Genomic DNA, 55,069 nt, shown 5'->3' with positions numbered 1-55,069 from the left:
CCGTCGTGTACGCCTGCCAGATCTGCGCGGGGAAGCTGGAGCCGCCCGCGCGGCCCTTGCCGGCCGTACCGGTCAGGGTGACCTGGTTGTGCGAGTTGGGGTCCTCGCCGAACATCGCGACGACGGTGACGAGCTCCGGGGTGTAGCCGGTGAACCAGGCGGCGACGTTCGACTCGGTGGTACCGGTCTTGCCGGCGGCCTCGTAGGCGGAGCTGCGGACGGCCTTGCCGGAACCCTCCGCGACCACGCCGGTCAGCACCTTGGTGACGGTGTCGGCGGTCTCGCGCTTGAGGACCTGCGCGCCCATCGGGTTGACGGGCTTGAACTCGCCGTCCTTGTGCTCGGCCTGCTTGACGATGGTCGGGGTGACCTTCTTGCCGTGGTTGCCGAGGGTGGCGTAGACGCCGGCCATCTCCAGGGTGTTGGCGCTCATGGTGCCGAGCGACATGGCGGGCGCGTCGGCGGGCCAGGCGTCGCGGTCGACCATGCCGAGGGCGAGGGCCGTCTTCTTGGTGGCCTGCGGCTTGGCGTCGACGATCATCTGGGCGTAGACGGAGTTCACGGAGGAGTTGGTGGCCTCCTGGACCGTGATCATCGGGTCGCCGTAGTTGATGTCGTCCTGGTTCTGCGGGTTGAACGGGGTCGCGCTGCCCACGACCTTGCGGCGGCTGGTGCCGTCGTAGAGCGCGTTCGGGGTGATCGGCTTGCCGTCCTGGGTGGTGGCTCCGGTGTCCAGGGCGGTGGCGAGCACGACCGGCTTGAAGGTCGAGCCCGGCTGGTAGTCGGTGCGCAGGGCGTTGCTCTCGGACTTCTCCGTCAGGCCCACGCCGCCGTACATGGCGACGATCCCGCCGGTCTTGGCGTCGACGGAGGTGGCGCCGGCCTGGACGCTCTGGTCCTGGGGGCGGTCCTTGGTGTTCTTGCGGTCCAGCTTGGATTCGAGCTCGTCCTGGACGGCCTTCTCCAGGGCGGCCTGCTTCTTCTTGTCGATGTTCAGGGTGATCGTCCAGCCGCCGGCGGCGATGTCGCCGTCCTTGTAGCCCTGCTTGTTCAGCTCGTCGTTGGCGGCCTGGACGAGGTAGCCCTTCTGGCCCTCCATGCCCGGACGGGGCTTGGGCTTGATGGGCTCCTGGAACTTCAGTTCCTTGCGCTTGGCCGCGTCCAGCTTGCCCATCTCGACCATGTTGTCGAGGACGGCGTTGAAGCGGATCATGACGAGTCGCTTGCCGTTGGGGCCGGCGGTCGCCCAGTCGTACTGGCTGGGGGCCTGGATGACGGCGGCCAGGTAGGCGCCCTGCTCCAGGGTCAGCTTGTCGGCGTCGACGCCGTAGAAGGCCTGGGCGGCGGCCTGGATGCCGTAGGCGTTGCGGCCGTAGAAGTTGGTGTTGAGGTAACCGGCGAGGATCTCGTTCTTGTCCATGCGCTGGTCGACCTTCAGCGCGATGACGAGCTCGCGGAGCTTGCGCGTCGGCGACTGGTCCTGGGTGAGGTAGTAGTTCTTGACGTACTGCTGGGTGATCGTCGAACCACCGGCCTTGCCCTTGCCGGTCGCGGTGTTGAACAGACCGCGGGCGACGCCGATCACGTCGATGCCGCTGTCCTTGTAGAACGTCTTGTTCTCGATGGCGATGAACGCGGTGCGTACGTCCTCGGAGATCTTGTCGATCGAGACGATCTCGCGGTTCATGCTGCCCGTGCGGGCCATGACCGAGCCGTCGGAGTACTTGTACGTGTTGCTCTGGAGCGTCGCCGTCTTGTTCGGGTCGCTGGGCTCGTCCACCGAGAAGTAGAGGATGAACGCGCCGGCCACGAGGAGCAGCAGCCCTCCGAGGAAGGTGCCCAGGATCGTCTTCCAGGTGAAGAAGCGGCGTATGCCACCGCGCTTGTCGGACGACTTGCCCTCTCGCCCGCCCGGCGCCTTCCGCGCACCGCGCTGCTGTTGCGCTCGTCGCGCGTCTGCTCGGCCCATCGCTCCCGCTCCGCTCGATTACCCCCCCGACGTCAGCTCAGAAAACTAACACCGCAGGCTGTGACAAAGGTTGCTTAACCCTGATCAATACCGGTCATTTCGGACGTGAGAATCAGCACCCACGCCATTGGAACCGACGCTCATAAGACCAGAAGGGTTGCGGCGGCGTCGTAAAGTGATATCACTTTGATAGGAGCACCGGTCGACCACGGCCGGACGCAACCAAGTAAACGGGGGCATTCCATGACAGCGACAACGGACAGGCGAACGGGCGAGGTACGGGAGTTCGCGGCCCGCAGCATCGGCGGTGGACCGGCCCTGGTTCTGGGCCTGTTGGGGACGGCGGCGGGGGTCGCGCTGATCTTCCTCGGCACCTCGCTGTCCTCCGTGGCGGCCGCGGTGACGCTGATCGCGCTCGGCGTCCTGCTGGTCCTCGCCCAGGCGCTCGCGCTCAGCGGGCTGAACACCGTGGCCCCGGGCGAGGCCCGGGTGGTCCAGCTCTTCGGACGCTACCGGGGCACGATCCGCGAGGACGGACTGCGCTGGGTCAACCCCTTCACCTCCCGCCGCCGGATCTCCACCCGGGTCCGCAACCACGAGACGCCCGTACTGAAGGTCAACGACGCCTACGGCAACCCCATCGAACTGGCGGCGGTCGTGGTGTGGCGGGTGGCCGACACCGCGCGGGCGGTGTTCGAGGTCGAGGACTTCACGGAGTTCGTCGAGACGCAGACCGAGGCGGCGGTCCGCCACATCGCCATCGAGTACCCCTACGACGGCCACGACGAGGACGCCCTGTCCCTGCGCGGCAACGCCGAGGAGATCACCGAGAAGCTCGCGCTCGAACTGGCCACCCGCGTCGACGCGGCAGGCGTGCAGATCATCGAGTCCCGCTTCACGCATCTCGCGTACGCTCCGGAGATCGCCTCCGCGATGCTCCAGCGCCAGCAGGCCGGAGCGGTCGTGGCGGCCCGCAAGCAGATCGTCGAGGGCGCGGTGGGCATGGTGGAACTGGCCCTGACCCGACTGGCCGAGGAGGACATCGTGGACCTCGACCCCGAGCGGAAGGCCAGCATGGTCTCGAACCTGATGGTCGTGCTCTGCGGCGACCGCGCGGCCCAGCCCGTCATCAACGCGGGCACCCTCTACCAGTGAGCCCCGCCGGCGGCGCCCGGCCCGAGGGCGAGGACGAGGACCGGCCCGCCAAGCCGGCGCGGGGCGGGCGCCAGGCGCGCAAACAGGTGCTGCTGCGCCTCGACCCCCAGGTGTACGACTCCCTCGCGCGCTGGGCGGGCGAGGAGCTGCGCAGCGCGAACGCGCAGATCGAGTTCCTGCTCCGCAGGGCCCTGGCGGAATCCGGCCGGCTGCCGGGCGGGGCGGCGCCGATACCGCCGCGCGGCCGCCCGCGCGCCACACCGGACCCCTGACGCCGCGAGCCCCGACGACCGGCCCCCGCGCCACGCGGGGGCCCGTACGCGACGCGCCGTGCGCCGCGCCCCGACACCGGGGCACGGCGCACGGCCGGCGCCCTCAGTCGGTACGGCGCAGCAGGACGAAGCCGGATTCGGCGGCCTCGGTGCGGTAGCCGTCGTCCCGGGCCCGCTGGAGGGCGATCGACTCCTCGGGCACCGACAGCGGCCAACGCCGGTCCATCGGGATCCAGGTGTCCACGATGATCCACTGCGGCGCCGGCCTGCTGTCGGGCCACCCGAACACGCTGACGGCGGTCCGGCTCGTCAGCTGGGGCACGAGCTGGTCGGAGGCCTGCACGGTGGCCCCGTCGGGGATCCGCCCCAGCAGTCGCTGCGCGACCGCGACCCGGGGGTCGGTCTTCCAGGTGACCGGGTCGGCCACCTGCCACAGGGCGTGCGAGGGCAGCAGTGCCAGGCAGACGCCCGCCGCGCCGAGCAGGTACCGGCGCAGGCCGGCCGGGGTGGTCCCGCGCCGGTGCAGGGCGTCCACGAAGGCCGCGAAGACGATCGGCATCAGGACCAGCGAGTAGTGGTACCCGGTCCCCCAGTGCGCCGCGTAGTCCGAGCCGAAGCGCCACACGAGCGTCGGGACGGCCACCCACGCGAGGGGGGAGCGGACGGCCAGGAAGAGGGTCGGCGCCCACACCAGCACCAGGGTCGCGGCCTTCGTCTCGGGGGTGACCAGCCCGACCGTGAAGCGCCGTACGAGTTCCAGCGGCCCGCCGCCTCCCCCGCCGCCCGTGCCGTGGGAGAGGAAGTACCCCTCGAACCCCTGCGGGTGCAGGGCCGGCAGCACCACCGCCATCACCGCCACCGCCCCCGCCAGGCCCGCGAGGGCGAGGGCCAGGGCGGTGCGCCGCGCGGGCCGGCCGCCGCGCAGGGCGATCACCAGCCCGATCGCCACCACCGTGAGCCCGAGGTCCTCCTTGACCAGCAGCAGCGGCAGGGCCCAGCAGGCGGCGGCCCGCATCCTGCCCTCGCCCAGCGCGGTCAGGGAGAAGGCCAGCAGCGGGACGGCGAAGGCCACCTCGTGGAAGTCGTAGCCGACGCCGCTCGCCAGCCCCCAGGACAGTCCGTAGGCCAGGCCGATCACGACGCCGGCCCGCGTGCCGAGCGTGCGGTGCGCCCACCGGGCGAGGGGCACCGCGCTGACCGCGATCAGCGCGGCCTGCGCCACGAGCAGGGTCTCGGTGGCCGGCCACACCCGGTACAGCGGCCCCAACAGGGCCAGCACCGGGGAGAAGTGGTCTCCCAGGACCGGGAAGTCGGGCCCCTTGATCTCGGAGACGGGCAACCGGCCGGCCGCGTAGGAACGCACCGCCTGCTCGAAGATCCCGAGATCGAAGCTGCGCGAGAGCAGCCGGTGGTGCAGGCGCAGGGAGACGGCCGCGTAGAGGAGGAAGAGGCCGCCGGCGAGGGCCGGGATCCACCAGGGGGTACCCGTGCGGGAGGGGCGGGGGGCGGGCGTGCGGGCGTCCGGCGCGCCCTGTTGCGAGGGGACGGCGGCGGTGTCGGCGGCGTCGGCGGGCAATCCCTGCATGGTGCGCCTTTCGGGTTGCGGGAGGACCGTGCCCCAACGTGCCGGCCGCGCGCGGGCACCGCCCCGAAGCCCGGCCCGAGCCGTGCGCACCGGGCGCGGAGTCCCTACGAATGGCGGCAGGGCCCGCCCCCCGCCCGGCCCCGGGACCGCTGCGCACCGCGTGTATACACCGTGCGTATACACACTGTGTATAGTCACCCGCATGTCCATCGGTCACACGCTCCTCGGCCTCCTGGAGGCCGGTCCGCGCCACGGGTACGACCTCAAGCGCGCCTTCGACGAGAAATTCGGCCACGACCGCCCCCTCGCCTACGGGCAGGTCTACTCGACCATGTCCCGCCTCCTGAAGAACGGCCTCGTCGAGGTCGACGGCACGGAGGTCGACGGCGGTCCCGAGCGCAAGCGCTACGCCATCACCGACGCCGGCATCACCGACGTCGCGACCTGGCTCGCCCAGCCCGAGAAGCCCGAGCCCTACCTCCAGTCCACCCTGTACACCAAGGTCGTCCTCGCCCTGCTCACCGGACGGGCCGCCCACGAACTGCTGGACACCCAGCGCGCCGAACACCTGCGGCTCATGCGCATCCTGACCCAGCGCAAGCGCAAGGGCGACTTCGCCGACCAGCTCGTCTGCGACCACGCCCTGTTCCACCTGGAGGCCGACCTGCGCTGGCTCGAACTGACCTCGGCCCGCCTCGACCAGCTCGCCCGGGAGGTACGCCGATGACCCCGGCCGGCACCCTGCTCTGCGCCACCGACCTGCACAAGACGTACGGCTCCACCAAGGCCCTCGACGGCGCGGCCTTCTCCGTCCACCCCGGCGAGGTCGTCGCCGTGATGGGCCCCTCCGGCTCCGGCAAGTCCACCCTGCTGCACTGCCTCGCCGGCATCGTCGCGCCCGACGCGGGCACCGTCACCTACGCCGGCCGCGAGCTGTCCGCCATGAAGGACTCCGAGCGCAGCGCCCTGCGCCGCTCCGAATTCGGCTTCGTCTTCCAGTTCGGGCAGCTCGTCCCCGAACTGACCTGCGTGGAGAACGTCGCCCTGCCGCTGCGCCTGACCGGCGTCAAGCGCCGGGAGGCCGAGGAGATGGCCCTGCACTGGATGGAACGGCTCCAGGTCGAGGACGTCGGCGCCAAGCGGCCCGGCGAGATCAGCGGCGGCCAGGGCCAGCGGGTCGCGGTGGCCCGCGCCCTGGTCACCCGCCCCCGGGTGATCTTCGCCGACGAACCCACCGGCGCGCTCGACTCCCTCAACGGCGAACTGGTCATGCAGCTGCTCACCGAGGCCGCCCGGTCCGCGAACGCCGCCGTCGTCCTCGTCACGCACGAGACCCGCGTGGCCGCCTACTCGGACCGCGAGATCGTGGTGCGCGACGGCCGGTCGCGGGACATGGAGCGGATCGTATGAGCACGCTCCGGGTGTGGACCCGCGACCTCGCGATGGGCGCCCGCTTCGCCTTCGGCGGCGGGCGCCAGGGATGGACCCGCACCCTGTTCACCGGTGTCGGCGTCGGACTCGGCGTCGCCCTCCTGCTGATCAGCACCGCGATACCGGGCGCGCTCTCCGCCCGCCACGACCGCGCCGACGCCCGCTCCACGCTGGGCTCGGCCCGCGTCGAGGCCGCCGGCCCGGACACCCTGCTGGTGGCCACGGTCAACCAGACCTACCACCGCCAGGACATCGAGGGCCTGATGCTGCGGGCGGAGGGCCCCCGCGCCCCCGTTCCGCCGGGGCTGCGGGCGATCCCCGGCGCGGGCGAGATGGCCGTCTCCCCCGCCCTGGGCCGCCTGCTCGCCTCCCCCGAGGGGACGCTGCTGCGCGAACGCCTCGACGCCCGGATCGTCGAGACCGTCTCCGACGCCGGCCTCACCGGCCCGGCCGAGCTCCTCTTCTACCTGGGCAGCGACACCCTCGCGGCGGGCGGGCCGGGCGACTACCGGACCACCCGGATCAACGCCTTCGCCCAGGCCGACGCGAGCCGCGACCTCGACCCGGTGCTGATGCTGCTGGTCGTCCTGACCTTCGTCGCGCTGCTGATGCCCGTCGGCGTGTTCGTCGCCGGCGCCGTCCGCTTCGGCGGCGAGCGGCGCGACCAGCGGCTCGCCGCGCTGCGCCTGGTGGGCGCCGACGCCCTGATGGTGCGTCGGATCGCGGCCGGCGAGGCCCTCGCCGGGGCGCTGGTCGGGCTGGTGCTCGGCGTGGGCTTCTTCCTGGCGGGCCGCGCCCTCGTGGGGTCGTTCTCCTTCGACCAGCGCAGCGTCTTCCCCGCCGACCTCGACCCCGCGCCGTGGCTGGCCCTGCTGGTCGCCGTGGCCGTCCCCGTGGCGGCCGTGGCCGTCACCCTGCTCACCCTGCGCCGGGTGACCATCGAACCGCTGGGCGTCGTACGGACGACCAAGGCGCGCCGGCGCCGGATCTGGTGGCGCCTGCTGCTGCCCCTGGCCGGGCTCGGTCTGCTCGTCCCGCTGACGGGACGCGGCAACGACCACGGGCGCTTCGGCGAGTGGCAGGTCAGCGGCGGCGTGGCGCTGCTGCTGGTCGGCATCACCGCCCTGCTGCCGTGGGTGTTGGAGCGGATCGTCGGCCGGCTCCCGGGCGGATCCGCGCCCTGGCAGCTCGCGGTGCGCCGGCTCCAGGTCGACAGCGCCGGCGCCGCCCGGCTGGTCAACGGCATCGCGGTCGCGGTCGCCGGGGCCATCGCCCTGCAGATGCTCTTCACGGGCGTCGAGGGCGAGTACGAGAGGACGACCCGCCAGGACCCGAGCCGCGCGACGATCTCGGTCCTGCTGCACTCGGGCAGCGAGTCCACGATCGACACCCTCGCCGGGGAGTTGGCCTCCGCCCCCGGCATCACCCGCACCGTCCCCCTCAGCACCTTCCGGGCCGCGCGGACCCCCTCGTCCGACGGAGCGTCCCTCCAGGTCACCGTCGGCACCTGCGACGCGCTGCGCGAGGTCGCCGAGATCGGTTCCTGCGCGGAGGGCGACGCCTTCGCCCTGAACGGCGGACCGCTGCCCGAACCCGGCGAGAGGCCGATCGCGGCCGGCGACCGGCTGTTCGCGGGCAACGTCGGCGACTACCGCGCCGCGGGCCTCCCGGACCAGAAGCCGGTGCAGTGGACCTTCCCGGCGAACCCCCGTACGGTCGCCCCGCGCGAGGACCCCGTCGGCGCCCTGCGCGAGGGGCTGCTCGTCACCCCGTCGGCGGCCCCGAAGGCCCTGGGGTTCTGGCAGTCGGCCCAGATCTTCGTCCAGGCCGACGAGGCCCTGCCGGACGCCCTGGACCGGGCCCGCAACGCCGCCTTCAAGGCGGACCCGTTCGCGACGGCCATGACCCTGCGGCAGACCGCGCCCGACGACACGTACGCCACGATCCGCGTCGGGCTGTGGTTCGGCGCGACCGGGGTGCTGATCCTGATCGGCACGAGCCTGCTGGTGTCCCAGCTGGACCAGCTGCGCGAGCGGCGCCGGCTGCTCGCCGCCCTGGTGGCCTTCGGCACCCCGCGCTCGACGCTGGCCCTGTCCGTGCTGTGGCAGGCGGCCCTGCCGGTCGCGCTCGGCCTGCTGCTCGCGACCGGTGTGGGTCTCGCGCTGGGCGCGACCCTGCTGCGGATGGCGGCCCGGCCCGCGCACGTCGACTGGTCCTCGGTGGCGGCGCTGACCGGCGCCGGCGCGGGCATGGTCGCCCTGGTGACCCTGCTGGGCCTGCCGGTGCTGCTGCGCCTGACCCGCCCGGACGGCCTGCGCACGGAGTGACGCCCGCCCCCGCCGCACGCCCGCTCCGGGGCGGTCCCGGATCCGGTCCCGCCTAGTCCGTGGGCCACACCGGGAGCGGGCGTACGGCTTCGCGCAGGGCGCACGCGATGGCCCGGAACTCCTCCTGGCGGGCGGTGCCGGTCCGTATGGCCAGGGCGATCCGCCGCGAGGGGGCCGGCTCCGCGAAGTACCCGGTGGCCAGGTGCTCGTTGCGGGCGGTCTCCAGGCGCAGCGCCGTGCGGGGCAGCAGGGTCACCCCGAGGCCGCCGGCGACGAGTTGGACGAGGGTGGACAGTCCGGCGGCGGTGGTGGTGACGTCGGCGCCGGTGGTGCGGCCGGCCTCGCGGCAGATGTCGAGGGCCTGGTCGCGCAGGCAGTGCCCCTCGTCGAGCAACAGCAGTTGCAGGCCGCGCAGTTCCTCGCGGGGGATGTCCCGGCGTCCGGCCAGCGGGTGCTCGCGGGGGGCGAGCAGGACGAAGTCCTCGTCGAAGATCGGCAGTTCGGTGACCCCGGAGACCCCGAGCGGGACGGCGAGCAGCAGCAGGTCCAGGCGGCCCGCGGCCAACCCCTCCAGCAGCGAGGCCGTCTGTTCCTCGTGCACCTGGAGGTCGACGCGGGGGTAGCGCCGCCGGCAGAGCCCGAGGACGGTCGGCAGCAGGTACGGGGCCACGGTGGGGATCACCCCGAGGCGCAGCACTCCGGTGAAGGGGGCGCGTACCGCCTCCGCCTCCTCCAGGAGCCCGCCCATGGCCTCCAGCACGCTCCGCACCCGTACGGCGATCCGTTCGCCGGCGGGCGAGAGCAGCACCTTGCGGGTGGTGCGCTCCAGCAGCTGCACCCCGAGGGCCTCCTCCAGCGCGGAGACGGCGCCCGAGAGGGCCGGCTGGCTCATTCCGATGGCCGCGGCGGCGTCGCGGAAGTGCAGGTGCTCGGCGACGGCGGCGAAGGCGCGCAGCTGGGCCAGCGTCGGCTGCTTCGGTCCTCTATTACTCACAGCCACTGATAGGTATCTCCGATCGCTCACTGCAAGGGTAGCTATTTCTGTAATCAATGCAGCTGTGTCAGCATGTGAGATACGTCCAACCCCCTCGGAAAGCCCACAAAAGGGTCACTTTCCATTCCGCAAGGAGAGTTCGTGCTCACTGTCGGTGACAAGTTCCCCAGCTACGACCTGACCGCCTGCGTCTCCCTCGAAGCCGGCAGCGAGTTCGCCCAGATCGACCACAAGACCTACGAGGGCAAGTGGCGCGTGGTCTTCTTCTGGCCGAAGGACTTCACCTTCGTCTGCCCGACCGAGATCGCCGCCTTCGGCAAGCTGGACGAGGAGTTCCAGGACCGCGACGCCCAGATCCTCGGCGTCTCCGGCGACTCCGAGTTCGTCCACCACGCCTGGCGCAAGGACCACGCCGACCTGCGTGACCTGCCCTTCCCGATGCTGGCCGACTCCAAGCACGAGCTCATGCAGGCCTGTGGCGTGCAGGGCGAGGACGGCTTCGCGCAGCGCGCCGTCTTCATCGTCGACCAGAACAACGAGATCCAGTTCTCGATGGTGACCGCCGGTTCCGTGGGCCGTAACCCCAAGGAGGTCCTGCGGGTCCTCGACGCCCTGCAGACCGACGAGCTGTGCCCGTGCAACTGGACCAAGGGCGAGAGCACCCTCGACGCCGGCGCCCTGCTGGCCGGTGAGTGACGGATGTCCCTCGACACCCTCAAGTCCGCCATACCGGACTTCGCCAAGGACCTGAAGCTGAACCTCGGCTCGGTCATCGGCAACCAGGACACCCTGACGCAGCAGCAGCTGTGGGGCACGGTCCTGTCCTGCGCCATCGCCGCCCGCTCCCCGCGCGTCCTGCGTGAGCTGGAGCCGGAGGCGAAGGCCGCGCTGACGCCCGAGGCGTACGCGGCCGCCAAGTCCGCCGCCGCGATCATGGCGATGAACAACGTCTTCTACCGCACGCGCCACCTGCTCTCCGACCCGGAGTACGGGACGCTGCGCGCGGGCCTGCGGATGAACGTCATCGGCAACCCCGGCGTGGAGAAGATCGACTTCGAGCTGTGGTCGCTCGCGGTCTCCGCGATCAACGGCTGCGGCCAGTGCCTGGACTCGCACGAGCAGGTCCTGCGCAAGGCCGGCGTGGACCGGGACACGGTCCAGGAGGCCTTCAAGATCGCTTCGGTGATCCAGGCCGTCGCCGTGACCCTCGACGCCGAAGCCGCCCTGGCCGACGCGTAGTCACCCCTCGTACGTCCGTACGGACGAAGGCCCCCGCAGCCGACACCGGCCGCGGGGGCCTTCGCGCGTCCCGGGTCGCGGCCGGCGCGGGCTGCGGGCGTGGCGTCCGGATTTGTGCGGGGTCGTCGGGCCATGATGACGCGGTGCGACTTGATCACGTGTCCTATGCCGTGGCCCGCGACAGCTTCGTGTCGACCGTCCAGTGGATCGGATCGGCCCTCGGAGCCGGGTTCGTCGACGGGGGCGTGCACCCGCGGTTCGGCACCCGCAACTTCATCCTCCCGCTGAGCGGCGGCACCTACGTCGAGGTCGTCACCACCCTCGACCACCCCGCCGCCGACCGCGCCCCCTTCGGCCAGGCCGTCGCGCGGCGCGCCGCCGAGGGCGGCGGCTGGCTCGGCTGGGTGGTCTCCATCGACGACATCGCCCCGGTCGAGGCCCGCCTCGGCCGCACCTCGACCGAGGGCCACCGGGTCCGCCCCGACGGGTTCGACCTGCGGTGGAAGCAGATCGGTCTGCTGGAGCTGCTGGAGGATCCGCAACTGCCCTACTTCCTGCAGTGGTTGGTCCCCACCGAGGAGCGCCCGAGCGCCGACCCGCGCACCTCCACCACCATCCACGGGGTCTCCATCGCGGGCGACGCCGCCTCCATCGCCGAATTCCTCGGCGAACCGGCCGACCACCCCCTCGACCAGATCGACGTCACCTGGGTGGAGGACGAGGAACCGGGCCTGGTGTCGGTCGAGTTCGCCACCGCCCACGGCACGGTCACGATCTGACCGGGGCGGGCCGCCGACCGAAGGGGCGGTCCGGGCTTCAGGTCCCGCCGCGCAGGCGTTTCATCAGCGTGCGCACGTCCTCGATCATCGCCGAGGTGACGGCGTCCTCGTCGAGGGGGTCGCCCCCGTCCCGGTACTCCTGGAGGGTGAGCGTGAAGACCGCGCCCCCGTCGAGGACCCGCAGGCGGGGCGCCGTCACGTTGCGGTCGAACAGGGCGCGCTCGCCCAGGCCCGGCACCTCCTGGACCTCGATGAGCCCCGACCCGGCCTCCGGATCGCCGCTCGGGCCGGCGCCGAACTCGGGCTCGGGGTCGACCTTCTTGTGCAGCTCCACCTGGACGCGCACCTCGTAGCCGGCCCCGCCCTCGTTCCACTGCGTGCCCGTCCCGCAGTACGACCAGTCCACCCGCGGGTCCTCGCCGTGCTTGGGCCGGCCGCGTTCGAAGCGGCCGGTCAGCGCGCCGATGGCGGACAGCGGCGCGTCCTCGCAGAGGTCCTCGGAATGCCGGTAGGCCACCTCGGGCGGCGGCGCGGCGGTGGTGAAACGATCCTGCACGGTGAGGAACCCCGCCCAGAGCGCCGAGGCGGCCACCGCCCCGCCCAGCGCCCACGCCCACGGTCGGCGCGGCGCCCGTAACGGCCGCCCGGGCCCGTCGGGGCCCTCGGGGCCGTCCGGCCCGGCCGGCCCCTCGGCACCCCCGCGCGTCCCCGCGGCGGCCCGCTGCGGGGGCCACTCCCCCTCCAGCTCAGGCTCGCTGATCATCCCCGGCCTCCCGGGTGGTGACGGTCGTGGCCGTCGCCCCGTGCGGCCCCGGACCGGCCGGCGCGGCGTGCCCCTGGTGGCGCTCGTAGGAGTAGGCCCTCAGGTAGCCCACCACGGTGTTGGTGACGGCGACCAGCGGTACCGCCACGACGGCGCCGCCGATGCCCGCGATCATGCCGCCGGCCGCGACGGAGAGCACCACCGCGAGCGGGTGGACCCGTACCGCCCGTCCCAGGATGAAGGGCTGGAGCACGTGGCCCTCGATCTGCTGCACCGCGAGCACCACGACCACCACCATCAGCGCGATGAACGGCCCCTCGGTCACCAGCGCCACCACCACGGCTAGGGCGCCGGAGACCACCGCGCCCACGAGCGGGATGAAGGCGAACAGGAAGATGAACACGGCCAGCGGCACGGCCATCGTCACGTCGAGGAAGTAGAGGCCCAGACCGATGAAGACGGCGTCGATGAGCGCGACGAGCACCGTGCCGCGCACGTACGCCGTCAGGGTCCGCCAGGCGCGCGGGCCGGCGCCCGCGACACCGGGACGGGCGGCGGCCGGCAGCAGGCCGAGCACCCAGGTCCAGATCCGCTTGCCGTCGTAGAGCAGGAACAGCGTCGAGAACATCGCCAGCAGCATGCCGGTCAGCACCTCGAACAGGACCGTCACGCCCTGGAGTCCGGCCGAGGTGATCTGCTCGGTGTTGGTGCCGATGGTCTCGCTGAGGTTCTTCGCGATGTCGTTGATCTGCTTCTCGGTCACGTGGAACGGGCTGTCGAGCGCCCAGCTCTTCAGCTCGTTGATGCCCTCGCGTACACGACTGGACAGGTCGTCCAGGTTGTCCATGACCTGCCAGACCACGAACCAGCCGACGAGGCCGATCACCACGAAGCCGAGGATCGCGGTGACGGCGGTGGCCAGCCCGCGCGGCAGCCCGAGCCGGCGCAGGCGCACCACGAACGGCTGGAGGAGGGCGGTCACCAACATGGCGGCGGCGAAGGCGAGGACGACCAGACGCACTTCGCTGATCACCTTCATCAGCACCCAGAGCATCCCGGCGAGCAGCAGCAGCCGCCAGCTGGCCTCGGCGGCCACCCGCACCCCCCAGGGGATGACGGTCACCGGATCGGGCCGCTCGGGGGCGGCGGGGGGCGCGTACGCCGACGAGCCGCCGGGTTCCCGCGCCGCGTCCGCGACGACCGGGAGCGAGGGCGGTTCGACCGCGCTCTCGGCCTCGACCTCGGCGCGCCGCTCGTCGAGGCGCGCCTCCATGCGGCTCAGTCTGCTGCCGAGCCGACCGAGCCAGCCTGCCCTCTTCGCCATCTCATTCCCTTCCCCCCGTCCACCGCGCCGGTCGCGCTCGTACGGTCACACCCCGCACGACCGTACACGCGAGGAGCCCCGCACCGTAGGACGGTGCGGGGCTCCCCGTGGTTGACCGGGTGTGGGCTAGTACCAGCCGTTGGCCTGGTGGAAGCTCCACGCGCTGCACGGGCTGCCGTAGCGCTCGTTCATGTAGCCCAGGCCCCACTTGATCTGGGTGGCCGGGTTGGTGCGCCAGTCGGCGCCGGCCGAGGCCATCTTCGTGCCGGGCAGGGCCTGGACCAGACCGTAGGCGCCCGAGGAAGAGTTCACGGCCTTGTAGTTCCAGGTGGATTCCTGGTTGATGATGTTGGAGAAGCACTGGAACTGCCCGGAGGGCACCAGCTGCCGGGCGATCTCCTTGACCTGGGCGACCGTGTAGGAGCCCTGGACGGGGAAGTCGCCGGCGTCGCGGGTGGCGGACCGGCTCGCGACCTCGCCCTCCTTCTCCCGCTCGGCCTTGAGCTTGGCGTCGGCCTCTTCCTTGTCCTTCTTCGCCTTCTCGGCCTTCTCCGCCTCGGCCTTCTTGGCCTTGGCGTCCTCGGCGGCCTGGAGGCGGGCGGCCTCCTCGGTGGAGCGCTTGGCGTCGGCGTCGGCCGCGTGGGCGATGCTGTCGGCCTGCTGCGCGAGGGTGGCGCTCTGGACCTGTGCCTGCTCGCCGACCGGGACCTCGGCCAGGAGCGTCGCGCCGGACGCGGTCGTCTCGAGGTCGTTCGAAGAGGAGGCGTCGCCAGTGGCGACGCCGACTACTGCGCCGACGGTGGTGACCGCGGTGGCCGAAGCCACGGCGAACCCCCGGACCGAGATCCGGCTCACACGGTGTCCTTCCAGCAGCGTCCGCAGTGACCGCGCGGGCGCGAGAGTGCCCCTTCGACACTGGTCTCCGGGGTGGTGCGATCACTGGAGACACGGGCCCGTGGGCAACTCCCCTGCGGGGGCTGCCGCGTGAAACCGGGCGGCATACGGTCATCGGCTGTGGAGTTGTGGTGCTGCGCGCATCGCTCGTCGGTACGACGGGAGATACAGGTGTGCCGTATGCGGGGCCTGACGGAAACCAGACTCTGCCGGACCCCGACGCCGCAAGGCAATTCCGCGTTGCGTGGGAAAGGTCACACCAGGGATGTCGCGTCTGTTTTCGACAAAGGCCTGTGCGACGCGACGCCGCCCGGCTAGGCTCTCGGACCTTTGCCGGGCGGCGTCAACTCATCATCCCGCTATGCGGTTTTTGACCGGTTCGGAACCAGTGCCTCCGCTGTCCGGGTCAGAGCGTTTCGAGCATCTCCGTCACCAACGCGGCGATCGGAGAGCGTTCGGAGCGCGTCAGCGTGACGTGCGCGAAGAGCGGATGCCCCTTCAGCTTCTCGACCACGGCGACGACCCCGTCGTACCGACCGACCCTCAGGTTGTCCCGCTGGGCCACGTCGTGGGTGAGGACCACCCGCGAGTTGGCCCCGATCCGGGACAGGACGGTCAGCAGGACGTTGCGCTCCAGGGACTGGGCCTCGTCCACGATCACGAAGGCGTCGTGCAGCGAGCGACCGCGGATGTGCGTGAGCGGGAGGACCTCCAGCATCCCCCGGTTCAGCACCTCCTCGATGACCTCGCGCCCGGCGACCGCCGAGAGGGTGTCGAAGACCGCCTGCGCCCAGGGGCTCATCTTCTCGGAGGCGTCACCGGGCAGGTACCCGAGGTCCTGGCCGCCGACCGCGTACAGCGGCCGGAAGACCATCACCTTCTGATGCTGCCTCCGCTCCAGCACCGCCTCCAGGCCCGCGCACAGGGCCAGCGCCGACTTGCCGGTGCCGGCCCGGCCGCCCATCGAGATGATCCCGATCTCCGGGTCGAGCAACAGGTCGAGGGCGATGCGCTGCTCGGCGCTGCGGCCGTGCAGCCCGAAGGCCTCCCGGTCGCCGCGGACCAGCCGTACGTTGCCGTCGGCCGTGACACGGCCGAGGGCCTTGCCGCGCTCGGACTGGAGGACCAGCCCGGTGTGCACGGGCATTTCCGCGGCCTCCGGGACGTACAGCCGCTCCTCGGAGTAGAGGAGGTCGACCTGTTCGCCGGAGAGGGCGAGCTCGCTCATGCCGGTCCAGCCGGTGGCGGTGATGGCGAGTTCGGCGCGGTATTCCTCCGCGAGCAGCCCCACGGAGGAGGCCTTGATGCGCAGCGGGAGGTCCTTCGAGACGACCGTGACGTCGTAGCCCTCGGCCTGGAGGTTGCGGGCGACGGCGAGGATCCGCGAGTCGTTGTCCCCCAGCCGGAAGCCGGCGGGCAGGACGCCCGGGTCGGAGTGGTTGAGCTCGACGCGCAGGCTGCCGCCCAGATCGCCCAACGGGATGGGGGCGTCGAGGCGACCGTGGCGAACCCGGAAGTCGTCGAGCAGGCGCAGGGCCTGGCGCGCGAAGTAGCCGAGTTCGGGATGGTGCCTCTTGGCCTCCAGCTCGGTGATCACCACGATCGGGAGCACGACCTCGTGCTCGTCGAATCGGGAGAACGCGTTGGGGTCTGCCAGCAGGACGCTGGTGTCGAGGACGTAGGTCCGCCTGTCGGGCAGGCGGCGCTTTGTGCTGGTCACCACGGAAGGACGTACCCCCTCGGAAGAGGTCGGGCCATGAAGACCGGACCGGTCAACGGCTCCCATGCCAGGGCCGCTTTCCGGCCCTCCAATCCGTCCGTGCGAACCGCACGCTCGTCCTGGTGCAAAGGGCCTCCCGGGCGGACGGCCCTGTGCCGTCCGCTGAGACTCGACACCCGTGGATCGGGCGTCGACCTGCCTGGGTTATGCCCTCGAACGCGGGCCGCCATGCCATGGCATATGACGGACGCTCGGTGAACCCCTGGTGAAGGCCTCGTGGGAGGGGCGGGTGTGACGCGGGGGTGTCCGGCCCGTGGTGTCCGGGTGCCGCGCGGGGAGCCGGGGGGCTCCCGTGCTCAGGTCCCGTACCGCCGGTGACGGGCGGCGTAGTCGCGCAGGGCGCGCAGGAAGTCGACCTTGCGGAAGGCCGGCCAGAACACCTCGCAGAAGTAGTACTCGGAGTGCGCGCTCTGCCACAGCATGAATCCGGACAGCCGCTGTTCGCCGCTGGTGCGGATCACGAGGTCCGGGTCGGGCTGGCCGCGCGTGTAGAGGTGCTCCGCGATGTGGTCGATGTCGAGGACCTCGGCGAGCTCCTCGAAGGAGGTGCCCTTCTCCGCGTGTTCCAGGAGCAGCGAGCGGACCGCGTCGGCGATCTCCTGTCGGCCGCCGTAGCCCACGGCGACGTTGACGAGTATCCCCTTGACGTCGTGCGTGGCCTGCTCGGCCTCCTTCAGCACGGTCTGGGTGCGCGAGGGCAGGATGTCCAGGTTGCCGACGTGGTGGACGCGCCAGCGGCCGTCCTCGGCCAGTCCCCGGACCGTGTTCTCGATGATGTTGAGCAGCGGCCGGAGCTCGACCTCCGGCCGGTCCAGGTTGTCGGTGGAGAGCATCCACAGCGTGACGACCTCGACGTCCGTCTCCGTGCACCAGCCGAGCATCTCGGAGATCTTGTCGGCGCCGGCCTGGTGGCCCTGCTCCGTCGTGCCTCCGGACGCCTTGGCCCAGCGCCGGTTCCCGTCCAGGATCACGCCGATGTGCTTGGGCGACGCGTCATGGTCGAGGCGGCCTTCCACCCGGCGTGCATAGAGCCTGTACACCAGGTCGCGCAGCTTCACGATCTTCGAGCCCCTCCGTGCAATGCCCCCGTGCCGATTGCGGTCTCCCCCGAGGTCCGCCACATTACTGCGCGCCGGGATCGGGTACCCAACTCGGTCTGTCACAAGTCCGTGATAGGGAGGACATCGTGACTGATAACAATCCCTATCGGGCAGAGCCCTCCCGCTACGACTCCATGCCCTACCGGCGCACGGGTCGCAGCGGCCTCAAGCTCCCCGCCATCTCCCTCGGCCTCTGGCACAACTTCGGCGACGACCGGTCGCTGGAGTCCCAGCGCTCGATCCTGCGCCGCGCCTTCGACCTCGGCGTGACCCACTTCGACCTGGCCAACAACTACGGCCCGCCGCCCGGCTCCGCCGAGCTGAACTTCGGCAAGATCTTCGCCCAGGACTTCGCGCGGTACCGCGACGAGCTGGTCCTCTCCACCAAGGCCGGCTACCTGATGCACCCCGGCCCCTACGGCGAGTGGGGCAGCCGCAAGTACCTGCTGAACTCGCTCGACGCCTCGCTGAAGCGGATGGGCGTCGACCACGTCGACATCTTCTACTCGCACCGCTTCGACCCGGAGACCCCGCTGGAGGAGACCATGGGCGCGCTCGCGTCCGCGGTGGCCCAGGGCAAGGCGCTCTACGTCGGCGTCTCCTCCTACACGGCCGAGCAGACGGCGGAGGCCGCGCGGATCCTCACCGACATGGGCGTGCGCCCGCTGATCCACCAGCCCTCGTACTCCATGATCAACCGCTGGACGGAGGAGGACGCGCTGCTGGACACCCTGGAGGACGCCGGCATGGGCTGCATCTCCTTCGCGCCGCTCGCCCAGGGCATGCTCACCGGCAAGTACCTCCAGGGCATCCCGGAGGGCTCGCGGGCCAGCCAGGGCAAGTCCCTGAACCCCTCGCTGCTGTCGCCGGACGTGCTGCGGCGCCTGGAGGGGCTGAACGAGATCGCCGCGCGGCGCGGCCAGTCGCTGGCCCAGCTGGCGCTGACGTGGGTGCTGCGCGACGACCGGATGACCTCGGCCCTCATCGGGGCGTCGAGCGTGCGGCAGCTGGAGGAGAACGTCGCGGCACTGGCCGGCGAGCCCCTCTCGGCGGAGGAACTGAAGGAGATCGACTCCTTCGCGGTGTCCACCCCCGGCACCAACATCTGGGCCCAGCGCGGCTGACCTGCGGCGATGCCCCGGGCTTGAGGAAATCCTGAGGAAAGCGCGGGAAAAGAAAAAACGGGCCGGTCCGTGGGGGGGATACGGACCGGCCCGAGGGGGGGGTTCCACCATAACCCTTCGTAAAGCCTGATGCGTGCATCGGCGCCAAATGATTACGCTCCGAATCCGCCCAGCAGCATTCCGGTGAGGGCTCCGGCGGCCATGAAGGGGCCCAGGGCGAAACCCGTCCGGCGGGTCGCCCGGCCGAGAAACACAAGGCCGAGGCCGTACAGGGCGCCGTAGAGGAGGCCGAGGAAGGCTCCGGCGATCCATACCCCCCACCCGTACCACCCAAGAGCGACCCCCAGCGCGAGCGCCAGCTTGACGTCGCCGAGGCCCATCCCGGCCGGGTTGATCAGGTACAGCAGGAGGTACGCCGCCCCGAGCGCGCCCCCGCCCAGCAGCGCGAGCCGCCACGACCCGGCGGCGCCGGGCAGCAGGGCGGCGAGGCCGAGCAGGGCGGCCGTGGCGGCGGCGAGCGGGAGGGTGAGCACGTCGGGCAGGCGGTGCACGGCCAGGTCGACCAGGGCCAGCAGCACCAGCGCCGGGGCGAGCGCGACGAACACCGCCGTCTCGGGGCGCGGGCCCGACGCGGCCGCGAGGGCGGCGCACACGGCCGCGCCGGCCACTGCGGCGAGGAGGCCGACCCGGCCCGCCCCGTAGCCGTGCCCCGGCGCGCGGCAGCGGGCGGGCCCGAGCCAGCCGGGGACCCGGTGCCCGTCGGGACACAGCTCTCGCCAGGGCTCCCCCGCCGGGGCGGACAGTCGGTAGACGGCGCGCGGCAGCAGCAGCCCGGCGGTCGCCCCGTACGCGACGGCGATGACGATCACGAATACCCGCACCCGCCGAAGGTAGCCCCGTCGTGATCCGCGGGACAGCCCCGTCAGGGCCTACGCTGCCGCCATGGGGCGCTGGCGGGACGGTGGGGGCACGCTCGGGGTCGAGGTCGCCGAGGGGGGTCCGTGGGTCGAGGTGCCGCTGGAGGTGGCGGCCTCGTACCGGGCCCGGACGCGCGGCCTGCTCGGGCGCGACGGGGTCGAGGGGGCGCTGCTGTTGACCCCGGCGGCGAGCGTGCACACCTTCGGGATGCGCTTCGCCGTCGACGTGGCCTATCTGGACCGGCGGCTGCGGGTGTTGGCCGTGGTCACCATGCGGCCGGGCCGGCTCGGGCTGCCCCGGCCGCGCTCCCTGCACGTACTGGAGGCCGACGCGGGGGCGATGGCCGGCTGGGGGCTGCGCCCGGGCTGTCGGGTGCGCGTGGCGACGGGGCCGGGCGAGGACCCGAGGGCGGCTCGACCGGGGCCGGCCGGCGACGCCGACGGGCGGTAGGTTGGGGCGGTTGAGCTGGGGTCTCAGGGGAGCGGCATGACGGAGAACGCGCGGATCGGTGCGCTGGAGCAGATCATGCCGGCGACCCACGGGGCCGACGAGGACATCGACTGGCAGGCCGCCGAGGCCGCCTGGGGGACCCGTTTCCCGGCCGACTACGTCGCCTTCATGGGCCGCTTCGGAGCGGGCTCCATCAACGGCGAGGCCTCCATCCTGCTGCCGCTGCCCAAGCCCGGACTCCAGTGGGACCCGGCCGAGATGGCCGAGGAGACCGCGAACGCCCGCCAGATCTGGGCGGACCAGGGCGGCCGGGCCGCCTTCGACGTGGATCCGGAGTCGATCCTCGCCTGGGGGGTCACGGGCGGCTCGGACATCCTGTGCTGGCTGACCGACGGTCCGGACCCGGACCGGTGGCCGGTCCTGGTCGTGGGGCGGCACACGGCCGACGCCTTCGCCGTGTACCCGTACGGCATGGCCGAGTTCCTGCTGCGGCTGTGCTCGGACGAGTTCGACGTGAGCCCCGTCGGGATCACCTTCTGGGACGCCGGGCACATCGGCTTCGTCCACTGGCGCAAGGCCCAGCGGCGCTGGCAGGAGGGCCGCAATCCCGAGACGGGCGAGCCGGACCCGTACGCCGGCGACTTCGCCGACTGACTCCACCGCCCGACGCCGGCCGCCCGCCACCCGCCGCCGACGCCCTCCGCCTGACCACAACCCGCTTCCGACCCGGAATCGGGCTTTTCGGCGTTTCTGTGGACTTCTGCCGCCTCTACGCGCGTCCAAAAGAGCCGACGCATATCGGAAAACACCATGGGGAAATCCCGCACTTGGAGCATTGAACACAAGTGCCGACCCAATGGAACCAACCACCCGGGGGCCAGGAGAGAATTCCGGCCAACGGGCCACGGAGGGACACCCCAGCCCGGAGTAACTCATAAGTAATAACGGGCTCAAAAGAAAATCAGGGGTACCCACCCGTGCGACGGAAAATATTCGGCAGTACGGCCGCCGTGGCCGCTTTCGGCCTGCTGATACCGCTGTCTGCCTGCGGAAGTTCGGAGGCGGGAGGCGGCGGCGACACCCTGCGCCTGATCGCCGCCGAATACGGCGACAACGCGGGCAACAGCTCGAAGGCTTTCTGGGACAAGGTGACGGACGATTTCACCTCCGCCCATCCCGGTATCAAGGTGGAGGTCAAACTCCTGCCGTGGGCCGACATCGACCGCGAGGTCAGCCGCATGGTCCAGGACGGCAAGGCGCCGGACATGGCCCTGATGGGCTCCTACTCCGACTTCGCCGCGCAGGGAAAGCTCTATTCCGCGGAAGAACTCCTCTCGATCTCCGCCGAGGCGAACTTCCTGCCGCCGCTCGCCGAGGCCGGTTCGGTCGGCAACACCCTCTACGGCCTGCCCTTCGTGGCGAGCAGCCGCCTGCTGTTCTACAACGAGACCCTCTTCCGGCAGGCCGGCATCACCGAGGCCCCGAAGACCTGGTCCGCCCTGGAGGCCGCCGCCAAGGCCCTCAAGGGCAAGGGCGTGAAGTACCCGTACGCGCTGCCGCTGGGGCCGGAGGAGGCGCACGCGGAGGCGCTGATCTGGGAGCTGAGCAACGGCGGCGGTTACGCCGACAGCAGCGGCAACTACGCCCTGGCCTCGGAACAGAACGTCTACACCTTCAACTGGCTCAAGGAGAAGCTGGTCGGCCCCGGCCTGACCGGACCGACCCCGCCGTCCCAGCTCAACCGCGCCGACGCCTTCGCTGCCTTCCTGCGCGGCGAGGTCGGCATGGTCAACGGCTACCCCTCCCTCTCCCACGAGGCCCGGGCCAAGGGCATCAGCCTGAAGGCCGTGTCGATGCCGGTCTCGGACGCCCTCGGCGTGGGCGAGACCCCGCCGACCGTCGGCGTGGCCGACTGGATGATGGCGTTCAAGCAGAACGGCAAGAAGGAGGAGATCGGCAAGTTCCTGGACTTCGTCTACCAGGACAAGAACCTGTCGGACTTCGCGGGCCGCTACCATCTGCTGCCCTCGACGGTCACCGCGTCCCGCACCCCGGCGGGCGGCGGCCTCGACGCCATCGACACGGACTTCCTGACCGCCCTGCGCGGCGCGCAGCTGTACCCGGTGAACGACCCGTCGTGGGTGAAGGTCAGCGACAACCTCAAGCGCAACATCGGCCGCGCCGTCGAACCGAACGGCAACCCCAAGGCGGTCCTGGAGGACATCGCCGCGAAGGCCAAGGCCTCCGCGGCGGCTCCGCGGAACTGAACGCGGCACACCCCCCGAAGTCCCGTACGACACAGGACCTTCGACCCCTGTCGCACCCCATCCCGTGCGGCAGAATGACGGGGACGGCACTTGATCCAAGGCCGTGGCCCAGTCGCCCGCCGGGCACCCACAAGGTGCACGGGGCGACAGGCCTTCCTCGCTCCTCCCCCCTCCCCTCCTCGGCGGCTAGATCCCGCCGTGGTTCGCGGCGAACGCCGTCCGGTACTGCTCGCAGCTGGAATCCCAGTTCAGGGTGCCCGTGAGCGTCCCGTAGCCGGTGCGCGTGACCGACCACTCCACCGTGTACACACCGGTGTCGCAGGCGATCCGCCGGTCTCCGGCCACCTTCTCCTTGCCCGTCGCCGGACGGTCCTTCAGCTCCCGGGTGACCTCGCCCGCCTTGGCGCGCTTCGCGTCGCGCAGCACGGCGTGGACGACGATCGGGTGCTTGCCCTCCTTGGTGGTGACGGCCCTCTTGACCAGCGCGGAGTCGGACACCGCCCAGGCGAACTCGTACGAGGGCAGCCAGGCCAGCGTCTTCGGGTCGCCGACCTGGCGTTCCCATTCCCGCGCGCCGTCGGGCCCCGGACGGGTGACGGTCTTGTACTGCACGCCGGGGTAGAACCGGAACTGGCCCTCCACCTTGTGCATGTCGTCCTTCGTCCACATCGACTTCATCTTCTTGCCGTCCCCGGCCGGGTCCTGGAGGTACTTCGCCGCCTCGGCGGCGCCGGCCGGGGCCTGACCGAGGGCGGGGACGAGGGCCGCGACGGCGGCGGCGAGGGCGAGGGCGGCGGTGCGGGTGCGGTTCATGCCCGTACCAACGCCCCGCTCCGGCGGGCCGGAACGAGGCCGTGCGCGCGTTCACCCGTACGGGAGGGCGCCGCGGGGCGGAGGTGACACATTCCCCACCAGGGCGGGAACACCGGCCCTGGGCCTCTGGTTGTCTCGCCTCGCACGACACGAACGACCGATACGAAGCAGCGGGGGACGAACATGAGCGTGACCGTGAACGGCACGGTGGCGGCGGGCTGGGAGAGCGTCCGGGAGGAGTTCGAGGCCTTCGTCGCCGCCGAACCGCACGCGCCGGAGGCGCAGCTGGCGGTAAGTCACCACGGGCGGACCGTGGTGGACCTGTGGGCCGGCGAGGACACCGGGGCGGACACCCTGACCGGGGTCTTCTCGATCACGAAGGCCGCCGCGCACCTGGTGGTCGCCCTCCTCGCGCAGGACGGCGTACTGGACCTGGACCGACCGGTGTCCTCGTACTGGCCGGAGTTCACCGGCCACGGCAAGGAGCGGCTGACGGTGCGGCAGCTCGTCGCGCACGGCTCGGGGCTGATCAACACCCCCGAGGGCCTCTCGTACGAGGAGGTCGCCGACGACGCCCTGATCGCGGAGCGGCTGGCCGGCGCGGAGCCCTACTGGGAGCCCGGGACGGCGTACGGCTACCACGCCTTCGTGATCGGCGCCCTGACGGGCGAGGTGGTGCGCCGGGTGACGGGCCGCACCGTCCAGGAGCTGTACGAGGAGCGCGTGCGGGCCCCGTACGGGCTGGACCTGTACCTGGGGCTGCCGGCGGAGCAGGAGGGCCGTTGGAAGCCGGTCCTGGAGATGCTGCCGACGCCGGAGCAGATCGCGGAGCTCGTCGCCGGCGGGCCGATGCCCGAACTGATGAAGGTGGCCTTCAACGCGCACCGGGAGCCGCCGATGGACATGGTGGCCTACGCCAACCACCCGAAGACGCTGGCCCTCGGTCCGGCCTCGGCGGGCGGCGTCGGCTCGGCGCGCGGCGTGGCCGCCCTGTTCGCGGCGGCCGCCGGCCTGGACGACCGGGGTCCGCTGCTGAAGCCGGACGCGGTGGCCGAGGTGGCCCGTCCGCACACTCCGGACGTAGACGTGGTCACGGCGACCCCGGACCACTTCGGGCTGGGCTTCGAGCGGCAGCCCGCCGTGGGTCCGGAGGCCTTCGGGCACCAGGGCGCTTCGGGCGGCCAGGGCTTCGCCGACCCGGTCACGGGGATCGCGTACGGGTACACGCGCCGCCGCTTCGCCTTCCCGGGCGGGATGGCCCCGGAGAACGAGCGGCTGACGGCGGCGGTGCTGAAGGTCGCGCGCGGTCTGTGAGGACGGGGCCGGCGGGGACGGGGCCGGCGGGGCTCAGGCCTGGCCGGTCTCGAAGCGGCTGACGTGGCCGTCGCCGGTGACCTGGAACCGCCAGGCGGTGCGCATCTCGCCCCAGGTGTCGTTGCGGTAGTCGACGACCAGGGCGCGCCCGCCGTCGGACTCGGAGGCGACGGCCATGTGGCCGTTGCAGGAGAAGATCTCGCGTTCGGTCCAGTCGGCGACGTCCCGGTCGGAGCCGTCGTCGGACATGGTCGCGCCGGGGGTCAGGAGCGCCGTGAAGGCCGCGCGGTCGCCGGCGTTGACGGCGTGGACGAAGGCGCGGACGGTCGGGTCGGTGAGCTGGTCCGGCTGGATCACGGGGTCTCCTGGTCGCGCGTGGGACGGGTGGGGTGGCGCGTACGGTGCTGCGTGCGCGACCAGGGAACACCCCGGGCGGGTCCGGGGGGTCGACCGTCACCCGTTCGCAGCCGGACGGCGTGTCAGGGTCCGGCGGTCCTCAGGGGGACTCGGGCGCCGTACGGATCGGGAAGCCGGTCGGGCGGCCCTGTTCCTTCAGCCAGGTCAGGACCTGGTCGAGGGCGATGACGGTCTGCCGGCGGTCGCCGCCCCCGTCGTGGAAGAGCAGGGTGGGGCCGTTGCCGATCTCGCGCTTGACGGTGTCGACGATGGCGGCGGCTCCGGGCTTGGCGAAGTCCTTGGTGTCGACGTTCCAGCCGAGCGGGCGCATCCCGGCCGCGGCGGCGATGCGGCGGCTGTCGGGGGTGAAGGCCCCGCCGGGGGCGCGGTAGTACTCGACCTTCGCGCCGCCGCCGGCCGCTTCCTCGATGAGCTTCTTCGCGTCGAGGATCTGTGCCCGCTGGTAGGCGACGGGCTTCTTGTCCATGCCCGTGTCGTGGGTCATGGAGTGGTCGCAGAGCCGGTGGCCGGCGGCGACGACCCGCTTGACCAGGTCGGGGTGGGCCTTGGCCTGGGGGCCGATCATGCAGAAGGTGGCCTTGGCTCCGTGCCGGGCCAGGGCGTCCAACACCTGCGGGGTCCAGCGGGGGTCGGGGCCGTCGTCGATGGTGATGTTGACGGCGTCGCCGCCCGCCTCGGAGAGGTGGGCGATGGTCTCGGGTATGCCGGAGGGGGAGCCCGCCGAGGAACCCGCCGAGGGGCCGGAGCCGGCCGGGCCGTCGTCCGTACGGGACTGGCTTCCGGCGGGCCGCCCGGCGTCGCCGTCGGTCGTGACCAGGGCGGTGACTCCCCATATGGTCGCGGCGACGGCGACGGCCGAGGCTCCCACGGCGATCCGGGACCGGAGGCCTCCGTGCTTCTGCGTACGCGTCATGTGTCCACTCCCCATCCGCCCTTGAAAGGGTCTTGTGGGTCATGACGCCTTGGATTGGTGAGGGGTTCCGCTCAATTGCCCCATAAATTACAGGTAATAAGGACTTTGGTCCTTCATGGCCCCGAATGACACTTCCGACCGCTTCCGTCACACGGCCGCACGACGAAGGCGGGTGCCGCCCCGGGAGGACCCGGGGCGGCACCCGCCTTCGTGATGCGGCTCGGTGCGGCTCGGTGCGGCTCAGTGCGCGAAGGTGTCCTGCGGGGCCGCGGCCCCCTTGGCCTGTTCGCCCGCGGCCTGCGCGGCCGGGCCGGCGCCCCGCAGCGGGACCTCCTTGACGAACCAGGCCGCCAGGAAGCCCAGTACGGCGATGGCCGCTCCGAGCAGGAAGGCGGAGTGGGTGCCGGCGGCCACCGCGTGCTGGTAGGCGTCACGGACCTGCTCGGGCAGCTTGGCCAGGCTCGCCGCGTCGAGCTGGGCGGCGCCGGCGGCGTTCGCGGCCTGCGGGCCGAGCCGCTCGGACATGGTGTCCGTGACCCGCCCGGTGAACAGCGAGCCCATGAGGGCCACGCCGAAGGATCCGCCGAGGGTGCGGAAGAGGGTGGCGGAGGAGGAGGCGACCCCCATGTCCTTCATCTCGACGCTGTTCTGCGCGACCAGCATGGTGATCTGCATCAGGAAGCCCAGACCGGCGCCGAGGACGGCCATGTAGACGCCCGAGACCAGGCGCGAGGTGCCGGTGTCCATGGTCGCGAGCAGGAACATGCCGACGACCATGAGCGCGCCGCCGATGATCGGGAACATCTTGTACTTGCCGCTGTTGGTGGTGATCCGGCCCGCGACGAGCGAGACGAGCATCATCGAGAGCAGCATCGGCAGGAGCAGCAGGCCCGAGTTGGTGGCCGAGGCGCCCTGCACCGACTGCTGGAACAGCGGGAGGTAGAGCACGCCGCCGAACATCGCGAAGCCGACGAGGAAGCCGATCACGGACATCAGGGTGAAGTTGCGGCTGCGGAAGATGTGCAGCGGCATGACCGGCTCGGCCGCCTTGGTCTCGGCGTAGAGGAAGGCCGCGGTGGAGAGCACGCCGACGACGATCAGGCCGATGATCTGGGCGGAGCCCCAGGCGTACTCGGTGCCGCCCCAGGTGGTGAGGAGGACGGTGGAGGTGATCGCGATCGTCAGCAGCGCCGCGCCGATGTAGTCGATCTTCGGTCGGACTCCGTCCGCCTTCTTGGGCAGGTGCAGGACCGCGGTGACCATGGCGAGCGCGACGGCGCCGAGCGGGAGGTTGATGTAGAAGGACCAGCGCCAGCCCATGTGGTCGGTGATGGTGCCGCCGACGAGCGGGCCGCCGATCATGGCGAGGGCCATCACGCCGGCCATCATGCCCTGGTACTTGCCGCGTTCGCGGGGCGGGATCAGGTCGCCGATGATCGCCATGACGCCGACCATCAGGCCGCCGGCGCCGAGGCCCTGGATGGCGCGGAAGCCGATGAGCTGACCCATGTCCTGGGCCATGCCGCTGAGGGCGGAGCCGATCAGGAAGATGACGATCGAGGTGAGGAAGGAGCCCTTGCGCCCGTACAGGTCGCCGATCTTGCCCCAGATGGGCGTGGAGGCGGCGGTGGCGAGGGTGTAGGCGGTCACCACCCACGAGAGGTGTTCGAGACCACCGAGCTCGCCGACGATCGTCGGCATGGCGGTACCGATGATCATGTTGTCGAGCATGGCCAGCAGCATCGCGATCATCAGGGCCATGAGGACGACGCGGACGCTGCGCGGCTTCACCTCCCCGGACTTCGCCGTCGGCTTGACTGTCTCGGTCATTTCCACTCCCCTGGCACCAGCGCTTCCTCGCCCGGCCGGGAACTTACTTGTCGCCCGGCTAGTTCACTACACTGGGGAAGGTAGACCCGGCACTAGCCGGGCGTCAAGTAAGCAAGCATGGGGAGAGTCATGTCCAGCAGCTCCGGCGGCGCGGTTCCGCAGGGCAGGCGCGGAAACACGCGCCAGCGCATTCAGGACGTCGCGCTGGAGCTCTTCGCGGAGCAGGGGTACGAGAAGACCTCGCTCCGGGAGATCGCGGAGCGGCTGGAGGTCACGAAGGCGGCGCTGTACTACCACTTCAAGACCAAGGAAGACATCATCATCAGCGTCTTCGAGGACCTCACCCGGCCGATCGACGAGCTGATCGAATGGGCGGGGGAACAGCCCCGGACCCTGGAGACCAAGCGCGAGGTGCTGCGCCGCTACAGCGAGGCGATGGCCTCGGGCGCCCCGCTGTACCGCTTCATGCAGGAGAACCAGGCGACGATGCGGGAGCTGAGCATCGGCGAGACGGTCAAGAAGCGGCTCTTCACGCTGGTGGAACTCCTGCGCACGGAGGAGGGCCCGCTGACCGACCAGGTGCGCTGCGTGAGCGCCCTGTTCACCCTGCACGCGGGGATGATGTTCCTCCAGCACGTGGAGGGCGATCCGGAGGAGACCCGGCTCGCGGCCCTGGAGGTCGCGACGGACCTCATCACGCGGGCGCACGGCGCGGACGACGCGGCCTGAGCGGACGAGGCAGCCCGAGCTGCCGAGCTGCCACTAGGCGAGGCGGCGGTCCTCGGGGGCGATGGGGACGTCGTTGACGCTCGCCTCGCGACGGCGCATCAGGCCGTCGGCGTCGAACTCCCACTGCTCGTTGCCGTGGCTGCGGAACCACCGGCCGACCGCGTCGTGCCACTCGTACTCGAAGCGGACGGAGATGCGGTTTCCGGTGTAGGCCCACAGCTCCTTGCGCAGGCGGTAGTCGAGCTCGCGCTCCCACTTGTCGGCGAGGAAGGCGCGGATCTCGTCACGGCCGGTGAGGAAGCGGTCGCGATTGCGCCAGACGGAGTCCTCCGTGTAGGCGAGGGCGACGCGCTCGGGGTCGCGACTGTTCCAGGCGTCCTCGGCGGCCTGGACCTTGGCGCGGGCGGACTCCTCGGTGAAGGGGGGCAGGGGCGGACGTACGGCGGACTCGGAGCTCATGAGGGCGGCCTTTCGCTACGGCTCGACTCGGGGGGTGCGAGGAGAACGATCGTTCTCCCCACACCCTAGAGAACGACCGTTCTCCCCGCAAGGGATCTGGACTACCCTTCCCCCATGACCCCCCGCACGGCTCCCCCCACCGACGACGAACAGACCCGGACCCGCCTGCTGGACGCGGCCGAGGCCCTGTTCTACGCCGAGGGCGTGCAGGCCGTCGGCATGGACCGCGTCCGAGCGGAGTCCGGGGTCGCGCTCAAGCGGCTCTACCGGCTCTACCCGTCGAAGGAAGCGCTGGTCACCGCCTACCTGGAGCGGCGCGACCGGCGCTGGATCCGGAGCCTGCGGCAGGCCGTGACGGGCGCCCCGGACCCGGTGGCGGCGCTCTTCGCCTGGCTGGAGGACTGGTTCGGGGAACCGGGCTTCCGCGGCTGCGCCTTCCTCAACGCCCACGGGGAACTCGGCGCGGGCCCCGCCGGGGTGCTGGACGTCGTGCGCCGCCACAAGGCGGAGCTGCGGTCCCTGCTCGGCGACCTGGCCCCGGGCGACCCGGTGCTCGCCGACCAGTTGCTGATCCTCGTCGAGGGCGCCACGGCGGTCGCCGCCCTCGACCCCGGCCCCGAACCGGCCCGCCACGCCGCCCGTGCCGCGCACCGCCTCCTGTCGGAACCGGCGCTCGACGGCGGGGGCGCCGAGGCCTCCCCGCAACAGAGCGGCTAGGAGGCTCCCCGGGGGAAGGTGATCTCGACCCGGCGGTTCTTCTTGCGGCCTTCCTCGGTGCCGTTGTCGGCGATCGGGTAGTCCTCGCTGTAGCCGCGGACGTCGTAGGTGACGCCGGGGTTGGTCACGGTCTTGGCCAACTCCGCCTGCACGGCGTCGGCGCGCTGCTTGGACAGCTCCTTGCCGTGCTCGTAGCTGCCCTGGTCGTCGGTGAAGCCGAAGACGCGGACGCGGGTGGCCTTCTGGGTGTTGATCTCGTTGGCGATGGCCTGTATCCGGGCGGACGCCTGGGCGTTGAACACCGCGCTGTTCTCGGGGAACAGCACCTCGGACTGCAACGCCATCATGACGGTCTGGTTCGTCTCCTGCCGCCGCTGCTCACCGCCGAGGTCCTCGACGACCTCGGCGATGTCGAGCACCTTGATGGGCGCGAGGGTCCCGCCCTGGGGGATCTTGAGGCCGGGCGCGTTGGAGTCGATGGCCACGGGCGCCGCGGCGGACGGCTCGGTCCCGGGGGGCACGGAGGGCTGCACCTCGTCGGCGTACGCTCCGGTCGCACCGATCATGTGGGCGCCGGCGATGACGAGCCCGGCGACGGCGGTCGTGGCGGCTGTGCGGTGGCGTTTTGTCATGGGGTCACCCGGAGACCTTGATGGTGGCCGTGTTGAAGGTGGGGAGGCTCATCTCGACCTCCGTCGTGGTGGCCGGCGGCGCCGGGAACTGAGCGAAGAACGGCACCGACTGTCCGGCTTCGATAATGGCGAGGCCGGTGGTGCACAGGCACCTGCCGTCCGTGTCACGGAGCACGTAGTAGCGCTTCTTGCCGGCCTTGTCGACCAGGGTGACACCCGCGACCGATACACCGCTGGCGTTGAGTTCGTTTCCACGCCAAGGAGCCGTGTTGACGTAGGGGGTGGAACCGGTGTTCTTCAACTGACCTTCAACGGTGAGGAATCCCCCCGCGTCGCGGGCCGCCCTGTTGACGGTCAAGGTCATTCCGCCCTCCCCGTTGACTGTGGCGAGCACCTCCGTTGGCGTGGGCTTGGGGCTACCGCTGGGCACCTGCGACTGGGGGGCTTCCCCCTGGGGCTTCGCCGAGGGCTGCTGCCCCGCCTTGGGCTTGTCGTCGCCCCCTTCTCCGCAACCCGCCACCGTGATCGCGAGAACGGCCGCAACGGCGGCGGCCGCTCCCCCACGGATCTTCGCCGAGTGCCGAGTGCTCATCTATGCAGCTTCCTTCTCTCGCGTACGTGTCAGTCGACCAGTCGAACGGTGAAGAGCGCCCTCGCCACCTTGGTCAGTGGACCCGGATTCGCCGGATCCAAAGTGAGCGGCTTCCCGTCGCACAGGAACCTGACACCTCCGGCCCCCGGGGAGGGGCTCGGACTGGGGGTCGGACCGGGCGTCGGCTCCGACGGCTGGGTGGAAGGTGCCGGAGCCGGGACCGAACTCAAAGAACACCGCGGCTTGATGCGCGCCTTGGCGGTCGCCTCGCCGTGCGTTCCCTCCGTGCCAGGCACCACCGATCGCCCGACGGTGCCGTTGGTCGTCACCCGGACGGTGACGACGGGGATGGCCGCTTCGCAGACCGCGGTGGCGTCGTTCAGGGCGGCGAACTCGTCCGCCTTCGCGCATGCCCCCCGGCCGGTGAGCAGGTCGCCGCCTACCAGCCTTCCCCAGTCACCGGGGCCGAGGCTGAGCAGGTCGAGCCCCAGGAAGGCGTTGTCCCTGGCTTCACCGGCGGCCGCCAAGGCGGCGGCGTCGGCGGCGCCCTGCGCGTTGCTGCGGGTGACGCTCGCCTGGCCCACGACGAAGAAGGCCAAAGCGGCGAAGAGCAGGCCGACCACCACCACGATGTAGATCGGGAAGGCCTGCCCCCGGTCTCCGCCCGGTCGCCGCCGGCTCACTTTCCGGCAGTGATACTGGCGACCGCCCCTGTGATCTTGGTGGTGATGGCCTGTCCGATGCCCGTACCGATGATCGCGCCGATGATCACCACGACCACCAGGATGATCCCCAGGTATTCGAACGCCGTCTGGCCGCGGTCTTTCGCGGGCCTGACCGTGTAGCGGTTTCGGATCCTTGCCAGGGTGTTCTGCAACATCGGGGGTTCCTCCCGGGCCGGGGCCGCTGTCGATTTGCGGACGGTACGTTGGGTTACGGGTCGTCACCAAGGGTCCCGGGGCCCAAATGCGGACCCACTGTGCGCGGCGGTCAGCCATGGCCGGTCACTCCCGGACGGGCGGTTCCCAGCCAGCGGGCTATCGCCTCGCTGCGGGTGGTGCTGCGGAGCTTCGCGAAGATGCGGTTGATGTGGTTCTTGACCGTCTTCTCGCTGATGAAGCAGGCTCCGGCGATCTGCTGGTTGCTCATGCCGGACGCGATCAGGTCCATGATCTCCGCTTCCCGCGAACTCAGCCCGTACGTCACCGAGTTGTGCATCCGCTCCGTCGAGGATGCCACAGCTCGTTGCGGCTGCGAAGAGGCCCGGAGGTCCGCGAGGAGGGCCGTCGCCGCCGTCGTCGTGAAGTGGGCGCGGCCCTCGCGGACGTCGCGGACGGCCCGGATCAGGTCCTCGGCGGTGAACTCGCCGTGGACGAGGTAGCCGCCCGCGCCCAGGAGCAGGGCCTCCCGTACGGTGCCGGCGTCGCGGCTGTGGGTCAGCATCAGGACGGGGGCCAGGGTGACCAGGTGCGGGAGGGCGGAGATGCCGTCGACGCCGGGCATGCGGACGTCCAGCAGGATCACGTCCGGGGCGTGGCGGCGCGTCAGGGTCAGGGCCTCGTGGCCGTCGGCCGCCCGGGCGGCGACGTCGAAGCCGCCGGCTTCGCACAGGAGGGCGGCCAGGCCCGCCCGGACGACGGGGTCGTCGTCCGCGATCAGGACGCGGATGGCCATCACCCGCCCCCGAGCAGGGCGCCGAAGTCGACGTCCGCCCCGTAGACGAAGCCACACACGAGGAGGATCAGGGTGCCCGGCAGCATGAACATCGTCACCGCGAAGGTGGCCTTCGGGACGGCCCGGGCGGCCCGGCGGCGGGCGTTCTGGGCGTCGGTGCGCCGCATGTCCTCGGCGATGGCGATGAGGGTGTCGACGATCGGGGAGCCGAGTTCCTCGCCCTGCTGGAGGGCGGTGACGAACTGGGCGACCTGCTCGGAGTCGTTGCGGCGGCGCAGGTCGTCGAAGGCCTGGCGGCGGCTGACGCCCATGTCCATCTGCTGGAGGGTGATCCGGATCTCGTCCGACCAGGGGCCGTCGTACTTGTCGGCGACCCTCTCCAGCGCCTGGCGGAAGCCGAGTCCGGCGCTGACGACGACGGCGAGCACGTCGAGGAAGTCGGGCAGTATCCGCTCGATGTGGTCGCGGCGGACCCGGATCGCGGACCACAGGCCGAACTCGATCCAGAACAGCCCGAAGGCGATCATGAGGAGGGCGGGTACCAGGCGGCCGTTCATCAGCATGGCCAGCGCGCCGAAGCCGCCCAGGAAGCCGTACACGGCGCGGCGTGCCGCGTACCGGTCGATGGTCAGGCCGGCGGGGTTGCCCGCCATGTCGATCTGGCGGCGCTTGCGCGCGACCTGCCTGGGGCCCATCAGGCGCAGGACGAGCGGCGCCCAGCGGATGCCGAGGCGGTCGATGACGGAGCCGACGGCCGTGGTGCGGGTGGCGCCGACCTCCAGGGCGAGGGCGAGGTCGGTGGGGAGTTTGACGTCGGCCCGGTAGAGGCGGATGCCGTGCAGGATGCCGAAGACGGACAGGGCGCAGGTCAGGGCCAGGAGCAGGGGTACGTGCGCGGTCACCGGTGCCCCCTCACACGTCGATCTTCGAGAGCCGGCGGATGAGGACGAAGCCCAGCGCGAAGAGGCCGAGCGAGACGATCACCGCGAGCTGTCCGACGAAGGCGCCGGTCATCCGGTCGAGGGCTCCGGGCATCATCGTGTTGACCAGCAGCAGCGAGCCGAGGCCGATGGCGGGCACGAGGTACGCGGTCACCGTGACCTGGGAGAGCTGCGTGCGGATCTCCCTGCGGGTCTCCTTGCGCTGTTCCAGGGTGACGGTCAGGTTCCGCAGGCTGCCGACGATGGCGCCGCCGGCGCGGGCGGACAGGACGAGGGTGGAGACGAGGACGACGAGCTCGCGCGAGGGGAGCCGTTCGACGATCTCCCCGAGGGCCTCCTCGATGGAGTGGCCGACGGCGATCCGGTCGGCGACCCGGGACAGTTCCTCGCCGGCCGGCGCCTCCAGTTCCTCGGCGGCCATCGCGATGGCGGTGCGCAGGGCCAGCCCGGCCTGGGTGGCGTTGGCGAGGATGCGGGCCAGTTCGGGGAGCTGGTTGATGAAGCGCTCCGTGCGCCGGGCCCGCTGCCAGTTGAGGAAGGCGTTCGCGGCCCAGACGCCGATCAGTCCGGCGACGGGCCCGAAGAAGGGGGCCAGCAGGGAGGCGCAGACGAGCCAGACGCCCGCGATGGCGGCCAGCATGTAGACGAAGAACTCGCCCGGGGTGAGGTCCAGGCCGGTGGTGGCCAGCTTCCGTTCGAGGCGGCGGCCGGGCCGGGTGCCGCGCAGTCGCCGGTCGACGCCCTGGAAGCGGCGCCGGCGGCCGGTGGGCTCGGGGGTCCCCTCCGCGGAGAGGCGTTCGATGAGGGCGGCGCGGCGTTCGAGGCCGGCGGCGTACGCGTGCACGCCGAGGGTGACGAACAGGCCCGCCAGCAGGGTGGCGCCGAGGGTGAGGAGGACGAGGTTGGTCACAGGACGGTCCGTGAGGTGAGCGGGTCGTGGAAGCCGTCGGGCGGGGCCACGCCGAAGGCCTGGGGGACGGGCTGGTTGTGCAGGTAGAGGCGTTCGGCGGTGCGGCGCGGCAGCGGGTGGTGGACGAAGTGGCCGTGCACCCGGCCGTCGTGGCCCATGGGTTGGGCGAGGAACCGGCAGACGGTGGTGGTCCGGAAGGTTTCTCGGCCGTGGGATTCGAGGAGGGAGATCTCGGTGATGCGGCGCGAGCCGTCGCCGAAGCGGGTCAGTTGGACGATGACGTCGACCGCGCTGTTGATCTGGTCCTGGAGGGCCTCGAAGGGGATCTCGATCTCCGACATGGAGGCGAGGGTCTGGAGGCGGGTGAGGGCCTCGGCGGAGCTGTTGGCGTGGACGGTGGCCAGGGAGCCGTCGTGGCCGGTGGACATGGCCTGGAGCATGTCGAGGGTCTCGCCGCCGCGGACCTCGCCGACGATGATGCGGTCGGGGCGCATGCGCAGGCTGTTGCGTACGAGGTCGCGGATGGTGATCTGGCCGTTGCCCTCGACGTTGGCGGGGCGGGATTCGAGGCGGATGACGTGCGCCTGCTGGAGCTGGAGTTCGGCGGAGTCCTCGATGGTGATGATGCGTTCGCCTTCCGGGATCAGTCCGGAGAGGGCGTTGAGGAGGGTGGTCTTTCCGGTGCCGGTGGCCCCGGAGACGATCACGTTCAGCTTCGCCTGGACCAGCGCGGACAGCAGCAGGAGCATCTGCTCGTCGAGGGAGCCCAGCGTGATCATCTCGGGCAGGGTGAAGGCGCGCGGGAAGCGACGGATGGTGAGGGTGGCGCCGGTGAGGGAGAGCGGCGGGATGATGACGTTGACGCGTTCGCCGCTGGGCAGGCGGGCGTCGACCATGGGGTTGGCCTCGTCCACGCGCCGGTTGACGGTGGAGACGATGCGCTCGATGGTCTGCATGAGCTGTTCGTGCGAGGCGAAGCGCAGCGGGAGCTGTTCGACCCGGCCGGCGCGTTCGACGAAGATCTGGTCGGGGCCGTTGACCATGATCTCGGAGATGGAGGCGTCTTCGAGGAGCGGTTCCAGGACGCCGAGTCCGAGGGCCTCGTCGACGACCCGGCGGATGAGCCGGTCGCGTTCGACGGTGGACAGGACGGGGCCCTCGCGGCTGATGATGTGCCCGAGGACGCGTTCGAGGCGGGCGCGGCGCTCGGCGGGCGCGAGCGCGGACATCTCGGCGAGGTCGATCTCCTCCAGCAGCTTGGCCCGGTAGGAGGAGACCAGGTGGCCGTCCTCGCGGGGGCCGCTCCGGTCTTCGGGGGTGGTGACCCGGGAACGCAGGCTCATGGTCGGGATCCCTTCGGGTCGTCGGCGCCGGCGCTGTTCACGAGGGTGTCGGGGTCGGTGTCGGGGTCGGTGAGGGTGCCGGGGTCGTCGTTGGGCATGACGGCGGTGGCGGTGGCCGGCTCGGGGTCCAGTCCGGGGATGATCGAGTTGATGGTGATGGAGACGTTCGCGGTGACGGCGTCGGCGTTCTTGGTCACGACGACGGTCGCCGTGAGGCCGCCGCGTACGGCGGCCCTGCCGGCCGCCGCCCCGCCACCGCCCGTGCGGGCCTCCACGCGGGCCGCCGTCCGGGCGGCGGTGTCGGCCTGTTCGTGGACGTAGGCGATCCAGCCGAGCTGGATCCCGCAGAGCGCGACGAACAGCAGGATCGGGACGAAGCCGATGTACTCCAGGGCGACCTGGCCCCGGTCGGAGCGGGTGCGCGGTGTCGGTGTCCTCACGTCCTCGGTGCTCCTCACTGCGCCTCACTCCTCCCGTTCCATGGCGGCGCCGGCGGTGCCGTGGATCCGGCCGAAGTTCAGGCCGGGGAAGAGCACGGGGATCTGCACCGAGACGGTGGCCTTGTAGACGTCCCCGGCCCGGCCGCAGTCCGTCTCCCTGCCCCAGGCCCCGGAGATGTGCTCCCCGGCGGCGGCGACGCACGCCCCGTCGTTCATGACGGCGCCCGCGCGGGCCGCCTCGTCGGCGGCGTTGCCGACGAGGGAGAAGGCGTAGCCGATCAGTACGCACTCCCACACCGCCGCGACGAGCAGCAGGATGAGCGGGACCATGCCGACGAACTCGACGGCCACCTGGCCGCGGTCGCCGGCGTGCTTCCGGTCCCGGCGTACGGATCCGCCCGCGTCCATGCCTCAGCCCTCCCGGCCGCGCCGCAGGCGGGCCACCGGACCGGCGGCGCGGACCGCGAGGGCGGTGCCGCCGGAGCGGCCCGCGGGGCCGAGGGCCGCCTGGTCGGGGAGGGCGCCCGGCTCGCCGGGGGCGGCGAGCAGGCCGAGTTCGCCCGCGAGGGTCCACAGGGCCTGCTTGACGGTGGAGCGGTTGTCGAGGTCCTGCACCCGGCCGGCGTCGACGACGGCCTGGAGTTCCTTGAAGGCAGCGGGGACGGGGGTGCGGGTGGGGCGGGTGCGGGTGATCTTCTGGATGAGGGCGGGTTGGATCTCGGTGTGCTTGCTCCAGCGGTTCACGACCATCGTGGTGTCCTCCGCCTTGCGGACCTGGAGCCGCTCCCACATCCGGACCAGGCGTTTGGCGGCCCGTACGGCGACCACGTCGGGGGTGGTGACCATGACGGCGACGTCGGCGAGTTCCACGGCGGTGGCGCCGGCGCCGGTGACGACGGTGCCGCAGTCGACGACGACGAGTTCGTAGCGGGTCCGCAGGGCGCCGATGACCTGGCGGGCGGCCCGTTCGTCGACCTCCTCGCCGCGCTCGCCCTCGGCCGGGGCAAGCAGCAGGGCGAGTCCGGTGCGGTCGTCGTAGACGGCGTCCTGGAGGACGCGGGGGGAGATGTCCTGGATGCCGGCGAGGTCGGCGATGGAGCGGCGGAACTGCACGTCGAGGTAGGAGCCGACGTCGCCGGCCTGGAGGTCGAGGTCCACCAGGGCGGTGCGCCGTCCGGCGGCGGCCGCCGCCAGCGCGAACTGCACGGCCGTGAAGGTGGTGCCGACGCCGCCCTTGGCGCCGCTGACGGTGACGACCCGGCCGCCCGGTCCGGTGGGGACGCGTTCGCCCCCGCCCAGGTGGCGGCGTACGCCGACGGCCCACTGGGCGGCGGCCTGGACGCGGGCGGCGAGTTCCTCGTAGCCGAGGGGGAGCCCGACCAGGCCCCGGGCGCCGGAGTCCATGGCGGCGGAGAACAGGGCGGGGCCGGTCTCCGAGGACAGCAGGACCACGCCGACCGCGGGGAAGCGCAGGGCGACCTCGCGGACGAGTTCGAGGGCGGGGGCCGGGCCGATCCGTTCGTGGACGAGGACCACCTCGGGCAGCTCGTCGACGGACTCGGCGGCGAGCCGGGCCAGGGTGTCGAGGAGGGAGGTGGAGTCGGCGACGGGGGCGGCAGGTTCGGCGCCGGGGAGCTGGCCGATCAGGGCCACGATGGCGCGGGCGGCGTCCGGGTCGGCGGCCGCGGGGAGGATTCGCGTGGTCATCCGGGCCTCACCTGTCCCCGTCGAGGGTGTACGTGCGCTCGCTCGGGCCGGGCGCGGAATCGGTGCCGGGGGCCACCAGGGCCAGGCGGACGTGCACGGCGAAGGACTCGGCGTAGGCGACGCGCTGGGTGTCCTTGGTGTTCAGGGCGAAGGTGATCGGGACGACCTCGGCGGGACCCTGCTTGTTGCCGTCCTTGTCGAGGGAGGTCAGCTTGCCGACGCCGAGGACGCGGGCGTTCGGGACGATGATCACGGAGCGGGCGGGGTCGGTCTCCTTGGCGCCCTTGAAGGTGGCGATGATGTTGACCTTGGCCCCGGAGGTGATCTTGCCGGCCACACCGGTCGCCGCGTCGATCATGATGGCGATCTCCTGTTCGCCGGCCTGGAGCTGCGGCTTGTCGACGACCATGTCGCTCTGGAGGTAGGAGCCCTTCTTCAGGGTGGTGAGCGCGATCTTCCCCTGGAGGGCCCCGAGGTCGGTGACGGCGGTCTCGGACAGCCACCGTTTGGGGACGGTGACCTGCTCGAACTGGCCCGCCGTGAGCGGGCTGTACGGTGCGATGTCGCCCTTGACCCGGTAGGCGACCGTCTCGGCCCCGACCTTGGAGTTGACGTCGCCGATGACCACGAGGACGCCGCCGAAGGCCGCGAGGGCGCACAGGACCGACAGCAGGAGCAGGATGACGCCGCGGCGCTGGCGTGAGTTCATGGGCCGTACTACCTCGCCGTTCTTCGTTCGTTCGGGCCGGTCATGATCGGGATCTGGATCGGGTGCGGGGACGCGCGTGCGGTCGGCTCGCGGTGGGGGCGCCCGAGGGCGAGGAGGTCCCCGGCGGCGCGCCGGCGTGCGAGGGGGCGGCGGACGGTGGGGCGAGCGGGGCGGAGCAGAATCCGCAGCGGTCGCCGATGAGTTCGAGGCCGCACCAGCGGCACTCCTCGCGGCGGACCGAGGCGACGAGCTGGTGGAGCACGGCGACGTCGGGGATGGCGGCGGCGAACTCGACGAGCTTCGCGGTCGCCCACCAGCGGGCCGAGTCGACGGGCAGCGGGTTCTCCATGACCCCCTGCACCTGCCAGGCGGAGGCGAGTTCGGCCGCCACCCAGTCGGAGGAGAGCCGGCCGCGGGCGAAGGTGAGGTGCGTGGCGAAGCCGGGACCGGGCGGCAGGACGGCGGCCCCCGGGGCGGGGGCGGTCCCGAGGCGGGCCAGGTGGGGTTCGGGGTGGGCGAGCACGGCGAACTGCGCGGACGGCGACCAGGACCGGGCGTGCGCCTTCAGCCCGACCGGCACCCGGTCCAGCTTTGCGACCGTACCCAGCAGGGCGCCCGCGTAGACGTAGTGGGACAGCAGGCGGGCGGCGGAGGCGATCACGCCGGGGCTGAAGTCGCAGACGGTCAGCTGGCGCAGCTGACGCACCAGCACGGCGACGCCCAGCGGCGGGAGATCGACGTCGAGGAACGCGATCCGATCGGTCTCCAGGATGGCCCGCACGGTGTACAGGCGGCGCGCGACGGCCGGCGGCAGCCAGGGCGGCGTGACGACCAGGAGGTGGCCGTGGCGCTCCAGGAGGGCGGTGGTCTCGGCGAGGGAGGACTCCAGGTCGACCTCGTCGGGCGGGCGCAGGACCGCGGCTCCGGGCGTGTGCCGGTCAGGGGCCGGCAGCACCAGGTCGGCACTGGTGACAGCGATGGCGGTCGGCACGTGAATCCCCCCGTTCACCCGTTACGCCCGCGCCCGTTCACACGGTCGTCACGTACGCGCACGTACTGCGCGACCGCAAACGATCGACGCGCTTCCCCCTTGCCCGAGCACCATATCCGCGACGCCCCTGGCGGGGCAGGGCCTTGGTGATTCCCGTGCCGGAAGCACAAGTCACAGGTGCTCGGAAACCCGGACAACAGGGATCGGGCGTCCGTTCATTTCCAGCCACATCGCAAAGACCCTTGACACGGGGATTGGTCTGGACCAACTTGGCTGCGCCGGGACTTCCGCCCGGCCGCCGACCCCGGGGACCCCCACTCCCCCCGTCCGTACACCCGCACCACCCCCGTTCACTCCTTCCCTTCCTCCCCCCACGGAGACCACGTGAACCGCATACGCTCCCTCGCCCTGTTGGGCGCCACGGCCCTCGCCGCCGGCGGGCTGTCCGCCCTCGGCACGGGCACCGCGCAGGCCGCCGACATCAACGTCGCCCGCAACGGAGGCTTCGAGTCCGGCCTCTCCCACTGGTCCTGCGCCGGCGGCTCGGGCGCCGTCGTCGCCTCCCCGGTCTTCGCCGGCGCGGGCGCCCTCAAGGCCACTCCGGCGGGTTCGGACAACGCGCGCTGCAGTCAGACCGTCACGGTCAAGCCGAATTCGACGTACACGCTGAGCACCCAGGTCCAGGGCAGCTACGTGTACCTCGGCGCGACCGGCACCGGCACGCAGGACGTCTCCACCTGGACCCCCGGCTCCGGTTCGGGTTGGCAGAAGCTGTCGACCACCTTCAGCACGGGCCCGAACACCACCCAGGTCACCGTCTACACGCACGGCTGGTACGGCCAGCCGGCCTACACGGTCGACGAGTTCAGCGTCTTCGGCCCGGACGGGGGCGGCGGCACCGACCCCGGCCCGAGCGTGCCCGGCGCCCCCGCGGGAGCCGCCGTTTCCGGCCAGAGCGCGAACGGGCTCACCCTTTCGTGGAACGCCGTCTCCGGCGCGAGCGGCTACCACGTCTACCAGGACGGGGCCCGCGTGCGGACGGTGTCCACGAGCACCGCCGCGATCACCGGGCTCGCGCCCTCCACCTCCTACTCCTTCCAGGTGAGCGCGTACAACGCGGCGGGCGAGGGCCCCCGGTCGGCGCCGGTGACCGGCACCACGACCGGCGGGGGCGACCCGAACCCGAACCCCTCGGTGCCCAAGCACGCCCTGACCGGCTACTGGCAGAACTTCAACAACGGCGCGACCGTCCAGAAGATCTCCGACGTGTCGGCGCAGTACGACATCATCGCCGTCTCCTTCGCCGACGCCACGGCAACGCCCGGCGCCATCGCCTTCAACCTCGACTCGGCGGGCCTCGGCGGCTACACGGTCGCGCAGTTCAAGGCCGACATCGCCGCGAAGAAGGCGGCCGGCAAGTCGGTCATCCTCTCCATCGGCGGCGAGAAGGGCACCATCACCGTCAACGACTCCGCCTCGGCGAACAACCTGGCGAACTCCGCCTGGGCGCTGATGCAGGAGTACGGGTTCACCGGGATCGACATCGACCTGGAGAACGGCCTCAACCCGACCTACATGACGCAGGCCCTGCGCGCCCTGTCGGCGAAGGCGGGCCCCTCGCTCGTCATCACCATGGCCCCGCAGACCATCGACATGCAGTCCCCGCAGGGCGGCTACTTCAAGACGGCGCTCAACATCAAGGACATCCTGACCGTCGTCAACATGCAGTACTACAACAGCGGCGCGATGAACGGCTGCGACGGCAAGGTCTACTCCCAGGGCTCCGTGGACTTCCTGACGGCCCTGGCCTGCATCCAGCTGGAGGGCGGCCTCGACCCGTCCCAGGTGGGCATCGGGGTGCCGGCCTCGCCCAGCGGCGCGGGCAGCGGCTACGTCTCCCCGACCATCGTGAACAACGCCCTCGACTGCCTGGCCCGGGGCACGAACTGCGGGTCCTTCAAGCCGTCGAAGACGTACCCCGGACTGCGCGGTGCGATGACCTGGTCGACCAACTGGGACGCCAAGGCGGGTAGCACCTGGTCCGACACGGTGGGTCCGAAGGTCCACGCGCTCCCGTAGGCGGTAGCTGTGGGGGTGGCCTGAATCGGTTCGACGAACCCCGGGGGTTCTTGACCCGGACATGCCACGAGAGCACGCTGTGCGCGTCCGCACGGCTACCCCCACACTCCCCACCCAGGAGAACGCATGCGGCTCCACACCCGCCGGAGGGCCGCCGTCACGGCGGCCCTGCTGGCGCTCGCGCTCGGCGCACCCGCCTACGGCATGAGCGCGACGGCAGCGCCACCGCCCACCCCGTCCACCGCCACCCAGGACGAGGCCGTCGTCCAGTACGAGGTCGAGGGCCCCTCCACGCCGGCGGAGCGCAGCGCCCTGCTGCGCACGGGCGTGTCCATCGACGAGGTGGACGCCCGCTCGGTCGTGGTCACCGCGGACCCGGCCCAGGCCAAGAGCCTGCGCGCGATGGGCTACCGGCTCACCGCCCTGCCCGGCCCGCCGGACCGCTCCGAGCGCGGGATCGCGGCGAGCCCGTTCGACTTCCCGTCGGCGGACTCCCGGTACCACAACTACGCCGAGGCGAGCGCGGAGATCGACCAGCGCATCGCCCAGTACCCCGGGATCATGAGCAAGCGGGTGATCGGCAAGTCCTACCAGGGCCGGGACCTCGTCGCGATCAAGATCAGCGACAACGTGGCGACGGACGAGGCCGAGCCCGAGGTGCTGTTCACGGCCCACCAGCACGCCCGTGAGCACCTCACCGTCGAGATGGCCCTGTACCTGCTCAAGGAGCTGGGCTCGAAGTACGGCAGCGAGTCCCGGGTCACGAACATGGTGAACAACCGCGAGATCTGGATCATCCCGGACCTCAACCCCGACGGCGGCGAGTACGACATCGCCACCGGCTCCTACCGCTCCTGGCGCAAGAACCGCCAGCCCAACTCCGGCTCCAGCGCCGTCGGCACCGACGAGAACCGGAACTGGAACTACAAGTGGGGCTGCTGCGGCGGCTCCAGCAGCAGCAAGAGCTCCGAGACCTACCGCGGTCCGGCCGCCGAGTCGGCCCCCGAGGTGAAGGTGGTCTCCGACTTCGTGCGCAGCCGCGTCGTGGGCGGCAAGCAGCAGATCAAGGCCGCGATCGACTTCCACACGTACAGCGAGCTGGTCCTGTGGCCCTTCGGCTGGACCTACAACGACACCGCGCCCGGGCTCACCGCCGACGACCTCGCCGCCTTCAAGAAGGTCGGCACCGGCATGGCGGCGAGCAACGGCTACACCCCCGAGCAGTCCAGTGACCTGTACATCACCGACGGCACGATCGACGACTGGCTGTGGGGCAGCCAGAAGATCTTCGGCTACACCTTCGAGATGTACCCGGCCGGTTCGGGCGGCGGCGGCTTCTACCCGCCCGACGAGGTGATCGACCGCGAGACGGCCCGCAACAAGGAGGCCGTGCTCCAGCTCCTGGAGAACGCGGACTGCATGTACCGCTCGATCGGCAAGGAAGCGCAGTACTGCTCCTAGGACGACCCGGGGCGCCCCACCGCCAGGGGGGCGCCCCCTCGCCGGTCCCGACGCGGCCGGCGGGGCTCAGCCCAGGACGGCGAGCGCGTCGATCTCGACGAGCAGACCGGCCGGGAGCCCCACGTAGACCGTGGTGCGGGCGGCGGGGGCCTCCTTGAGGCCCTGGTCGTCGAAGTAGGCGTTGTAGATCTCGTTCATCTCGGCGAAGTGGTCCGTGTCCGTCAGGTAGACGCGGATCATCATGACGTCGTCCCAGCCCGCGCCCCCGGCCTCCAGGACCGAGCGGACGTTCTCCAGCGTCTGGAGGGTCTGCGCGCGCAGCGTCGGCCCGGCGGGCGTCGGCGGCTGCCCGTCCACGTGCGGCAGGAAGCCGACCTGGCCGGCGACCTGGAGGATGTTCCCCTTGCGCACGCCGTGCGAGAACCTCGCGGGCGGGACGGTGTGGGTGTCGGGGGTGACGGCGATCTTCTCGCTCACGCGTGCTCCTGGGTTCCTGTGGGGGCGGGGGTACCCGAAGGGGTACCCGAGTAGTCCTGTCCGACGGCGTCCGCGGTACGTCGTACCAGCGGCAGCAGGTCGAGCAGTTCGGCGGCGGTGACCACCACGTTCGGAGCCGAGACGGACAGCGCGGCGACCACGCGTCCGTCGGGCCCGCGTACGGGGGCGCCCACGCAGTTGATGAACTCCTCGTGGCCGCCGAGGTCACTGGCCCAGCCCTGTTCCCGTACGAGGGCCAGCTCGCGCAGGAACGCCTCGGCGTCGGGCGTCGAGCGGGCGGTGTGGCGGGGGTAGTCGATGCGGGCGGCGAGCGCGCGGCGTTCGGCCTCCGGCAGGTCCGCGAGCAGCAGTTTCGCGACGGCGGCCACCGTCAACGGCACCGGCTTGCCGATGCGCGAGTACATCCGCACCGGGTAGCGGCTCTCGACCTTGTCGATGTAGAGGACCTCGTCGTCCTGGTGGACCGCGAGGTGGACGGTGTGTCCGGTGGCCGCGTTCAGAGCGACCAGGTGCGGATGCGCGATCTCCCGTACGTCCAGGCCCTCCACCGCCTCGGCGGCCAGCGCGAACAGCCGCGCCCCGAGCCGGTAGCGGCCGTCGGGCTGCCGGTAGACGTACCCGTGCGCGTGCAGGGTGCGCAGCAGGCGCAGCGCGGTGCTCTTGTGCACGTCGAGCGCCGCCGCGACCTCGCCGAGGCCCGCCGGGCCCCGCGCCAGCGCGGGCAGGATCAGCAGCGCCCGCTCCACCGACTGACTCATGCCGTGTCCCTCCCGCCGGCCGCCCGAGGCGGGACGTTGACCCACCGTCACCCGGGATGTTAGACAGCTCGCAGCGCCGTACGCAACGACCGTTGCACCCCTCGCAACGCCGCCGAACCCGGGAGGCACGTCCATGCCCAGCGACCCCGTCCAGGCCCTCGCCGACGAACCGGTCGACCACCGGTTCAAGGGGCTGCCGCCGGACGCCGAGGCCGCCGGCCTCACCGTCGGCGCGCTCGCGGCCCAGGCCCGCGACCTGTACACCGGCGGGTTCACCACCCCCGTGCTGACCCTCGACGCGGAGGCGCTGGAACACAACCTCACCGTCCTCGGCACCTACGCGAGCCGGCACGCCCTGGCCTTCGCGCCCCACGGCAAGACCTGCATGGCCCCGCAGCTCTTCCGCCGGCAGCTGGAGCACGGCGCCTGGGGCATCACCGCCGCCGTGCCCCACCAGGTCCGCGTCTACCGCGCCTTCGGCATCGGCCGGATCTTCCTCGCCAACGAGCTGGTCGACCCCGCAGCCCTGCGCTGGGTCGCCGCCGAACTCGCCGCCGACCCCGACTTCCGGTTCGTCTGCTACGTCGACTCCGTGCGCGGCGTCGAGCTCATGGACGCCGCCCTGGCCGGCCGGGACGCCACCGTGGACGTCGTGGTCGAACTCGGCGCCGGCGAGGGCGCCCGCACCGGAGCCCGCACCGACGACGACTGCCGCGCCGTCGCCGACGCCGTCGCCGCGAGCTCCGCCCTGCGCCTCGTCGGCGTCGCCGGCTACGAGGCCGAGGTGCCCGACGCCGACCCGGACCGCGTCCACGCCTGGCTGCGCCGGCTGACCTCCCTCACCGTCGAGTTCGACAAGGCCGGGCGCTTCTCCCCCGACCTGGCGGAGATCGTCGTCAGCGCGGGCGGCTCCGCCTGGTTCGACGCCGTCGCCGACGTCTTCGCCGAGATCCCCGAGCTGTCCCGCCCGGTGCTCAGGCTGCTGCGCTCCGGCGCGTACGTCTCCCACGACCACGGCTGGTACGGCCGGCTGACCCCCTTCAACCGGATCCCCGCCGAGGGGGGACTGCGCCCCGCGTTCCGGCTGTGGACGCAGGTCGTCTCCCGCCCCTCCCCCACCCAGGCCTTCGTCAACGCGGGCAAGCGCGACATCGCCTACGACCTGGGGCTGCCCGAGGCCGAGCTGGTCCGCGACCCCCTCACCGGCGAGGAGCGCCCGGCCGACGGCGTCCGCGTGGTCAAGCTCTCCGACCAGCACGCCTGGCTGGAGACCGACGGGCCGGACGACGTCCGGGTCGGGGACTGGGTGGCCCTCGGGATGTCGCACCCGTGCACCATCTTCGAGAAGTGGCCGCTGATCCCGGTCGTGGCGGCCGACGGCACCGTCACCGACTACGTGCGCACCTTCTTCTAGGTCGCCTCTTCCGGATCCCGCCCGACCCGCGCCGACCGTCGCCACCCGGCGCCGCGCGGCGCCGAACCCTGGGAGCACCGCCGTGGACCTGCTCATCCGGGGCGCCCGAGTCGTCGACGGCTCGGGCGGCCCCTCGTACACCGCGGACGTCGCCGTGCGCGGGGGCCGTGTCGCCGCGATCTCCCCGTCCGGCCGGATCCCGGGCGGGGCCCGCGCCGTCCTCGACGCCGACGGCCTGGTCCTGGCCCCCGGCTTCGTGGACATGCACGCCCACAGCGACCTCGCCCTGCTGCGCGACCCCGACCACAGCGCGAAGGCCGCCCAGGGCGTCACCCTCGAAGTCCTGGGCCAGGACGGCCTGTCCTACGCCCCGGCCGACGAGGCCACCCTCACCGGCGTGCGGGCGGCCATCGCCGGCTGGAACGGGCCCGGCGACGACGTCGACTTCGACTGGCGCACGGTCGGCGGCTACCTCGACCGCCTCGACCGCGCCCACGGCGGCCGGGGGATCGCCGTCAACGCCGCCTACCTCGTCCCGCAGGGCACCGTCCGCGCGTACGCCCTCGGCTGGGACGACCGGCCCGCGACCCCCGCCGAACTCGACCGGATGCGCCGCCTGGTCGCCGAGGGCCTCGAACAGGGCGCCGTCGGCCTGTCCTCCGGCCTCACCTACACCCCCGGCATGTACGCCTCGGGCTCCGAACTCACCGAGCTGTGCGCCGTCGTGGCCCGCTACGGCGGCTACTACTGCCCCCACCACCGCAGCTACGGCCGCGGCGCCCTCGACGCCTACACCGAGATGATCGAGCTGACCCGCGAGGCCGGCTGCGCCCTCCACCTCGCCCACGCCACCATGAACTTCGGCGAGAACCGGGGCCGCGCCCCCGAACTCCTCGCCCTCCTCGACCGGGCCCTCGCCGAGGGCGCCGACCTCACCCTCGACAGCTACCCGTACACCCCCGGCTGCACCACCCTGGCCGCGCTGCTGCCCGGCTGGGCCGGCGCGGGCGGCCCGGAGGCGGTCCTCGCCCGACTGCGCGACGGGGCCACCGCCGAGCGGATCCGCCACGCCCTGGAGGTCGAGGGCTCCGACGGCTGCCACGGCGTCCCCGTCGACTGGTCGACGGTGGAGATCTCCGGCACCTCCGACCCCGCCCACGCCCACCACGTCGGCACCCGCCTCGACGGCTGGGAGACCGCCCGGCGGCTGCTGATCGAGGACCGCCTCGGCCCGACGATCCTCCAGCACGTGGGCCACGAGGAGAACGTCCGGGCGATCATGCGCCACCGCGTCCACACCGGCGGCTCCGACGGCATCCTGCACGGCGCCAAACCCCACCCGCGCGCCTGGGGCACCTTCCCCCACTACCTGGGCCACTACGTCCGCGACCTGGGCGTCCTGACCCTGGAGGAGTGCGTGGCCCACCTCTCGGGCCGCCCCGCCGCCCGACTGCGCCTGCCCGACCGGGGACTGGTGCGCGAGGGGTACCGCGCCGACCTGGTCCTCTTCGATCCGCTGACGGTCGCGGCCGGAGCCACGTACGCGAACCCGCGCACCGCGCCGACCGGCATCCCGCACGTGCTGATCGACGGCCGCTTCGTCGTCCGGGACGGCCGCCGGACCGAGGTCCTGGCAGGTCGGGCCGTTCGTCGTACGCCCGTTCACGACCGGTCTGCTCCGCGCGGGCGACCCATACGATGAACGCATGGTCGCCTTCGCCCCCGCCGCCGTGTTGTTCGTGGTCTTCTGCATCAGCGCCTACAAGGACCGCCGCCGGTTCCGCAACGCGGTGCTGCTCGGACTGACCTTCCTCGCGCTCTCCTTCGCCCTGCTCTTCCAGTTGAGGGCCCTGCCGACCTGGGCGGCCGTCTCCGTCCTCTTCCTCGTCTTCGCCCTGCCGACCCTCGGGGTCCTCGTCCTCGGCGGGTTCCTGATCTCCAACGGCATGACCATGATCCGAAAGGAGGGCCGGCGGCCGGCCAACCTGCTGTCGATGCTGGCCGGGTTGGGCATCTTCGCGATGACGGCCCTGCTGATCGTCGTCCCGTGGTTCGGATCGACCCTGCTGGGCGGCGCGGTCGCCACCCTCACCGCCGTCGTCGCCTACGTCTCCTTCATCTTCGTGTGCTTCCTCGGCTACGCCTGGCTGTACGGGCGGATCAAGGTGCGCGGCGACGTCGACCACGTCGTCATGCTCGGCTCCGGCCTGATCGGCGGGGACCGCGTCCCGCCGCTGCTGGCCTCGCGCCTGCGCAAGGGCCAGGAGATCTACGCCGCCCAGCTGGCCCGCGGCTCCCACCCGCCGGTGCTGCTGACCTCGGGCGGGAAGGGCTCCGACGAACGCGTCCCCGAGGCGCGGGCGATGGCGGACTGGCTGATCGAACAGGGCGTGCCGGCCGAGCACATCACCCTGGAGGACCGCTCCCGCACCACCGAGGAGAACATGCTCTTCTCGAAGGAGATCATGACGGCCGCCGGGCCCGACTACCGGTGCGTGATCGTCACGAACAACTTCCACGCCTTCCGGGCGGCGATGCTGGCCCGCAAGTCCGGGGTCGACGGGCAGGTCCTCGGCTCGCCCACCGCGCGGTACTTCCTGCCCAGCGCGATCCTGCGCGAGTTCGTGGCCGTCTTCTGGGAACACCGCACGGTCAACCTGGGCATCTGCGGCGTCCTGGTCGCCGTCGGCGCGGTGGGCACGCTCGCCGTCCTGTGACCCGCGCGCGAAGGTGCCGTGACTCCCCCCTTGGCAGTCACGGCACCTTCGTCTTTCTCCCCTCTGGTCAGACCCGCTGCCAGAGAGCCGGGACGACCGGGGGCTCCCAGCCGGTCTGCGCCTGGTGGCCCTGGAGGCAGCGGTAGGTCGCGCCGCCGTGGGTGACCGTGGCGCCGGCCGCGTAGACGGTGCCCGCCTTCCAGGTGCCGCCCGGCTCCGGCTCGCCGGGGCCGGGGCCGGGGCCCGGGTCGGAGCCGGTGACCTTGAGGGTCAGCCCGTAGGCGGACAGGATCGGGTTCAGCGGCTGGAAGAAGGTGGTGCCGCCGCGCGAGCAGTCGCCGGAGCCGCCCGAGGTGACGCCCTGGGCCTGGCTGCCGGAGATGTAGGAGCCGCCGGAGTCACCGGGCTCGGCGCAGACCGTCGTACGGGTCACGCCCGAGATGGTGCCCTCGGGGTAGGTGACGCTGGTGTTGTGCTGCTGGACGGTGCCGCAGTGCCATCCGGTGGTCGAGCCGGAACGGCAGACGGACGAGCCGACGGGTTGCAGCACCGAGCCGGTGACCTGGACGTTCGCCCCGCCGCTGCCCTTGACGTAGGGAGTGGAGGTCCAGCTGCTGTTGGCGGCGACCCAGGCCATGTCGTTGCCGGGGAAGACCGATGCCTGGAAGGAGCCCTGGGCGACCTGGTTGAAGCCGGTGGTGGTGGTCCCGGCCCGCCCGCAGTGTCCGGCCGTGGCGAAGCCCTGCGTGGTGCCCTTGGTGATCGGGAAGCCGACGGAGCAGCGCCCGCTGCCGTTCATGTAGTACGCGTCGCCGCCCCGCAGGTCGTGGAGCGGGCGCGGGGCCTCGGCGGTGCGGACCACCGTGGCCAGGGTCCCGTCGGTGCCGGTGGCCGCGAGGAGGCGGGCGGCGGCGCCGGGCCGGGTCTCCTCGATGACGAGGGTGTTGGTGCGCGGGTCGACGTAGCGCACGGGCGTCTCGGTGGACGCGGCCCGGTCCAGGGCGGCCTTGGCGGTGTCCAGGTCGGCCAGGGAGCGGGTGACGAGCTTCGGGGTGGCGCCGGCGGCGCGGATGACGGCGGTGTCGGCGGGGCGGGTGGTGGCCACGGTGAGGGTGCCCGCGTCGGCCCCGTCGACCCAGGCCCCGGCGAAGGCGGCGCCGAGCGTCAGGCGCAGGCGGGCGGCGGTGGCGCCGGCCTCGGCCTCGTGGGCGAGGCGGGTCTCGGCCTGGGTGGGGGTCAGGCCGAGGTCGCGCCCCATCGCGGCGAGCAACTCGGGCGGAGCGTCGGCGGTGCGCAGGGTGGCGGCGGCGGACTTGCGCGGGGCGGCGGCGGTCGCGGCGGCGGTCGCGGCGGTGGCGCCGCCGGCGGCCAGCAGCAGTCCGGCGGCGGCCAGGGCGGTACACGCCGCGCGGGCGTGTCGCTTGAGCATGGGGGCTCCTCGGTTCCTCGTGGGGGTCACCGAAACCGTAGGAACGCGAACGGGCGTGCGGGAGCTGCCGGTTGACCCCTCCTCCGGCGTTATGGCCGCCGGAGGGGCGCGCGGTCCGCAGACGGGTGCGGAACGGTCGCGGCGCGGGCGCGGCGCGGGGCCCGTCCCGAGGTGCGTTCATGGGGCCGCGGCCGGAGGATGGGGGCCTGGGGGGCACCGGAGGAGGTATGCGATGGACAGTGAATCGGACGAGCGGCCCACCCGGTCGGACCGGCTCTTCACGGGTGGGGAGCCGGAGCGACCGTACGACCCCGAGGACCTGGTGATGGCGACCGGACACGACCCGACTCCGGAGCGGGTCGAGAAGGCCCGCCGACTGATCGAGAAGGAGGGTCCGCAGGTCATCGAGCGCTACCTGCCGTAGCGGCCCGACGATGACGCCGCCGGCGTCCCGGCCCGGGGTCGCACCCCGGGCCGTGGCGTGCCGGTGACGCTCTGCGAAGCTTGGTGGCACGTTTCAGTACCGGAAGGGGACCGGACCCGACATGCCTCAGGTGAAGCTGACCACCAGCCTCGGCGCCATCGTCATCGACCTCCACGAGGACCGGGCCCCGGCCTCGGTCGCCAATTTCCTCGGCTACGTGGAGAGCGGCCACTACGACGGCACGGTCTTCCACCGCGTGATCCCCGGGTTCATGAACCAGGGCGGCGGCTTCACCGCGGACATGCGCCGGCGGCCCGTGCGCGAGCCGGTCCGCAACGAGGCGGACAACGGCCTGAGGAACACCCGCTACACGGTGGCCATGGCCCGCACCAGCGTGCCGCACTCGGCGACCTCGCAGTTCTTCATCAACACCGCCGACAACCCGGCCCTGGACCACACCGCCCCGACGCCCTCCGGCTACGGGTACGCGGTGTTCGGCACGGTCACCTCCGGTCAGGACGTGGTGGACTCCATCGCCGCCGTCCGCACCGGCCGCGCGGGCGGGCACGGCGACGTCCCACTGGTGCCGGTGGTGATCGAGAGCGCGACGCCGTTGGTCTGACCGGCGCCGACACCGGCAGCCGCACCCGCGTCCGCGCCCGTCGCCGCCGCCGCGTGCACGGCGGCCGAGCGGGCCAGCGCGTCCGCGTGGGCGGCCCGGGCGTGCTCCAGGACCCCGGCCGCCCGCGCCGCCGCCCGCGCGGCCGGGTGCCACCCCAGCAGGTGCCGCCACACCAGCGGGCTCCCGGCCAGCGGCCGCGTCACGATCCCCGGGGTGAGGGGGAAGGTGGCCCGGCACAGGCCCACGGCCCGGCCCACCTGCACCAGGTGCACGCAGGAGGCGGTGTCGGTCTCGTACACGCAGGCCGGGGTGAAGCCGGCGCGCACGCAGGAGGCGGCGAAACAGTCGCCGAAACACCCGTCGCCCGGTACGTCGGTCCACGCCTCGGCGGCCAGCTCCGCGAGCTCGATGCGCGGGCGCGGGGCCAGCGGGTGGTCCTCGGCCAGCATCACGTGCACCGGGTCCCGGGCCACCTCCATCCACGCGAGCCGCCCCGGCTCGGGCGGGGCGCTCTCCCCGCACACCCCGACCAGCGCGAAGTCCAGCCGGCCGGCGGCGACCCCGCCCGCTATCTCCCGCTCCGACCAGGAGGTGTACGTGGTCACCGACACCCCGGGCTCCTGCCGGGCGAGCCGGTCGACGAGCCCGCCGAGCAGCGGGCCGTGCGTGGCGCCGAGACGGTAGCCCTCGGTGCCCTGGCGGGCGAAGCGCATCGCCTCGTCCTGGAGCTCGCAGACCGCCGGGAGCACCACGCGGGCCCGCTCCAGGACGAGCTCCCCGAGCGCGGTGGCCCGTACGCCGTCCCGGCCGCGCTCGAAGAGGAGGCCGCCCAGGGCCCGCTCGATGCGTTTGAGCTGGGTGCTCAGCGCGGGCTGCGCGAGCCCGAGCGCGGTGGCGGCGCGGGTCAGACTGCCGGCGTCCGCGACGGCCCGAACGATCTTGAGGTGCCTCAGCTCCAGATCCATGCTCCGAGCTTGGTCCAGACCTCCGGGCGTGCGCTACGGGTCGGCCGCATCCAGAATCGACGAAGGCTCGTTAGCCGGGAGGGGGCCGCGCAACGGAGGTCAGATGAACAGCGTCGCCGTCACCGTCGACTGGGAACACCCCACCGACCCACGCCCCGGCCCCCGGCTCGACCACGTCCGCACGTACGTGGCCAGCGGCGGCACCGACGGCCACCTGTGGCACGGCGTACCGACGCTGCTGCTCACCACCGTCGACCGGGCCGGCGGGCGCACCGTCCGCACCCCGCTGATCTACGGGCGGGACGCGGACCGCCACCTCGTCGTGGCGGCGGGCTCGGGCGGCCCCCACCACCCCGGCTGGTACCTCAACCTCACCGCCCACCCGGAGGTCCGGCTCCAGGTGGGCTCCAGCGTCCTGCGAGGCCGGGCGCGCACGGCGACCCCGGCGGAACGCGAGACGTACTGGGAGGCGATGACCGCGTTGTGGCCGCTGTTCGACGACCAGCAGGCGCTGGCGCGACCCCGCGAGCTCCCGCTGGTGATCATCGAGGAGTAGCGGTGCGGCCTACTTGCGCCGCAGCTCCTGCTCGTACCGGTCCTGCTCGCGCTTGTCCTCGCGCTTCTCCTCGTACGTGGTGCCCGGCTCGTCGAAGCGCACCGAACGGACCTCCAGCGTGTCCTTGGCCGGCTTGCCGTGGGCCTTCAGGCGCCAGTCGGGACCCTCGCAGTTCGCACCGAGGAAGACGGTCACCACGGTGTCGGTGTCGTTGTGCGGGCCGTAACCCGGCAGCTCGTCGTCCTCGCCGACGGCGTGCAGGTTGATGCACTTGCCGCTGTGCGGGTTGTGGAGGGTGACGTGCCGCTCCTGGCCGTAGCCGTCCACGTACTTGTAGTGGAAGTTGCCCTGCGCGGCCTGGGCCGAGCCGGCCATGGACAGGACGAGCGCGAGGGCGCCGACGGTCGCGCCGAGGGTGGTGCGGAGCTTCATGACGGGAGGGGTCCCTTCCGAAGATGATCAAGGGGTGCTGCGGGCCCGACCCTAGGAGGACCGAGCGGGGCGAATCGATTCGCCGGGCCGCCGGGTCACGCGCGTCCCCCGAGCTCCACCCGTTCGGTCCCGGCCGCTACCGGCACCTGGCGGAGCCGGGCTCACGACCGGTCGTAGACGGTGACGTCGACGTCCCGCGCGCACAGCGCGGTGGTGATCAGCGGCTCGATCCGGGCCCACGTCCCGCCGGCGAGCCCGCACCCGATGCGGGGCATGTGCACGCTCGCCCCCAGCTCGACGGCGTGCGCGGCCAGCGCGTCCAGACACCGCGCGACGGCGTCGTACCGTATCGGCGGGCCCCCGCCGCCGGTGCGGATCCCGCGCTGCCCGACCATGTTGGCCACCCACACGTCGGGCTTCACCCGCACCACCTGGACGGCCCCGAGCCCGAAGTCGTTGTCGGCGCGCCGCCGGTGCCAGGCCCGGTACGCGGCCTCCGGCTCGGGCCACCTGCGCGACAGGGCGAGCACGAAGCCCTTGCCCCACCCGCCGATGTCGTTGCAGACGTGCGCGACGATCTTGGGTCCCTTGGCCTGCGGACTCGTGGCGTCCCCGGCGATGATCCTGAGTTCCTTCACGCGCCGAGGCTACGCACGACCACCGACAGGGGCGGGCGGGGCGAGGCCCACCGCCGGCCCACGCCGGCGCCACCGTGACGAGCGCAACACCGCCGGCCCCGGGCTCGGGGTCGGTCCACGCATTCCGCAGGTCGGAGCGGTGCGGTGGGCTCCGTTTCAAAGGATGGACGGGGCCGCCACCCCCTCGTCCCCCGAAACGGGACAATTCCCACCTCCGGTTCCCGCCCCCAAAGGCCGAGCGGGCGGGCATCCGGGCCCGTAAGCTCCCGTCATGCAGGTGATCCAGTCAACGAAACTCGCCAATGTCTGCTACGAGATCCGCGGACCCGTCCTCGAAGAGGCGATGCGGCTCGAAGCGGCAGGTCATCGCATCCTCAAGCTCAACACCGGCAACCCCGCGGCCTTCGGCTTCGAGTGCCCGCCGGAGATCCTTGAGGACATGCTCCGCAACCTGGGCACGGCCCACGGCTACGGGGACGCGAAGGGGCTGCTCTCCGCACGCCGCGCGGTCATGCAGCACTACCAGACCAAGGGCATCGAGCTGGACGTCGAGGACATCTACCTCGGCAACGGGGTCTCCGAGCTGATCCAGATGTCGATGCAGGCGCTGCTCGACGACGGCGACGAGGTCCTCGTCCCGGCTCCGGACTACCCGCTGTGGACCGCCTCGGTCAGCCTCGCGGGCGGCACCGCCGTGCACTACCGCTGCGACGAGCAGGCCGACTGGATGCCGGACCTCGCCGACATCGAGCGCAAGGTCACCGACCGCACCCGCGCGATCGTGATCATCAACCCGAACAACCCGACCGGCGCCGTCTACGACGACGAGATGCTGCGGGGGCTGACGGACATCGCGCGCCGCCACAACCTGGTGGTCTGTTCGGACGAGATCTACGACCGGATCCTCTACGACGGAGCCACGCACACCAACACCGCCGCCATCGCGCCGGACCTGCTGACGCTCACCTTCAACGGCCTGTCCAAGAACTACCGCGTCGCCGGCTACCGCGCCGGCTGGATGGCGGTCTGCGGCCCCAAGAAGAACGCCTCGTCGTACATCGAGGGCCTCACGATCCTCGCGAACATGCGCCTGTGCGCGAACATGCCCTCGCAGCACGCCGTGGCCACCGCCCTCGGCGGTCGCCAGTCCATCGAGGACCTGGTCCTGCCCGGCGGGCGGCTGCTGGAGCAGCGCGACACGGCGTACGAGCTGCTGACGCGGATCCCGGGCATCACCTGCGTGAAGCCCAAGGGCGCCCTGTACCTCTTCCCGAAGCTGGACCCGGCCGTCTACAAGGTCAAGGACGACCGACAGATGGTGCTCGACCTGCTGCGCGCCGAGAAGATCATGGTGGTGCACGGGACGGGCTTCAACTGGCCCGAGCCGGACCACTTCCGCATCGTGACGCTGCCCAACGCGAAGGACCTCGCGGACGCGGTGACCCGGATCGGCAGGTTCCTGGACGGCTACGGCCAGCACTAGGCCCTGTCGTCAAACTCCCGCCTGCCCCGCGACGCCTGGCACGCACTCTCGCCGCACCGGGCGGAAGACCGAGTACGTCCAGTACAAGGGC

Annotated in this window: 57 protein-coding genes (1 of these 57 cut by a window edge); 24 read left to right on the top strand and 33 right to left on the bottom strand. The window is 71.9% G+C overall.

The window, feature by feature from the left end; translation table 11 throughout:
* Positions 1 to 1,969, bottom strand: partial view of a transglycosylase domain-containing protein gene (locus tag AB0D01_RS33505; RefSeq protein ID WP_363061991.1) — the 5' portion only. The gene continues 320 nt to the left of window position 1, outside the view; 1,969 of the gene's 2,289 nt are visible here — the first part of the coding sequence; it begins with the start codon at positions 1,967 to 1,969; its stop codon lies beyond the left edge, outside the window.
* Between the two features lie 243 nt (positions 1,970 to 2,212).
* On the opposite strand from AB0D01_RS33505, the gene AB0D01_RS33500 reads away from it, so the two are divergent.
* On the top strand, positions 2,213 to 3,124 hold the full coding sequence (locus tag AB0D01_RS33500) for an SPFH domain-containing protein (protein WP_363061989.1): 912 nt from the start codon (positions 2,213 to 2,215) through the stop codon (positions 3,122 to 3,124).
* A gap of 86 nt (positions 3,125 to 3,210) precedes the next feature.
* Positions 3,211 to 3,396 (top strand): hypothetical protein, encoded by a 186-nt coding sequence (locus AB0D01_RS33495; protein ID WP_363062014.1) that lies wholly within the window; start codon positions 3,211 to 3,213, stop codon positions 3,394 to 3,396.
* A gap of 103 nt (positions 3,397 to 3,499) precedes the next feature.
* Here the strand turns inward: AB0D01_RS33495 and AB0D01_RS33490 are convergent, their stop codons facing one another.
* Positions 3,500 to 4,981: a DUF2079 domain-containing protein gene (locus tag AB0D01_RS33490; RefSeq protein ID WP_363061987.1), complete on the bottom strand. Its 1,482-nt coding sequence runs from the start codon at positions 4,979 to 4,981 to the stop codon at positions 3,500 to 3,502.
* Positions 4,982 to 5,183: 202 nt separating this feature from the next.
* Between AB0D01_RS33490 and AB0D01_RS33485 the strand changes: the two genes are divergently transcribed.
* From AB0D01_RS33485 to AB0D01_RS33475, 3 genes are read left to right on the top strand one after another with little or no spacing between them, the layout of a single operon-like run.
* Complete coding sequence (locus AB0D01_RS33485; RefSeq protein WP_363061985.1) at positions 5,184 to 5,708, top strand: PadR family transcriptional regulator; 525 nt, start codon at positions 5,184 to 5,186, stop codon at positions 5,706 to 5,708.
* Positions 5,705 to 6,391: an ABC transporter ATP-binding protein gene (locus AB0D01_RS33480; RefSeq protein WP_363061983.1), complete on the top strand. Its 687-nt coding sequence runs from the start codon at positions 5,705 to 5,707 to the stop codon at positions 6,389 to 6,391. Before AB0D01_RS33485 ends, AB0D01_RS33480 begins: the two co-directional genes overlap by 4 nt.
* A complete protein-coding gene (locus AB0D01_RS33475; protein ID WP_363061981.1) occupies positions 6,388 to 8,739 on the top strand; it encodes an FtsX-like permease family protein in 2,352 nt (783 codons plus the stop codon). The genes AB0D01_RS33480 and AB0D01_RS33475 overlap by 4 nt, the downstream gene beginning before the upstream one ends.
* Before the next feature lie 52 nt (positions 8,740 to 8,791).
* On the opposite strand, the gene AB0D01_RS33470 is transcribed toward AB0D01_RS33475, so the two are convergent.
* Positions 8,792 to 9,739, bottom strand: a complete 948-nt coding sequence (locus AB0D01_RS33470) for a hydrogen peroxide-inducible genes activator (RefSeq protein WP_363061979.1) — start codon at positions 9,737 to 9,739, stop codon at positions 8,792 to 8,794.
* Positions 9,740 to 9,874: 135 nt separating this feature from the next.
* Here AB0D01_RS33470 and AB0D01_RS33465 point away from each other — a divergent pair, with 135 nt between their 5' ends.
* From AB0D01_RS33465 to AB0D01_RS33455, 3 genes are all read left to right on the top strand, one after another.
* Complete coding sequence (locus tag AB0D01_RS33465; protein WP_363061977.1) at positions 9,875 to 10,429, top strand: peroxiredoxin; 555 nt, start codon at positions 9,875 to 9,877, stop codon at positions 10,427 to 10,429.
* A gap of 3 nt (positions 10,430 to 10,432) precedes the next feature.
* Positions 10,433 to 10,972, top strand: coding sequence for an alkyl hydroperoxide reductase (locus tag AB0D01_RS33460; RefSeq protein WP_363061975.1), 540 nt, complete (start codon positions 10,433 to 10,435; stop codon positions 10,970 to 10,972).
* 143 nt (positions 10,973 to 11,115) lie between these two features.
* Positions 11,116 to 11,751, top strand: coding sequence for a VOC family protein (locus AB0D01_RS33455; protein WP_363061973.1), 636 nt, complete (start codon positions 11,116 to 11,118; stop codon positions 11,749 to 11,751).
* Positions 11,752 to 11,788: 37 nt separating this feature from the next.
* On the opposite strand, the gene AB0D01_RS33450 is transcribed toward AB0D01_RS33455, so the two are convergent.
* The 5 genes from AB0D01_RS33450 to AB0D01_RS33430 all read right to left on the bottom strand — a co-directional run bounded on the left by AB0D01_RS33450 (position 11,789) and on the right by AB0D01_RS33430 (position 17,570).
* Entirely contained in the window at positions 11,789 to 12,514 is a 726-nt protein-coding gene (locus AB0D01_RS33450) for a hypothetical protein (protein ID WP_363061971.1), read from the bottom strand.
* Positions 12,498 to 13,838, bottom strand: a complete 1,341-nt coding sequence (locus tag AB0D01_RS33445) for an AI-2E family transporter (protein ID WP_363061969.1) — start codon at positions 13,836 to 13,838, stop codon at positions 12,498 to 12,500. The genes AB0D01_RS33450 and AB0D01_RS33445 overlap by 17 nt, the downstream gene beginning before the upstream one ends.
* A 126-nt stretch (positions 13,839 to 13,964) precedes the next feature.
* Positions 13,965 to 14,693 (bottom strand): transglycosylase SLT domain-containing protein, encoded by a 729-nt coding sequence (locus AB0D01_RS33440; RefSeq protein ID WP_363061967.1) that lies wholly within the window; start codon positions 14,691 to 14,693, stop codon positions 13,965 to 13,967.
* Between the two features lie 445 nt (positions 14,694 to 15,138).
* A complete protein-coding gene (locus tag AB0D01_RS33435) occupies positions 15,139 to 16,455 on the bottom strand; it encodes a PhoH family protein (RefSeq protein WP_363061965.1) in 1,317 nt (438 codons plus the stop codon).
* A gap of 353 nt (positions 16,456 to 16,808) precedes the next feature.
* Positions 16,809 to 17,570, bottom strand: a complete 762-nt coding sequence (locus AB0D01_RS33430) for an isoprenyl transferase (protein ID WP_249767575.1) — start codon at positions 17,568 to 17,570, stop codon at positions 16,809 to 16,811.
* Between the two features lie 128 nt (positions 17,571 to 17,698).
* Here AB0D01_RS33430 and mgrA point away from each other — a divergent pair, with 128 nt between their 5' ends.
* A complete protein-coding gene (mgrA, locus tag AB0D01_RS33425) occupies positions 17,699 to 18,736 on the top strand; it encodes an L-glyceraldehyde 3-phosphate reductase (RefSeq protein ID WP_363061962.1) in 1,038 nt (345 codons plus the stop codon).
* A 152-nt stretch (positions 18,737 to 18,888) separates the two neighbouring features.
* Here the strand turns inward: mgrA and AB0D01_RS33420 are convergent, their stop codons facing one another.
* Positions 18,889 to 19,617: an A24 family peptidase gene (locus AB0D01_RS33420; RefSeq protein ID WP_363061960.1), complete on the bottom strand. Its 729-nt coding sequence runs from the start codon at positions 19,615 to 19,617 to the stop codon at positions 18,889 to 18,891.
* 61 nt (positions 19,618 to 19,678) lie between these two features.
* On the opposite strand from AB0D01_RS33420, the gene AB0D01_RS33415 reads away from it, so the two are divergent.
* The 3 genes from AB0D01_RS33415 (at position 19,679) to AB0D01_RS33405 (ending at position 22,371) form a co-directional block, all read left to right on the top strand.
* Entirely contained in the window at positions 19,679 to 20,104 is a 426-nt protein-coding gene (locus AB0D01_RS33415) for a DUF192 domain-containing protein (RefSeq protein WP_363061958.1), read from the top strand.
* 36 nt (positions 20,105 to 20,140) lie between these two features.
* Positions 20,141 to 20,758, top strand: coding sequence for an SMI1/KNR4 family protein (locus AB0D01_RS33410; protein ID WP_363061956.1), 618 nt, complete (start codon positions 20,141 to 20,143; stop codon positions 20,756 to 20,758).
* A gap of 323 nt (positions 20,759 to 21,081) precedes the next feature.
* Positions 21,082 to 22,371, top strand: a complete 1,290-nt coding sequence (locus AB0D01_RS33405) for an extracellular solute-binding protein (protein ID WP_363061954.1) — start codon at positions 21,082 to 21,084, stop codon at positions 22,369 to 22,371.
* A gap of 186 nt (positions 22,372 to 22,557) precedes the next feature.
* Here AB0D01_RS33405 and AB0D01_RS33400 read toward each other — a convergent pair whose 3' ends face one another.
* Positions 22,558 to 23,184: a hypothetical protein gene (locus AB0D01_RS33400; protein WP_363061952.1), complete on the bottom strand. Its 627-nt coding sequence runs from the start codon at positions 23,182 to 23,184 to the stop codon at positions 22,558 to 22,560.
* Between the two features lie 183 nt (positions 23,185 to 23,367).
* On the opposite strand from AB0D01_RS33400, the gene AB0D01_RS33395 reads away from it, so the two are divergent.
* Complete coding sequence (locus AB0D01_RS33395) at positions 23,368 to 24,498, top strand: serine hydrolase domain-containing protein (protein ID WP_363061950.1); 1,131 nt, start codon at positions 23,368 to 23,370, stop codon at positions 24,496 to 24,498.
* A gap of 33 nt (positions 24,499 to 24,531) precedes the next feature.
* Here the strand turns inward: AB0D01_RS33395 and AB0D01_RS33390 are convergent, their stop codons facing one another.
* From AB0D01_RS33390 to AB0D01_RS33380, 3 genes are all read right to left on the bottom strand, one after another.
* Complete coding sequence (locus AB0D01_RS33390) at positions 24,532 to 24,855, bottom strand: nuclear transport factor 2 family protein (RefSeq protein ID WP_363061948.1); 324 nt, start codon at positions 24,853 to 24,855, stop codon at positions 24,532 to 24,534.
* Between the two features lie 139 nt (positions 24,856 to 24,994).
* Entirely contained in the window at positions 24,995 to 25,828 is an 834-nt protein-coding gene (locus tag AB0D01_RS33385; protein WP_363061946.1) for a polysaccharide deacetylase family protein, read from the bottom strand.
* A 240-nt stretch (positions 25,829 to 26,068) separates the two neighbouring features.
* A complete protein-coding gene (locus AB0D01_RS33380; RefSeq protein WP_363061944.1) occupies positions 26,069 to 27,658 on the bottom strand; it encodes an MDR family MFS transporter in 1,590 nt (529 codons plus the stop codon).
* 129 nt (positions 27,659 to 27,787) lie between these two features.
* Between AB0D01_RS33380 and AB0D01_RS33375 the strand changes: the two genes are divergently transcribed.
* Complete coding sequence (locus tag AB0D01_RS33375; protein ID WP_363061942.1) at positions 27,788 to 28,387, top strand: helix-turn-helix domain-containing protein; 600 nt, start codon at positions 27,788 to 27,790, stop codon at positions 28,385 to 28,387.
* Between the two features lie 33 nt (positions 28,388 to 28,420).
* Here AB0D01_RS33375 and AB0D01_RS33370 read toward each other — a convergent pair whose 3' ends face one another.
* Positions 28,421 to 28,846 carry a nuclear transport factor 2 family protein gene (locus AB0D01_RS33370; protein ID WP_363061940.1) on the bottom strand — a complete coding sequence of 142 codons (426 nt, stop codon included), beginning with the start codon at positions 28,844 to 28,846 and terminating at the stop codon, positions 28,421 to 28,423.
* A 114-nt stretch (positions 28,847 to 28,960) separates the two neighbouring features.
* Between AB0D01_RS33370 and AB0D01_RS33365 the strand changes: the two genes are divergently transcribed.
* Entirely contained in the window at positions 28,961 to 29,563 is a 603-nt protein-coding gene (locus AB0D01_RS33365; protein ID WP_363061938.1) for a TetR/AcrR family transcriptional regulator, read from the top strand.
* On the opposite strand, the gene AB0D01_RS33360 is transcribed toward AB0D01_RS33365, so the two are convergent.
* The 13 genes from AB0D01_RS33360 to AB0D01_RS33300 all read right to left on the bottom strand — a co-directional run bounded on the left by AB0D01_RS33360 (position 29,560) and on the right by AB0D01_RS33300 (position 39,502).
* Entirely contained in the window at positions 29,560 to 30,195 is a 636-nt protein-coding gene (locus AB0D01_RS33360; RefSeq protein ID WP_363061936.1) for an OmpA family protein, read from the bottom strand. The genes AB0D01_RS33365 and AB0D01_RS33360 overlap by 4 nt on opposite strands.
* A 4-nt stretch (positions 30,196 to 30,199) precedes the next feature.
* Positions 30,200 to 30,787 (bottom strand): hypothetical protein, encoded by a 588-nt coding sequence (locus AB0D01_RS33355; RefSeq protein WP_363061934.1) that lies wholly within the window; start codon positions 30,785 to 30,787, stop codon positions 30,200 to 30,202.
* A 29-nt stretch (positions 30,788 to 30,816) separates the two neighbouring features.
* On the bottom strand, positions 30,817 to 31,470 hold the full coding sequence (locus tag AB0D01_RS33350) for a pilus assembly protein TadG-related protein (RefSeq protein WP_363061932.1): 654 nt from the start codon (positions 31,468 to 31,470) through the stop codon (positions 30,817 to 30,819).
* Entirely contained in the window at positions 31,467 to 31,667 is a 201-nt protein-coding gene (locus AB0D01_RS33345) for a hypothetical protein (protein WP_363061930.1), read from the bottom strand. Before AB0D01_RS33345 ends, AB0D01_RS33350 begins: the two co-directional genes overlap by 4 nt.
* Before the next feature lie 110 nt (positions 31,668 to 31,777).
* Complete coding sequence (locus AB0D01_RS33340) at positions 31,778 to 32,518, bottom strand: response regulator transcription factor (RefSeq protein WP_363061928.1); 741 nt, start codon at positions 32,516 to 32,518, stop codon at positions 31,778 to 31,780.
* Positions 32,461 to 33,363, bottom strand: a complete 903-nt coding sequence (locus tag AB0D01_RS33335; protein ID WP_363061926.1) for a DUF5936 domain-containing protein — start codon at positions 33,361 to 33,363, stop codon at positions 32,461 to 32,463. The genes AB0D01_RS33340 and AB0D01_RS33335 overlap by 58 nt, the downstream gene beginning before the upstream one ends.
* Positions 33,364 to 33,373: 10 nt before the next feature.
* Positions 33,374 to 34,312, bottom strand: a complete 939-nt coding sequence (locus AB0D01_RS33330) for a type II secretion system F family protein (RefSeq protein WP_363061924.1) — start codon at positions 34,310 to 34,312, stop codon at positions 33,374 to 33,376.
* A complete protein-coding gene (locus tag AB0D01_RS33325; RefSeq protein WP_363061922.1) occupies positions 34,309 to 35,655 on the bottom strand; it encodes a CpaF family protein in 1,347 nt (448 codons plus the stop codon). Before AB0D01_RS33325 ends, AB0D01_RS33330 begins: the two co-directional genes overlap by 4 nt.
* On the bottom strand, positions 35,652 to 36,095 hold the full coding sequence (locus tag AB0D01_RS33320; protein WP_363061920.1) for a TadE/TadG family type IV pilus assembly protein: 444 nt from the start codon (positions 36,093 to 36,095) through the stop codon (positions 35,652 to 35,654). Before AB0D01_RS33320 ends, AB0D01_RS33325 begins: the two co-directional genes overlap by 4 nt.
* Positions 36,096 to 36,119: 24 nt before the next feature.
* On the bottom strand, positions 36,120 to 36,503 hold the full coding sequence (locus AB0D01_RS33315; protein ID WP_363061918.1) for a TadE/TadG family type IV pilus assembly protein: 384 nt from the start codon (positions 36,501 to 36,503) through the stop codon (positions 36,120 to 36,122).
* Between the two features lie 3 nt (positions 36,504 to 36,506).
* Positions 36,507 to 37,802: an AAA family ATPase gene (locus tag AB0D01_RS33310; RefSeq protein WP_363061916.1), complete on the bottom strand. Its 1,296-nt coding sequence runs from the start codon at positions 37,800 to 37,802 to the stop codon at positions 36,507 to 36,509.
* A 7-nt stretch (positions 37,803 to 37,809) separates the two neighbouring features.
* Positions 37,810 to 38,511, bottom strand: coding sequence for a Flp pilus assembly protein CpaB (gene cpaB / locus AB0D01_RS33305; RefSeq protein WP_363061914.1), 702 nt, complete (start codon positions 38,509 to 38,511; stop codon positions 37,810 to 37,812).
* 40 nt (positions 38,512 to 38,551) lie between these two features.
* Positions 38,552 to 39,502 carry a hypothetical protein gene (locus tag AB0D01_RS33300; RefSeq protein WP_363061912.1) on the bottom strand — a complete coding sequence of 317 codons (951 nt, stop codon included), beginning with the start codon at positions 39,500 to 39,502 and terminating at the stop codon, positions 38,552 to 38,554.
* A 384-nt stretch (positions 39,503 to 39,886) separates the two neighbouring features.
* Between AB0D01_RS33300 and AB0D01_RS33295 the strand changes: the two genes are divergently transcribed.
* Entirely contained in the window at positions 39,887 to 41,581 is a 1,695-nt protein-coding gene (locus AB0D01_RS33295) for a glycoside hydrolase family 18 protein (protein WP_363061910.1), read from the top strand.
* Between the two features lie 126 nt (positions 41,582 to 41,707).
* Positions 41,708 to 43,042, top strand: a complete 1,335-nt coding sequence (locus AB0D01_RS33290) for a M14 family metallopeptidase (protein WP_363061908.1) — start codon at positions 41,708 to 41,710, stop codon at positions 43,040 to 43,042.
* Between the two features lie 66 nt (positions 43,043 to 43,108).
* On the opposite strand, the gene AB0D01_RS33285 is transcribed toward AB0D01_RS33290, so the two are convergent.
* Positions 43,109 to 43,519, bottom strand: coding sequence for a RidA family protein (locus tag AB0D01_RS33285; protein WP_363061906.1), 411 nt, complete (start codon positions 43,517 to 43,519; stop codon positions 43,109 to 43,111).
* On the bottom strand, positions 43,516 to 44,298 hold the full coding sequence (locus tag AB0D01_RS33280) for an IclR family transcriptional regulator (RefSeq protein ID WP_363061904.1): 783 nt from the start codon (positions 44,296 to 44,298) through the stop codon (positions 43,516 to 43,518). Before AB0D01_RS33280 ends, AB0D01_RS33285 begins: the two co-directional genes overlap by 4 nt.
* A 133-nt stretch (positions 44,299 to 44,431) precedes the next feature.
* Here AB0D01_RS33280 and AB0D01_RS33275 point away from each other — a divergent pair, with 133 nt between their 5' ends.
* The 3 genes from AB0D01_RS33275 (at position 44,432) to AB0D01_RS33265 (ending at position 48,429) form a co-directional block, all read left to right on the top strand.
* Positions 44,432 to 45,712 carry an amino acid deaminase gene (locus AB0D01_RS33275; protein ID WP_363061902.1) on the top strand — a complete coding sequence of 427 codons (1,281 nt, stop codon included), beginning with the start codon at positions 44,432 to 44,434 and terminating at the stop codon, positions 45,710 to 45,712.
* A gap of 82 nt (positions 45,713 to 45,794) precedes the next feature.
* Positions 45,795 to 47,414, top strand: coding sequence for a D-aminoacylase (locus AB0D01_RS33270; RefSeq protein WP_363061900.1), 1,620 nt, complete (start codon positions 45,795 to 45,797; stop codon positions 47,412 to 47,414).
* A gap of 4 nt (positions 47,415 to 47,418) precedes the next feature.
* Positions 47,419 to 48,429 carry a YdcF family protein gene (locus AB0D01_RS33265; protein WP_363061898.1) on the top strand — a complete coding sequence of 337 codons (1,011 nt, stop codon included), beginning with the start codon at positions 47,419 to 47,421 and terminating at the stop codon, positions 48,427 to 48,429.
* A gap of 67 nt (positions 48,430 to 48,496) precedes the next feature.
* Here the strand turns inward: AB0D01_RS33265 and AB0D01_RS33260 are convergent, their stop codons facing one another.
* Positions 48,497 to 49,858 (bottom strand): carbohydrate-binding protein, encoded by a 1,362-nt coding sequence (locus tag AB0D01_RS33260; RefSeq protein WP_363061896.1) that lies wholly within the window; start codon positions 49,856 to 49,858, stop codon positions 48,497 to 48,499.
* A 232-nt stretch (positions 49,859 to 50,090) separates the two neighbouring features.
* Here AB0D01_RS33260 and AB0D01_RS33255 point away from each other — a divergent pair, with 232 nt between their 5' ends.
* The gene (locus AB0D01_RS33255; protein ID WP_363061894.1) at positions 50,091 to 50,282 is read left to right on the top strand and encodes a hypothetical protein; all 192 of its coding nucleotides are present in this window, start codon (positions 50,091 to 50,093) and stop codon (positions 50,280 to 50,282) included.
* Positions 50,283 to 50,403: 121 nt separating this feature from the next.
* Entirely contained in the window at positions 50,404 to 50,904 is a 501-nt protein-coding gene (locus tag AB0D01_RS33250; protein WP_363061892.1) for a peptidylprolyl isomerase, read from the top strand.
* Here AB0D01_RS33250 and AB0D01_RS33245 read toward each other — a convergent pair.
* Positions 50,796 to 51,869, bottom strand: a complete 1,074-nt coding sequence (locus tag AB0D01_RS33245) for a LysR family transcriptional regulator (protein ID WP_363061890.1) — start codon at positions 51,867 to 51,869, stop codon at positions 50,796 to 50,798. The two genes, AB0D01_RS33250 and AB0D01_RS33245, sit on opposite strands and share 109 nt — an antisense overlap.
* Positions 51,870 to 51,972: 103 nt before the next feature.
* Between AB0D01_RS33245 and AB0D01_RS33240 the strand changes: the two genes are divergently transcribed.
* Positions 51,973 to 52,425 carry a nitroreductase/quinone reductase family protein gene (locus tag AB0D01_RS33240; RefSeq protein WP_363061888.1) on the top strand — a complete coding sequence of 151 codons (453 nt, stop codon included), beginning with the start codon at positions 51,973 to 51,975 and terminating at the stop codon, positions 52,423 to 52,425.
* A gap of 9 nt (positions 52,426 to 52,434) precedes the next feature.
* On the opposite strand, the gene AB0D01_RS33235 is transcribed toward AB0D01_RS33240, so the two are convergent.
* Together AB0D01_RS33235 and AB0D01_RS33230 are read right to left on the bottom strand one after the other, a co-directional pair.
* Entirely contained in the window at positions 52,435 to 52,857 is a 423-nt protein-coding gene (locus tag AB0D01_RS33235; protein ID WP_363061886.1) for a hypothetical protein, read from the bottom strand.
* A gap of 161 nt (positions 52,858 to 53,018) precedes the next feature.
* Positions 53,019 to 53,495 carry a macro domain-containing protein gene (locus tag AB0D01_RS33230; protein WP_363061884.1) on the bottom strand — a complete coding sequence of 159 codons (477 nt, stop codon included), beginning with the start codon at positions 53,493 to 53,495 and terminating at the stop codon, positions 53,019 to 53,021.
* Positions 53,496 to 53,766: 271 nt separating this feature from the next.
* Between AB0D01_RS33230 and AB0D01_RS33225 the strand changes: the two genes are divergently transcribed.
* Positions 53,767 to 54,978 carry a pyridoxal phosphate-dependent aminotransferase gene (locus AB0D01_RS33225; RefSeq protein ID WP_363061882.1) on the top strand — a complete coding sequence of 404 codons (1,212 nt, stop codon included), beginning with the start codon at positions 53,767 to 53,769 and terminating at the stop codon, positions 54,976 to 54,978.
* The last annotated feature ends 91 nt before the right edge of the window (positions 54,979 to 55,069 follow it).

The sequence above is a fragment of the Streptomyces sp. NPDC048606 genome (assembly GCF_040650855.1).
Classification (GTDB): Bacteria; Actinomycetota; Actinomycetes; order Streptomycetales; family Streptomycetaceae; genus Streptomyces.
The sequence above is the reverse complement of the archived record's forward strand: the minus strand, read 5'-3'. Positions and strand labels throughout refer to the sequence as shown.

Coding starts and splice junctions, on each gene's coding strand:
- AB0D01_RS33500 (WP_363061989.1), top strand. CDS start 2,213: ATGACAGCGACAACGGACAGGCGAACGGGCGAGGTACGGGAGTTCGCG.
- AB0D01_RS33490 (WP_363061987.1), bottom strand. CDS start 4,981: ATGCAGGGATTGCCCGCCGACGCCGCCGACACCGCCGCCGTCCCCTCG.
- AB0D01_RS33485 (WP_363061985.1), top strand. CDS start 5,184: ATGTCCATCGGTCACACGCTCCTCGGCCTCCTGGAGGCCGGTCCGCGC.
- AB0D01_RS33480 (WP_363061983.1), top strand. CDS start 5,705: ATGACCCCGGCCGGCACCCTGCTCTGCGCCACCGACCTGCACAAGACG.
- AB0D01_RS33475 (WP_363061981.1), top strand. CDS start 6,388: ATGAGCACGCTCCGGGTGTGGACCCGCGACCTCGCGATGGGCGCCCGC.
- AB0D01_RS33460 (WP_363061975.1), top strand. CDS start 10,433: ATGTCCCTCGACACCCTCAAGTCCGCCATACCGGACTTCGCCAAGGAC.
- AB0D01_RS33450 (WP_363061971.1), bottom strand. CDS start 12,514: ATGATCAGCGAGCCTGAGCTGGAGGGGGAGTGGCCCCCGCAGCGGGCC.
- AB0D01_RS33445 (WP_363061969.1), bottom strand. CDS start 13,838: ATGGCGAAGAGGGCAGGCTGGCTCGGTCGGCTCGGCAGCAGACTGAGC.
- AB0D01_RS33415 (WP_363061958.1), top strand. CDS start 19,679: ATGGGGCGCTGGCGGGACGGTGGGGGCACGCTCGGGGTCGAGGTCGCC.
- AB0D01_RS33410 (WP_363061956.1), top strand. CDS start 20,141: ATGACGGAGAACGCGCGGATCGGTGCGCTGGAGCAGATCATGCCGGCG.
- AB0D01_RS33400 (WP_363061952.1), bottom strand. CDS start 23,184: ATGAACCGCACCCGCACCGCCGCCCTCGCCCTCGCCGCCGCCGTCGCG.
- AB0D01_RS33395 (WP_363061950.1), top strand. CDS start 23,368: ATGAGCGTGACCGTGAACGGCACGGTGGCGGCGGGCTGGGAGAGCGTC.
- AB0D01_RS33385 (WP_363061946.1), bottom strand. CDS start 25,828: ATGACGCGTACGCAGAAGCACGGAGGCCTCCGGTCCCGGATCGCCGTG.
- AB0D01_RS33380 (WP_363061944.1), bottom strand. CDS start 27,658: ATGACCGAGACAGTCAAGCCGACGGCGAAGTCCGGGGAGGTGAAGCCG.
- AB0D01_RS33375 (WP_363061942.1), top strand. CDS start 27,788: ATGTCCAGCAGCTCCGGCGGCGCGGTTCCGCAGGGCAGGCGCGGAAAC.
- AB0D01_RS33370 (WP_363061940.1), bottom strand. CDS start 28,846: ATGAGCTCCGAGTCCGCCGTACGTCCGCCCCTGCCCCCCTTCACCGAG.
- AB0D01_RS33365 (WP_363061938.1), top strand. CDS start 28,961: ATGACCCCCCGCACGGCTCCCCCCACCGACGACGAACAGACCCGGACC.
- AB0D01_RS33360 (WP_363061936.1), bottom strand. CDS start 30,195: ATGACAAAACGCCACCGCACAGCCGCCACGACCGCCGTCGCCGGGCTC.
- AB0D01_RS33355 (WP_363061934.1), bottom strand. CDS start 30,787: ATGAGCACTCGGCACTCGGCGAAGATCCGTGGGGGAGCGGCCGCCGCC.
- AB0D01_RS33345 (WP_363061930.1), bottom strand. CDS start 31,667: ATGTTGCAGAACACCCTGGCAAGGATCCGAAACCGCTACACGGTCAGG.
- AB0D01_RS33325 (WP_363061922.1), bottom strand. CDS start 35,655: ATGAGCCTGCGTTCCCGGGTCACCACCCCCGAAGACCGGAGCGGCCCC.
- AB0D01_RS33315 (WP_363061918.1), bottom strand. CDS start 36,503: ATGGACGCGGGCGGATCCGTACGCCGGGACCGGAAGCACGCCGGCGAC.
- AB0D01_RS33310 (WP_363061916.1), bottom strand. CDS start 37,802: ATGACCACGCGAATCCTCCCCGCGGCCGCCGACCCGGACGCCGCCCGC.
- cpaB (WP_363061914.1), bottom strand. CDS start 38,511: ATGAACTCACGCCAGCGCCGCGGCGTCATCCTGCTCCTGCTGTCGGTC.
- AB0D01_RS33290 (WP_363061908.1), top strand. CDS start 41,708: ATGCGGCTCCACACCCGCCGGAGGGCCGCCGTCACGGCGGCCCTGCTG.
- AB0D01_RS33280 (WP_363061904.1), bottom strand. CDS start 44,298: ATGAGTCAGTCGGTGGAGCGGGCGCTGCTGATCCTGCCCGCGCTGGCG.
- AB0D01_RS33275 (WP_363061902.1), top strand. CDS start 44,432: ATGCCCAGCGACCCCGTCCAGGCCCTCGCCGACGAACCGGTCGACCAC.
- AB0D01_RS33265 (WP_363061898.1), top strand. CDS start 47,419: ATGGTCGCCTTCGCCCCCGCCGCCGTGTTGTTCGTGGTCTTCTGCATC.
- AB0D01_RS33260 (WP_363061896.1), bottom strand. CDS start 49,858: ATGCTCAAGCGACACGCCCGCGCGGCGTGTACCGCCCTGGCCGCCGCC.
- AB0D01_RS33255 (WP_363061894.1), top strand. CDS start 50,091: ATGGACAGTGAATCGGACGAGCGGCCCACCCGGTCGGACCGGCTCTTC.
- AB0D01_RS33250 (WP_363061892.1), top strand. CDS start 50,404: ATGCCTCAGGTGAAGCTGACCACCAGCCTCGGCGCCATCGTCATCGAC.
- AB0D01_RS33245 (WP_363061890.1), bottom strand. CDS start 51,869: ATGGATCTGGAGCTGAGGCACCTCAAGATCGTTCGGGCCGTCGCGGAC.
- AB0D01_RS33240 (WP_363061888.1), top strand. CDS start 51,973: ATGAACAGCGTCGCCGTCACCGTCGACTGGGAACACCCCACCGACCCA.
- AB0D01_RS33235 (WP_363061886.1), bottom strand. CDS start 52,857: ATGAAGCTCCGCACCACCCTCGGCGCGACCGTCGGCGCCCTCGCGCTC.
- AB0D01_RS33225 (WP_363061882.1), top strand. CDS start 53,767: ATGCAGGTGATCCAGTCAACGAAACTCGCCAATGTCTGCTACGAGATC.